The sequence below is a fragment of the Corticicoccus populi genome (assembly GCF_042686195.1).
Taxonomy (GTDB): Bacteria; Bacillota; Bacilli; order Staphylococcales; family Salinicoccaceae; genus Corticicoccus; species Corticicoccus populi.
On sequence record NZ_JBHUOQ010000001.1, the window covers coordinates 1,554,159 to 1,610,943 of the forward strand.

The window sequence follows — 56,785 nt, forward strand, 5'->3', positions numbered from 1 at the left end:
CAGTGGAGGATCACACACCTGATTCAAGGGTTGTTTTACTGAAAGCTGTGGATGATTCCAGCCTGTATTTCGAAACGGCAAAACCACGGTCGAAAGTCAGACAGCTGCACGGCAATCATAATGTCGCTGCCAATTTCTACTGGCCGCCCCTCGGCAGGCAGGTTCGTATTCAAGGAACGGCTGTATTAACAGACGATTTTTCACACGTTGCTGATAATCTGGATGCACCGGAACGGGACTTAAACGTTTATCATATCATTCCCTATCGTTTTGAATTCTACCAGGCAGTCACAGCAGGCTATAAACGGTTTGAATATGTATTAGAAGACAACAGATGGCTACAGCACACATTGTAATTACATTCCGGTAAACATTACCGGAATTTTTTATCTTTATAATATAGATAATTTTCTATATAGATGATATTCTATATTTTGGACTTAAGGAGGACATTCGTATGTATAAAGATTTATCAAAAACTTTAAAAACAATCGGCGATAAAAATCGCCTGGAAATTATTGATCTGCTGTCATGCGGTGAATTGTGTGCGTGTGACCTCTTGGAACATTTTCCCTTCTCGCAGCCAACACTCAGCCACCACATGAAGGCGCTTGTTGCAGAGGGAATTGTGACAGATAAAAAGGAAGGTACAAAAACCATCTACACATTGAACCGGCAAAAATTAGATGACACATTTCTTCTTTTGAACCAGTTAACACATAATCAGTCCCCTTGTATCTGTGATCATATTTCAGAAGGAGAATGTTCATCATGACACTGCTTGCTGTAATTATTTTTCTCGCCACGTTAACATTTGTCATCTGGCAGCCGAAAGGACTCGATATCGGAATTACTGCAATGATCGGGGCAGCGGTCTCGATACTGACAGGTGTTGTTTCATTATCAGATGTTACTGAAGTGACAGGTATTGTATGGAATGCAACATTAACCTTTGTTGCTGTCATTATCATCTCTTTAATACTTGATGAGATCGGCTTCTTTGAATGGGCGGCTAGACATATGGTTCTCGCCTCAAAGGGAAGCGGCATTAAAATGTTTGTCTACATATCATTACTTGGTGCAGTTGTTGCGGCATTTTTCGCAAATGACGGGGCAGCACTGATACTGACACCTATTGTACTGGCGATGGTACGCCAGTTAAAATTTGAAGATAAAATCATCTTCCCGTTTATTATTGCGAGCGGTTTTATTGCAGATACGACATCACTGCCGCTCATTGTCAGCAATCTGGTTAACATTGTATCCGCGGATTATTTCAATATCGGGTTTTTAGAATATTTCCTTAGAATGATTATTCCGAACCTGTTTTCGCTCACCGCGAGTATTATTGTATTGTGGCTGTATTTCAGAACATCCATCCCGAAAACATTCTATCCAGGTGACTTAAGTCCGCCTGAAGAAGCAGTAAAAGATAAACGTCTGTTTAAGTATTCCTGGGTCATTTTATCTGTTCTCTTCGCCGGTTATCTCGTAAGTGAATTCATCCAGATTCCTGTTTCCATCATTGCCGGTACCGCTGCTGTTATTTTTCTTATTTTAGCCGGGCAGTCGAGAGCTGTGAACACAACAACAGTCATCAAGGATGCTCCGTGGAATATTGTTGTCTTTTCCATAGGTATGTATCTCGTCGTCTTCGGTTTAAAAAATGCAGGTATTACACTCATCCTTGCAGACATTCTTTCAACAGTCAGTGAATACGGCATGTTCGCAGCCGTTATGGGTATGGGTTTTATCGCAGCATTTCTGTCATCCATTATGAATAATATGCCTACTGTACTTATTGACGCTATTGCAATTGACCAGTCCGGTGTCAGCGGCACCTTAAAAGACGGATTGATTTACGCCAATATTATCGGCTCCGATCTAGGTCCGAAGATTACACCCATCGGATCTTTAGCGACGTTGTTATGGCTTCACGTTCTGTCTCAAAAAGGTGTCCGGATTCCGTGGGGTGTTTACTTTAGAACCGGTATCATTATTACCATCCCTGTTCTGTTTGTCACACTCGTCGGACTGTACATTACTTTTTTATTATTTTAATCAATAAAGCACTGACTTCGTTAACGAAATCAGTGCTTCATATTATTTCTTTTTACTTGGAAATACGGTATATGACCATGAATAAATAAAATCAACCGCAAAGACTAACGCCCAAAGTATTCCGATTGAAAACGTCACATCACTGGAATACGGTGAATGTTCGGCATCCCCTGCCTCAATCCACGAAAAATCCGTCAAATACTTCCCCGCTTCAGAGAAACTGTCAGTCCCCATTGACCACAAAATACCCTGTCCCGTCAAAAATACAATCGTATGTATGATTGATGTCATTCTATATTTTCCTGCAATATACTTTGGATCTTTATTCTTCTCTATCACTGCACGGTCTTTATCTGACAGTAAATCAACACCCCGCATACCTCCGATTTTCCGCCTCATCCAGCGGTCAAGTTTCAGAAAATCAAAAATACCGAATGTCACTGCATATAATACAAATACAGTGATCACTATTTGAAAAGTTGAAATTTCTCCTGTTTCCCTGAATATAAAAAGTGCAAGGGCCACTTCCAAAATAAGCAGAAGGAGAAACAGTACAATAAATAACACGCTGACACGCGGTTTCATAAACCAGTACCGCAATATCCCGAATGCCATTAAAGACAGCACCGACAGAATTTCAAGTACGATAAATATTTCCCACTGGTAATCGAGCATCCAATTCATAAAACTGCTCCTTTTTTAAAATAAGGTTTCTGTTTAAACTCTGACTAAAACACCAGCATGCCATTCTCATCATAATTAAAATCAGGTCCCCACGCTACTTCCCAGTAATACCCGTCAGGATCTGAAAAATATGCATGGTAGCCGCCCCAGAAAACATCCTGCGGTTCTTTTACAATTTCGGCACCGGATTTTCGGGCACGGCTGATGACCGCATCCACATCCTCTTTGTTCTGAACGTTATATGCCAGCGTAATGCCGCTGAATCCCGGAGATGTAGCGGGTGGATGCTGCCGGTTGATATCTTCCGCCAGCAGTTGAAGCGGGTACAGTTCGAATTTCGTTCCCGGTGTGTTAAAGAAAATCACTTCCGGATTGTCACGGGTTTCATCTGTTTGAAAACCAAGTAAGTCTCTGTAGAAGCGGACAGACTTTTCCATATTTCTCACACCTAAACATATACATGTCACTTTATTCATTACACATTCCTCCGATATCATCAGTTATATTTTAAGTATCATGTCCATATGGGGAATGCCGTCCTCCAGATAGACTTCAGATACTGTTTCAAAGCCGAAAGATTCATAAAATGATTTCAAATATTCCTGCGCAGAGATTTTAATAGATTTCCCGGGAAATCTTTCTTTAATCTCATTAATACTCTTTTCAACAATGCCCCTGCCAAGTTTCAAGCCCCGGTACTCTTTAACAGTCAGTACCCGGCCGAAAGATGCATAATCCCCGCCTTCCATAATTCTCGCATAGGCTGCGACTTTATCTTTGTCTTTTAAAATAATATGTACTGCCGTTTCATCGGTATCGTCCACTTCCTGATATGGACAGTCCTGCTCTACTACAAATACTCTGACCCGTTCTTTGAATATATCAAACAGTTCTTTCTGTGATAATTCATCCAGTGATTTCGCAATATACTCCATATGTATTCCTCCTGTGATGTTCATTTATACCAGTATATAATACTCTCCTGTATTACTAAAATGCTTATATCAATAAAAAAGCTCTGCCGGGAGCAGAACTTTTATTCTTCTACAGTATCTTTCTTTTTAAATAACTGATTCCTGAACACTATAAATGCAATAATCAAAAGCAAATTGATGATAAACATCACTAAATAATAGACACTGACGTCACCACTGAATAAATACCAGCCGTAACGTATGGTATTAAAAAATATCAGTCCAATTAAAATATAATTAAATAACAAACATACCCCTCCGAATATATAATTTTTCTTTAAAGCACCCTTCTCCAACACTAATCCTTCAAGTCTTCCTTCTTAGGAAATTTTTTCTCCAGAAATTTGTTGAGATAAGTCTGCAGCACCATAACTATTACAAATAACATGATTAACCCGAAAAAATTATCCAGCACATCCGGTCTCGGTGCGTAAAAAATTGTCAGTATAAATATTAGAGGGATAATTAAATTTATCCATGCTTTCTTATTCTCGTTTGACATTATCATCCCTCCTGTAATACTCAATGCATATCATTTTAAATACATGTGTTTAAATTTTTCTGACGGCAGCGGACAGGACGCTGTTTTGAAAAACCTGTGCCGGTTTTCAGCTGTCACTTGATATATTTTATCTCTTAGCACTTTCGGGATAAATTTCAGGATACGGGCAGGTTTAAATAACCAGTGTATTTCTGACAATAAATCAATCACCGCATCAGAGTACAGCTGTTGATGAAGCCCCGATATAAATATCACGCTGTCGGTGTCCCGCCTGATTCTCACATTACGCGCTGTCCAGTCACTGTTAAAATCCGTGATAAATAAGTCAGGGTTTTTATTCATCCTGACAACAAAGCGGACAAACACGCTGCACATGTTACACTCACCGTCATAGATTAATACTTTCATATTCAACACCCTTTAATAATGCCTCATAATTACTTTTCCCGTTTCAAATTAACAAAAAACATATAATATTCTTCACAATTCTGCCACTGAACAGTCAAATTTTTAAAATTTATTTTTATTGTCAGCACATGATAAATGGACATATTAAATAATTATGGTAGACTATCCGTCATAGTCCATTAGTAAGGAGTGCTTTAAAATTATGAAAAAATGGTTATCTACATTATCAATAATGACATTAATATTTGTACTTGGTGCATGTAACAATGACTCAGAATCAGAAGAAGATACTCAGAATGCAGAAGCGCCGCAGGAAGAAGACGCAGCTGCTGAAAACGGCGAGGAAGCAATGGAAATGCCTGAACCTGACTTGGAAGGCATCCCTGAAGTCGTTGCAGAAGTAAACGGTGAAGAGATTACACAGGAAGATTTCACACAGACTTATGAAAGCCAGTTCCAGCAGACTGCAATGCAGCAGCAGATGATGGGCGGCGGTGAAGAAATCAATCAGGATGAACTGAAACAGCAGGTAGCTGATATGCTTGTGAATCAGGAACTGCTTGCACAGGAAGCAGAGAACCGTGACTTTACAGCAGGTGAAGATGAAGTCAATGAAATGGTTGATCAGATGCTTGAACAAAACGGCATGGAAAACCGTGACGAACTCTTTGCAGCATTAGATGAGCAGGGCCTCCCTGAAGACGAAGTGATGAATCTGCTTGAAACTCAGATTAAAGTCGACCAGCTGATTGAAGATGAATCCGGCGAAATTGAGCCGACTGATGAAGAACTTCAGGAAATGTACGACCAAATGCAGGAACAGCAGGGACAAACAGAAGGTGAAGAAGAGCCGCCTTCTTTCGAAGAACTTAAACCTCAGCTTGAGCAGCAGTTTGTAATGCAGAAGCAGGGCGAAGCAACACAGGCTCTGATTGAACAATTAAAAGAAGATGCAGATACTACAATCCATCTGTAAAAATATACCCGCGCAGCTTCTGCTGTGCGGGCTTCTTCATATATTCCTTACATAGCACACACATTTGTGTTTTCTCTGAAGAGTTTTAAATGATTCGATGTCATCTCCTGTATAATGTGCAAACACCGAGACCGGATTAACAGCGGGATTATTATGCCGCAGATGCTCTGTTTCTTTTCCTTCAAAATATAAATGATAATACGATGACATTTCTTGAAACTCCATCTTCCTGTACCAATTCTGCACCCACGCGTCATCCCGCGTCCAGGCCTCCAAATACGATAGATAATTATCCCGGGCTTTTTTTACCGCTGCTTCTAAAAGTCTCTCACCGATTCCGTTCCGCTGATAATCCGGGTGGACTGCAATATGCCAGATCATGCCGCCCCGCTCATCGTGTGCTGTACATACTGTGCCCGGCTCATTTTCATATTCAATATCAATTAAACCAACGACCTGTCCGTCAATCACGGCCACCAGTTCGATTGCCGGATGATTATACATTTCCTTTTTCTGAAGTACATTATCATAATATGCGGTATTCAAAAAAGACAGCACGCGGCACCTGACCCAGCTTTCTTCATCACTGTCCTCGTATGTACGGATGAACATATTCTTATCCCTCATTCCATAAATAATATCAATGACGATATTTAACTCTGTTAATATGAATGTTACCATAGACAGATATAAAAAACTGAATCAGGTGAAGATGAATGAAGACAGTCGACTTGGAATATTATGCAGATCAATTTTTAAAACGTCATTTCAATATCCCGCTCAGTATCCCGATTAGAATATCCGGCAGAATGACTTCGAAGCTCGGTGCATTTAAAATCCAGTATCAAGGCAGGAAGATGGTTTCTTCTGAAATTGTGATGTCTGCGAACTTTATTCACAACAATCATACAGATACAATACTTGACGTGCTGTATCATGAGTGTGTACACTATGCACTATTCTCTCTCGGCAGACCTTTCCGTGACAGTGATAAAGAGTTTATCAGCACACTAAAGTCCCTTGGTATTTCAGAAACAAAAACGTATCAGTACAAAGGGATTACACATTTATATGCGTGCTCAAGATGTAATTATCAGTTCACAAAAAATATGAAAGGCTACGAGAAGCGCTACAGATGCCGGTACTGTCAAAAACGTTTTGTATATAAAGGAACGATTCACAGCAGTCCACATCCGGAATATCATTGATAAGGAGCCGATCAGCTATGGACATAAGAATCTTAAATGAACATGATGCGATTGAATACCGGTCACTGCGGTTAAAAGCATTGAAAACAGAGCCTTCCGCTTTCGGTTCAACTTACGAGCGGGAAAGTGAATTTTCGTTGGACAAATTTAAAAAACGGCTGCGTCCCGCAGACAATAATTTTGTCGTCGGTGCTTTTAATGAGGATACGCTGATCTGTGCAGCAACATTCATTCGTATGGACGGGACAAAAGACCGTCATAAAAGCATGATTGTCGGCATGTACTGTGACGAAGAACACCGTGGAACAGGCATATCCCGTGATGTTGTAGATTTTCTACTGGATGAAACACAGAAAATTGACGGCGTGGAAATGGTTTATCTTTCTGTTGTCTCCGATAACCAGCGCGCCAAAAACTTCTATCACTCTTTCGGCTTTAAAGTATACGGCACTGAGCCGAAAGCATTATATGACGGTGACAGATATTACGATGAGGATTTGATGTATCTGGAACTGACCCCTTGACTCAAATAGATATCAGAAACATTGGATACTGAATGCCCGTCCCCTCTTTGAACAGAGGGGATTTTTTATTATCTTTCCGGTTAACATAGCTTTCACACTCAAAATCTGTTAAACTTCCAAACAGACTCAAAATTGATATATTGGAGGAATCGGATGGTTAAAGACTATATTTTTATGATTTTAGGTACATTTCTCTTCGCTGTTTCCGTGACCTTATTCGCGATGCCGAATGCCCTTGCAGAAGGCGGCATCCCCGGTGCATCACTGCTGCTTTACTACGGCTTCGGGCTTTCTCCCGCACTTATGACTTTCTTACTAAACACAGTCATTTTTATTGTAGGATACAGACATCTCCCAAAATTGATGATTATTAAATCTGTGCTTGCAATCCCTTTATTCTCATTATTTATCTACCTATTGGAAGATTACGGCACCCGTACAGGCGATCCGCTTCTTGCTGCTATATATGCCGGCCTTTTTACAGGGGCAGGCTTTGGATTCATATTCCGTTCCGGCAGTACACTCGGCGGCAGTTCAACGATTGCGAAAATGCTGAACAACCGCTTCGGCTGGGAATTGACAGGCACCAATTTCGCAATTGATACACTCATAGTCGTGACCGGTATATTTATTATCGGACCTGTAAATACGATGTATACTATTGTCGCATTATTTATTGGTAAAAAAGTGACGGATTATATACTTGAAGGTTTCGAATCAAAGAAAATCATTCATATCTTTACAGACGAAACCACTAAAGTCGAACAAATTTTAACAGAACGTCTCAGTGCGCACACCACCATCCTTGAAGGACGCGGCGGACCCAATGGTGACTACGAAAGTCTGCTTTATGTAGCTGTACCAAAACAACAGCTTTTTTACCTGAAAAAACTGGTCAGACAAGTGGACGATGATGCATTTATCGTCTCTCATACAGTCAAAGACGTCTCCGGGGGGTCATTTATGACTGCATCCCACCCGACGCAGCAGACCTTTAAAAGTAAGAAAAAAGAACGTGAGTATTATCAGAATGAAGCAAATCAGTAAGCCCTTTCATTTTCTTCTGTTACTTATTTCCATTATCGGATATAATTATATTATTAAAGTTTGAACAGGAGGATTGATTCATGTGAAAAAAGTATTGACACTGATGTTTTGCTTTGTTTTTACCGTGATTGCCGGCTGTAATGATGAACCGTCTTTGAATGAGGTCGCCTTTAATTCTCTCAATAATGATGATAAGGATTCTATCTTGGAAACTCTGGATGACGGGAAGTCGGGAGTAATCGACAGGGACAATAATCATTCCTACTTCTTTATTGAAACTTATGCAGACAGTGCGTTTGATATGCAGATAGACGAATCAATTTTTCAAATTATTATCAATGAACCGGACACGGGTGAGGATTTAAAGATACGTGTATTTGACTACAATCCCGGCCCTGAAACAGATACACTCGACATTATATTAAATGGTGAATCTACTCCTTTGGATATGCGGTACTAATGTAGAAACAGGCTCCGCTTAAGTACACACTTAAGCGGAGCCTTCTATTTAATCTCTGTTCTTTTCTCACAAATCCATCGACATTCTGACCATATCAATGACTCTGATACCATTTTCAAAAATCGGTTCATCATAATGTCTCAAAAAGAAGTTCCGGTCGATAGATGTCATTCTAAAACCACATTTTTGATATAACGCCATTTGGGATACCCCGGAATTTCCTGTTCCGATTTCTATCGTTCTAAAACCCGCGTTTCTCGCAGTCTCGACCGCGTGGAGAACCAGCGCTTTGCCGTATCCTTTACCCTGAAACGCCTCATCCACAGCAACATTTACTATTTCTGCTGTTTCCGGACGCGTTGGAATCAAAACATATACGCCGATAATCCTGCCGGATTTTTCAAGAATAAAACATTGTCCTCTCTGAGTATATTCGAGAACCAGCTTTTCAGACGGGTCCGCAAGAAGTAACAGCTTTAACGGAAGCTCTTCTCTTTCCGATAATCTAATCAATTCAATCATCCCTTCTTACTCAGGATACACCTTCTTAAATTCCTCACATATAATCATAATATCCGACGGCATGTCTCCGCCGTATTTTTCTTTCAAATGATGCTGAAGTTTTTCATGTGCCCTTTCCCAGTCTTCACGGTTTTGTCCGCTTTCAGAAAACGGCAGCTCTTTTGCTTCGTTCATCGGCACCATTGATATATTCTCTGTCTGTACGACAGACACCGGCACATGATTTTGATTCACTACAATACTGTAGCCGTATTCCTCAGGCAGCGTTTCTTTATCAAATTCATAAAATAAATATCCTGACACCGTTAATCTGCTGCTGTCAAATGATGTTTCTGCATCAAATTCATCGTCCGCAAATTGAAGTGTCCGCTCATAACGCCTGTTCTTCATTGATGTCTCTGTTTGAAATGCATTCCAAAGCTGCTCTGTATCCCTATGATATCTGCTGACTTTACTGCTCGCACCTTCAAACACTGCATCTTCAATCCCTGTAATTTCTTCTTCAACATACGTTTCAATTTCTATATCACTGACAGCTTCAACACTTTCAGCGTCTGATATTGTATCATCCTCTAATGATTCAGCTTCCTCACTTTTAATACTTTCTTCCCTATCAGCCGGGGAAATTCCTTCTTCGTATTCTCTGTCCGTCGCCTCATCCTGCTTTTCCAGATTTTCGACAATTTCATTTTGATGATCGTCTTCATCCGTCTCATCTTCATATGTTTCAAGAGATTTTTCATTTTCTATTTCTACCAGATGATCTGCAACTTCCTCAATGCCGCCGCCGTATGTTTCTTCAAATAGATCCTCATCATCTGTTTTCAGCCCGCCGGTCTCATCATGGATGCTGTCTTCATTTTCCTGATTTACTTCCGGCGTTTCAGGCAGTAGTTCATCGACTGGCTTCTCCCGTTCCCGGCTGCTTTCATCTGTATCGTCCGGAAGATTTAGTTCACTTATATTTTCATTCTCTTCTTCCGGGTAACTAAAGGTTTCATCAATATGTGCTTCATCATTCCGCTCTCCGGGGTTTTCTAAATCTTTGTAATCACTGTAGTTTTCAATTTCTATCCCACTGTAATCTTCTTCCGGATAATCATACTCACCCGGCCGTTCATCCTTGACATCCGCCTCTTTTGAAACAGTAACCGCATCCGGGTCCACCATCGTTCTTTCATCCGGATAACCGTACTCCAACCTCGAATATACCGGCTCTTTTTCTTCTGTAACACCTTTAACATGAAGAGACTCAGCTTGTTTATCAACCACTGTTTCAGCCTGACCCGGCAGCGAATCGGTATCCAGCTGCACCGTTTCCTGAAAATCATCCATGAAATATTTAAGTACCGCAAAAATAATAATGAGCAGCACTGCAAAAATGAGTTTAACACCCACAGGTTCAAATGCCGCTGTGATATATAATAAAGTACCGAATGCCAGAATTACGGGGCCGTGAATATAGACCAGCCGCAGATATGTATACCTCTTAAAAAGAGCCGTATTTTTCACAGTGTCTTTAACCATCGTATTTTCAAGCGTATACCACGCCAGAGAAAACGTTGCATAAAGAAAGCCTGCAGATTGAAATCCCGTTACAAAATAAACAATCCATAAACCAACAATTAATAGTAACAATACATTTGTAATGATCAGATTTTTATTGTTCAAACCGAGTTTATCCTTCATATCCGCCCATCTCCAAATCATAAGTTGAAGCCAACTTTATATTTAATCCTACATATACCCTTTTATTATAAAGGCGTATCATGATTTAACCAAAAATAAAATCACACTGACTGCTTTATTTCGGATACACCTTTTTAAACCGCTCACATACTAAAAACATATCCGGAGAAAATGTTCTGTCATATGTCTTTAGTTCTTCTGTAAAAAATGTCACATGTGCATTCCACCAGTGTTCGTAATCTCCTTCACCCTCACTGAGCGCAAAATCTTCCGACACTTCATTCATCCGGATGATTTCAATTGATTCTGTCTGAATTACAGCAACCGGTTCGTCCGTTGAATCCAAAACAATACTGTAGTCCCCTTTTTCAGGGACAGCCTCATTGTCAATCTCATAAAGTTCATATGCGGAACATGTTGCAGTCTTCTCACCTTCAACAACCAGTCCACTGAGCCGGTCTGCTTCTGTACCGAACTGAAAGGCTTCTTTATATTTAGTATCTTTTAACCCTTCAGCCGCTTTAAATTCGTTCCAAAACTGTTCAATCAATGTCATGTCCGGTACTCCTTTATTATACTAAGTAATTTTGATATTCTCACTGACACGTATATATCTGACATAGTCAGGATGATCCGGAGACACACCCGTGATTTGAAACACACCGACAAACCGGTACCTATTCATGCCAAGATGATTTCGGAATTTCGCAAAAACAGCTCTCTGATATTTGTTTTCCGCTTCTGTCACTGCTTTTTCTTTCCGTCTCTCCATTTTTTCAGGGTCTATATGCGTTTCATCAATATACGACCAGTCTTCTGCCAGAGAATTAATCCATCCGCCGGCTGCGGATGTCTTTTCCCCGTTTTTCATAATAGAAAGCTGAGGACACCAAAGCCATGTGTGTTCTCTTATTTTGAAACAGCTGATCTGACATCCTTTCATATTTCTGCCGAATATGGTGTTCGCAATGTCTTTAATTAAACTAAATGTGGTGACATCATACACCGATAAGCTGTCTTTTTTCTTTAATGCTTTCAACTCTTCATCATATGTCAGCCATTTCAAATCAACCTTCCTCATACGATTTTCAATCATTTGAACGACTTCATCAATGCGGTGATGTATCACGTCAATGGGCTTTGATGCGTCAATACGTAAGATTAAAAAATCATCTGCATCTGTTTCACTGACAGCGGATATAATGTCATCCATCCGCAGCAAGTCGCTTTCCTGATTATTTTTATGGTACGCTTCATCCACTTCTATACCAATATGGATATCTGGAAAATATAAATCCATTAATGCATACTTACCCTCGGGACGCTTTACATACTGCTGACTCACAGGCTTTAAGTTCATAGTATCCAGCTTGTGCCAGACTGCTGTTAAAATATAGTTCTCGTAGTCTTTCCGCTTCGTTCTTGAAAAAGTTTTGATTAAATATTCCCGTTTATCCATCCTCGTCCTCCGCGATGCCGCACCAATTCATACATAATAATACAATGATACCATAAACTCTTTTTTGTTTAGAACGTCCGTCGAGTTTTTAGAATACTGATATCGTAAATTACAGTTATAATGAAAATAAATCATCTACAACGAGGTGACACAAAATCAAACCAATCAAAACTTTTGTAAACACTGACGATACACTGTACGCCGTCACTGGATTCATGCCTGAAGATCATTATAATATTGCCATCGGACGCCTGGGTATTTTTGATTTTCAAAAAGGCTTTTATGTATATATCGGCAGTGCCAAACGAAATATACAGGCAAGAATCAACCGTCACATAACAATAGATAAAAATAAACACTGGCATATCGATTACCTGCGGCCTTATCTCCAAATCACAAATGTCCATACTTTTTCAGGAGAAGAATGTGCACTCTTTCAACAGTTATTGGAAGAACATTCAGGTACAATACCTGCCAAAGGTTTCGGTTCCTCGGACTGTCAGTGTATCTCCCATCTATTTTATTCTGAAAATGAAATTAATCTATAAATCCATGGATATCACAGAGCGTTATCAAACACGATATAAAATACTCAAAACCATTGATATTACTGACTTTTAAAACGTAACGCATGGCGTTATTCCTCTGAGAAAAACTATTCTTAAACGAATCATTTGAATTAACAGATGAGGAGCCTTATGATAAATATTAATAACCAATTCGTGTGATTTGTAAATAACATACAATCATAATACTCTCGAGAGGAACTGTTTATTATGCAGACGTGCAGATTATGTGTACTATTCATTCCATTTATTTTATTAATAAACATCTTCTCTCTTAATGCTGAAGCTTCTGAACTCAGAGAGGATATTGATACTTTTAGAGATGACCAGAATCATTATTCTTCTGATATCATGTATGCGGTGTTTTCTTTGGACGAGGTGCTCTATGAAAATTATGAAGGCACGGATGAGAATGTTGTTTTTGAATGGGGATCGATCACTAAACTGTTGACCTGGGTCAGTGTCATGCAGCTCGTGGAACAGGAAGAAATTGATTTGGATGAGGATATCACAAATTATCTTCCCGATGATTTACTCAGAGACTTTGAATATGATACACCTGTGACTATGATTGATTTAATGAATCATCAGGCAGGTTTCCAGGAATACATCCCCAACTTATTCGTTGAAGAACTGCCGGATGATTATTCGCTTGAAGATGCTGTTCAGGACAATCAGCCGTTTCAGTACCATGAACCGGGTGAAGTAACAGTGTACTCAAACTGGGGTGCTGCCCTTGCAGGGTTAATCGTAGAAGAAGTCAGCGGCCTGCCTTTTCATGAATATGTCCATGAAAATATACTGGAGCCGCTCGATATGAATAATACTGCACTTGCACCGGATTTGAGCGATAATGACAGTGTCCGGTCATCGGCGGATAATTTTTATACTGGTTCTTCAAATAATGATACCCATTGGTATATGCCGCTCTATCCTGCAGGCTCTGCTGTCAGTACGCTGCCTGACTTGATTACTTTCGGACAGGCTTTATTTCCGTCAAATACAGATACTCCGCTGTTTGATAATGTAAATACACTGGTCTCCATGTTTGAAGCTACCGATCACTATGAAGATACAGATATTCCGAGGTATGCCCACGGTTTTCAAGTCTCACTGCTGGACAATACAGTATATGGCCACAGAGGAAATACTAATTTATTCTCTTCAAATCTTCTTCTTGATATTGAAGAAGGGACCGGATATGCAGTGATGACAAATGAGACACAGGATACCACTTATGCACTGCTTTTTCCTGAGACTGTTTTCGGCGACTATACAAGACCGGATGATTTTGAAGATTTCACACCTGCAGATATTTCTCAGTTTTATCAGCCCGTACCTGCTTTCGTTCAGGGAGCGGCAGTATCTTTTAATCCATAGTAAAAAGCAGCAGGAGTGCCTGCTGCTTTTTACATTTAGACTAATCTATTTTTAAGCACGTCTTTTATATAAAGATGTAAAAGCAAAGAGGATGACACCGAGTAAGACTGCGAATCCCCCGATAATTCCAAAATAAAGAATCTCCGTTTCCGGGCTGTAAAACTTAACAATCTGCGCATTGATTGCCTGCGCCGAAGCATTGGATAAAAACCAAAGCCCCATTGTCTGTGCGGAAAACGCAGCAGGCGCCATTTTTGTTGTTGCTGCAAGACCGACAGGTGATAAACATAACTCACCAATGACAACAATCAGAAAACTCAGTACAAGCCATATTGGACTGACAAGAGTATCCGGTCCGGCATAGACTGCCGGGATAATCATAATTAGGAAAGATAATCCTGCAAACATCAGCCCGAATGAGAATTTCTTATTCGTAGACGGCTGTCTGTGACCAAGCTTCATCCATAAGGCTGCAAACACCGGTGCCAGCAGCACAATAAACAGCGGGTTGAATGATTGGAACCATGATGATTGTAATGAAAAACCTGCAAATGACAAGCGGGTCCGTTCATCTGCATATTGAGCTAAAATAATAGAACCCTGTTCCTGAATTGCCCAGAACATCATCGCCGCAATGAACAGCGGGATGTAGGCCAGCAGATTTTTCTGTTCTGTTTTTGTTGTTTTTTTACTGAAATACATGACTGAAAAATAAATTACAGGAATAATAATCCCGAGAATACTAATCATCATAATAAACCGGTCAATGGTTAAAATACCATTTGAAATCAGAACTGCACCGACCCCTGCAATAACCAGTATACTGATTCCGAATTTCAGAAAAACAGATTTTCTTTCATCTACTGATAATGGATTTGGTACGTAGGAACCGGCAAGCCCCAGATATTTTTTTCTGGTTAATAAAAATATAATCAGACCAATCAGCATACCCAGTGCCGCAACACCGAATCCAAGGTGGAAATTATATTTCTGACCCAGGGTACCCACAATGAGCGGTGCAATCAAGCTGCCGAGATTGATTCCCATATAGAATATACTGAAACCTGAGTCCATACGTATATCTTTGTCAGAGTATAAATCTCCGACCATATTTGAAACATTAGGTTTTAAGAGCCCTGTACCGATCACAATCAGACCCATAGACGCGAATAGGGCTGTGACGCCTCCCGGGAATGATAAGGCGATATGACCTGCCATAATAAAGAGACCGCCGTAAAACACAGTTTTCTTCATACCGAGCAGACGGTCGGCAATCCATCCTCCGATAATTCCCGACATATAAACGAGCGAACCGTAGACTGCCATGATAGACGCAGCCGTCTCCCTGTCAAGGCCGAGTCCCCCGTCTTTTAGTGCATAGTACATATAGTAAATTAATATTGCTCTCATTCCATAGTATGAAAATCTCTCCCAAAATTCCGTAAAGAATAATGTAAACAAACCTTTCGGATGGCCGAAGAAACCTTTCTGCGGAATACTCTCAACAATCTCCTGAGAATCTTTTACTGCCATAATCTTTCATATCCTTTTCTTAAGTTCTATCAGCTTCAATATTTAATTAAATATTCAGACAATTAAAATATACCTTTCCCCTTCAGATGATTGTATGTAATGATATACAACTCAAACAGGAAAGGTATCTGAACTAAAATTTTATATAAAGTCCGGAAAGTGGTATAGAAAATACCATACGCCTGAAAAACTTTCTTGTAAATTAAATATTTATTTCATATTTTTCGATTATTTTAATAAAAATCCAAAAATATTGCGTGTTTTTAATTAAGAAACATAAGAATGATAGCAAGATTTTAAAAGACTTAAGATCGTAAAGAAGTATTAACTTCACGAATTTGGTGATCAACATATAACAGTATTATATTTGTTAGTCATTTAATGAAATATTTTTTCTTAATAATAATTTTATATAGAAATTTAAAATTAATAGATATTTTCGAATTTTTATTTCATTACAGCTTATTTTATATATGTAATATTATTACTGGTGTATACTGACGCCCCAGATACAACAAAAAATCCCCCTTAAAGATTTCACTGTTTAAAGTGTCTGATTTAAGGGGGGGAGTATTTCTTATTATTTTACAATGTCAGTCTCTTTCAGCCAAGACTATGAGACTGTATCCTGTTTTCTAATTATGCATAATAGCCTTTTATCGCTTTAACTTCAAGGAATTCTTCAATACCATAATCGCCCCACTCACGGCCGATACCGGACTGCTTATAACCGCCGAACGGCAGGTCGGAACTTCCTGGGTGATCATTAATCGCAATGCTTCCTGCTTCAATAGAACGTGCAATTTTCTTAATCTGTTCTTTATCCTGACCCATCACATAGCCTGCGAGACCATACTTAGTATCATTCGCAATTTTTATGGCTTCATCTAAATCTTTATAAGTGATGATAGACATTACAGGACCAAAGATTTCTTCCTGGGCAATGGTCATTGAATTTTCTACATTAGTGAATATTGTCGGTTTAACATAGAAGCCTTTTTCAAGACCTTCAGGTTTACCTGTGCCGCCGAAGTACAGTTCAGCACCCTCTTCAATTCCTTTTTCTATAAACTCCTGAACGGTTTCAAACTGGTCTTTACTGACAAGCGGTCCCATTTCAACACCTTCATTATTAGGGTCTCCAACTTTCACGTCCGCCATGTACTGTTTGGCTTTTTCAAGGAATTCATCTTTGATTGATTCCGGAATTAAAGTTCTTGTAGCTGCTGTACATACCTGACCGGTATTGTTAAATACAAGTTTTACAGCAGATTTCGCCGCTTCATCGACATCCACATCATCTAAAATAATATATGGTGATTTACCGCCGAGTTCAAAGGATACTTTTTTGAAATCTTTACTTGAGTTTTCCATAATTTTCGCACCAGATCCGCCTGAACCTGTAAATGACATCATACGTACATCAGGGTGTGATGACAGTGCATCACCGACTGTTTTACCTTCACCATTCACTAAATTGAAGACACCTTTCGGCACGCCTGCCGCTTCAAATATTTCAGCCAGAATTACAGCCGCAAACGGTGTTTCAGTGGATGGTTTTAATACTACAGGTGATCCTGCCGCAAAAGCCGCTGCAAGTTTCAATGAAGTCTGGTTTGTCGGGAAGTTCCACGGTGTCACTAATCCTGATACACCAATCGCTTCCTTCATAACAAGAGACTCGCCTCTTTTTTCTTCAAATTGAAAATCATCCAGAGCATCGCGGGCTTCTGTGAAATGAATGACACCACGCTCATAGTGTGTTTTCTCTGATAATTCGCGGGGTGAACCGAGCTCATCTGTTATGGCATCAATAATATCTTCTTTACGTTTTTTATATTCTGTTACAATACGGTCAAGCAGTTCCTGTCTTTCCTTAACCGGTGTATTTCTGAAATCTAAATATACATTTTTAGCCGCCTCAACAGCCTTATCTACATCTTCTTTCGTTCCTTTTGCGATTGTACCGAGTACTTCTTCAGTTGCCGGATTAATCACATCAAGAGTTTCTCCGCTCGTACTGTCTACCCATTCACCGTTAATGAATTGCTGGTTATTTATACGCATTTATAAAACTCCTTCTTAAATAATTGATATATAACTATCACACTCATAGTATTACCAAGTTGAGACATTATTAAACATAGGAAAATAGTAGATTTTAAATTTTCGCAGTAAGGTGTCATTTGACACTACCACTATTAAAAAGGACAATAAAAGTAAAATATTCAAAATAAAAAATATAAAGAGAGGATACCTTGTTAATGTTTAAATTAATTAAGAAAAAACGAAGGGATATGCATTTAAGAAAAATCAAAGAAGGTGACGGGCATCCTTTAAAACCTTACAGGCTGTGGCATAATTTAACGCGCTCTTTATTCCATCTGCAAATAGAAGACAATACTCAGGAAGTGATAGATTACAGTGTAGAATATCGTTATTTTGTATCTGAACCGCAGGCTGAATTATATCGTAACGGCAGACATACTGCCTATTCAAAACTTCCGGCAACGTTTCCTGTCTCAGGTGGTGTGATTGAAGTCGCTTCAGGATCATACGGTATTAAGCGGATGCATTATGTTAAAGAAAACGGAGATTCGCAGATGCTTCAGCCCGACCATCGCTCCATCAGGGGATTACGGGTCGGAATTGAAGAAGACTTCCCGGTATTCAGCAAACTGATCGGCATCATCTCCATTATACTTTTGATTATTGTTTTTATTCTCGGGCTGCCTCAGATTATCGAACAGATATCACAAATTCCCTGGGTCGCCGAAAATATCGGTGTTTTCAACTCTCCATTTAACTTTTCTATATGGGAGAACCTGATTATTGCCGGCATCGGCGCATTGGCAGGTATGGAACGGACACTCATTTTCCGTAATCAGCGCCTGCTTCATATGCTTTAAAAACATACTCATAATTAATACGGCACCCTTACTGGATGCCGTATTAATTATTATCTGCCTCAAATATTCTAAAATGTCAGGTGCACCTAATATTTCTCCGCCCACTCAGGTCTTTGAATACGTGTCAGTATTTCAAGTTCCTTCTCCCTGAACTCTAAATATGAGCTGTTCTGCTTCAACTGCTCATCCACACAGCCTGGATGAGTCATCACTTCAACAATACCTGCTTCTGTTACTTTAACAGCATCAAACAAATCATTATAAATGGTCTCTCCGTAAAAATCTGTATAGAGGGTATCACTGAGAAGGATTTCCTGATGTTCAGACAGACTGTCAGCATATCTGAGCGGCACATTATATTCTTTCGCCAGTGTTATTGCCGCATCTTTTACTTCGTCCCATGAATGAATGTGATGATGACTGTCGATATGATGAAGCTTCAGACCGGTTTCAATAAACGCTTCAATCTGCTGCTTCCATTCATTATATACTTCATTTTTGTCCGGCGGTTCTTTACCGGAAAAGGCACTATTCAGACGGAACTCACCTTCCTTGTTGATAAGAGATGACACACCTTCTTTAAGCAGCGGCCGTCCCCATGTGAGTACTAAATGAATCCCGACCTTTAAATCCGGATGTAATTTTGCCTGCTCTACAGCATAAGGAACACTACAGCCGTTCATCATCATTGTCGTTGAATCCACAACACCATTTTTATGAGCTTCAATGATTCCGTCAACAACTCCTTTAGTTAACCCAAAATCATCGGCATTAATGATTACTTTCATCCGCTTCCCCTCCTCCGTAATGCCTTTCAATTGTAAAGTTCGTAATATCCCCTCTGAAATAGGAATGGGAATACTCAATCACTCTGTCCGAGCTGCTGTATGTTGTCGTCTCAATATAAAAGCACGGGGCACCGACATCATAATCCAGCAGTCCGGCAATCCTGTCGTCGGCGAGAATAATTTCAACATGCTCAACCGTCCGTGTAACAGGCACTTTATACTTTTCCTGCAGTGTTGAATACAAAGAATACTCTGCATCTTCTTTTGTAATACCGGGTGCTGCGTCCCAGGGAATATAGGAGACTTCATACTGGGTGATATGCATATTTGCCCGGCGGATACGTTCGACTTTCTGTACCGGGGCTGACGGTTCAAGCTTAAAATGTACAGCGAGAGAATCTGCGGGGATAACCTGCAGGTCAATCAATTGGTTTTCAGCTGTTTTCCCCTGTACAGCTACTTGATCACTGTATCGTTTAACCGTTTGAGTCAGTGCCTGGGTGACTTTTCGCTCCGCAATAAATGTCCCTCTGCCTCTCACCCTGTCAAGATACCCTTCTTTCTCCAGCTGCTCCAATGCAATTCTGACTGTCGTCCTGCTGACATCAAATTGAACACATAATTCCTTTTCTGTCTGGAGACGATCTCCCGGCTGATATTCACCGCTCTTTATTTTCTTTAATATTGTCTCTTTAATCATGGCATGCTTCGACATATGAATGCACTCCCCGGAATCAATCTTCTATTTGTTATAAATCATACATGATTCAAAATTTTAATACAAATCAATCTTAACAGATACCAACCATTAAATGTTATAGACATATTTATATTTGTATGATACATTTTATAAAAGCGTTTACAAAGGAGGAGCAGCATGTCTTTAAAGTTAGTTGTAATCGGCGGTGGATCCAGTTATACGCCGGAAATTATTGAAGGTATTATTAACAGGGCGGCATCACTCCCTATCAGTGAAATTACACTGGTTGATATTGAAGAAGGGCTTGATAAACTGACCATTATCGGCCGATTGTCCAGACGGATGATTGAAAAATCCGCCTTAAACATTAAATTAGAATGGACAACAGACCGAAGAAGTGCTTTACAGGATGCAGATTTTGTCAGTACTCAAATAAGGGTCGGCGGACTTAATGCCAGAAAACTGGATGAACGTATCCCTTTAAAATATGGTTATATAGGCCAGGAAACGAACGGTGCCGGCGGGATTTTTAAAGCATTTCGTACGATTCCTGTACTTATGGATATTGCGTCCGACATTCATGAAATCTGTCCGGATGCCTGGATGATTAACTTTACCAATCCGGCTGGAATTGTCACTGAAGCACTGCTCAAACACGGAAAACATAAAAAAGTCATCGGTGTATGTAATATTCCTTACAATATGAAGGAATCTGTCAGTGAGGTACTGAATGTCCCGGCAGACACAGTCACAATTGAATTTACAGGACTAAATCATTACGTATTCGGTACTAAAGTTGAAGTGAACGGCACGGACCGTCTGGATGAGGTTCTAGATGCTTTAAAAGAAGGTACGGGAGATTACTCACCTGCGAATATTGTTAATCTGGGATGGTCCCGGCAGTTCCTGGATGCGTTTCATGCACTTCCGAATCCGTATCATCAATATTATTTTCAGACTAAGGAAGTACTCAAGAAAGACACTGATGCCTACCAGGAGAACGGCACACGGGCAGAGCAGGTCATGGCCCTTGAATCATCATTATTTAAATTGTACCAGGATGAAGATTTGAATGTTAAACCTGCAGAACTGGAGGAAAGAGGCGGTGCATATTACAGTGACGTCGCATGCAGCCTGATGAACAGCCTGCACAATGACACAGGGGATATACAGACTGTTAATGTTCAAAACGATGGAACGCTTCCTTTTCTGGCAGACGATGCAGTGATTGAAACAAACTGTGTTATCACTAAAAATGGAGCTGTACCTTTAGAACGGTCTGTTGTACCCGCTTCGATTTCAGGATTGATTTACAGTATGAAACATTTTGAAACACTCGTCATCGATAGTGCTGTTTCAGGATGTTATGACACAGCTTACCTTGCAATGATGAATAATCCGCTTGTACAAAATGAAAAGGATGCTAAAGATATACTGGATGAATTGCTGAATGCGCATAAAGTACATCTGCCGCAGTTTAATTAAAAGGGGAAAAAGGGGATGTTAGTATTATGAATCGTTTTATCGAAATTGCCGGACGCATAGGGTCACAAAGACATTTGCTTGCCATCAGAGACGGTTTTGTTGCCATTATGCCGTTGATTATCATTGGTTCACTTGCTGTTTTAATTAACAACTTTCCACCGATTGGACCGATTGATTTTGTGTCATGGCTGAACAGCCTTTTAGGGGAAGGCAACTGGCAGCTTGTCGGCGGCAGCATATGGAATGCATCATTTGCAGTACTCGGGCTGCTCGCATCGTTCACCATTGCGTATAATCTTGCGAAATCATACTCTGTTGACGGTCTTTCTGCGGGTCTGATTTCTATGGCATCCTACATTATGCTGGTACCTGTCACCGAGGACTGGGGTCTGAATTTTTCATGGCTCGGTGCACAAGGCCTGTTCGTTGGAATTATCCTTGCACTGGTGACAACAGAGTTATTCCGTCTGCTTGTAAATTCCAAACTGACAATTAAAATGCCTGAAGGTGTTCCTGATGGGGTTGTCCGTTCATTTCAGGCATTAATTCCTGCAGCGATAATTTTAATCGCTGTTGGTGTATTCCAGGCATTAATCACTGTACTTTCAAATTCAAATATATTCGAAATTATTTTCACAGTGATTCAGGAACCGCTGCAGGGACTCGGCAACACACTGCCTGCAGCTGTCATTGTTTCATTGACGAATCATGTACTGTGGTTTTTCGGACTTCACGGGACCAACATTATCGGCTCCATCATTGAACCGTTATACCTGCCCCTGATCGAAGAAAATCTAAATGTATTCAGTTCAGGTGTGTCTGCATTTGATGTTCCTTATATCGTAACAAAACCGTTTCTTGATGCTTTCGTATTCATGGGCGGTTCCGGTACTACCATTGCCCTGATTATCGCGATTTTCATTGTAATCAGAAAATATAAGAATCATCCGTACCGAAAAGTAGCCGGCCTTTCAGCACCTGCCAGTGTGTTTAATATTAATGAACCAATTATTTTCGGACTTCCGATTGTTCTCAACCCGGTAATGCTGATACCGTTTATACTTGTACCTACGACCTTAACAGTCATATCCTATTTTGCCTTGTCCTTCGGACTCGTACCTAAAACCGTTGCTATCATCCCTTGGACCACTCCGCCGATTTTAAGCGGATACTTAGTCACAGGCGGCAGCTGGCAGGGGATTGCACTGCAGGTTGTTAATATTGCAATCGCAGTACTGATTTATATTCCTTTTGTTTATAGTGGATATAAAGCAATGAATAAAGAGATGGAGGAAAATAAAGATGAGCGCTAAAGAAGATTTACAGATGATTTCATTTAATATTATTGCCCATGCAGGTGCCGCACGTTCCTGCTGTATGGAAGCATTACAGTACGGACGGACAGGGCACTTTGAAGAAGCATCTGATAAACTGAAAGAAGCGGATACAGAATTCATCCATGCGCATAATAAACAGAGTGCACTGCTTCATGCAGAAGCTGATGGTACCGACCATCAGTTGTCAGTCATTTTAATCCACGCACAGGACCACCTGATGACGGCAATGACTGTAAAAGAAATGACGGAAGAAATGATTGAAATGTATAAAAGAATTACTAAACTGGAGGAGATTAAATGAAAGTCAGACTCGTATGCTCTGCAGGTATGTCCACATCCATGCTTGTGAGAAAGATAAAAGAAGAAGCTGAAAAAGAAGCAATCACAATGGATATTTCAGCTGTCGGTGCCGGACAGTTAAACGATCATGTTGAAAACCTTGATGTCGTTTTAATCGGTCCCCAGGTCAGATATTTAGAAGGAAAAATAAAAGAAGCTCTATCACCAAAAGGGATTAAGGTGGCAGTCATCGACCAGATGGCCTATGGCATGATGGACGGTAAAAAAGTGCTTGAACAAATTCAATCTATGTAAAAACAACAGCCCTGGTACCAGGGCTGTTGTTTTTATTTACAATGTTTCCGCAGCATACATCCTTAACGCTGTACCCTCATCATCATTCACCACAGTATGAAATTCCCATCCGTATTTTTCATACAGTCCGGTATGATCTGTGACAAGGTAAAGTGTGTTAATTCCTTTATCCCCAAGATCCTTCCGTGCAAACTTGAGAATTTCTCCTGCAATTCCTCGGCTGCGGTAGTTTTCTTCCACATACAGTGCGCATAAATTCGGAGCCAGATCCTTCCGGTCATGAAAGTCATTGTCGATCACACCGGCACCTGCAATCAAACTGCCGTGATGAAAAACAACATACCATTCCGGTATTGACCGGCTGTCTTCTACAGATGCCTTCATACTTTCAGAATACGCTTCGACAGGCACATCCCATTTCCCCGCGAACCATCCTGCAGCTTCTTCTATATACTCCGGGCACTCACGAATACATTTAATTATAAAATCAGACATACTTTCCCCCATACTCAACTCTATTTATTTCCCGGGTATTATTCTGCTTCTTCCTCTCCTTCCGGCTCCTCTTCATTGGACAAGTTTTCTTTTGACCAGTCAGAATCTGCGTCAGGTTCATAATCAGCAGTCATATTCAGTCCCATCACTATCATCACTGTAATCACTGCCGCCGCACCGACAATTACCGCAACAGCTGAAGACACTATGATTTTACTTGTTTTTTTCATAACCATTCCCCTTAAAATGAATATTTTTAAATCCGATACGAACTTTTAATTGTTCCATTCCTAAACTAAAAGCAGTTAAGATAATTATATCTGACACTCTGTCTGCAGTACAACTTTAAGCAGGTATAAATAAAGCCCCTTTACAGTCCGGTATTTTCATCCTGATCTGTAAAAGGGTTTATCTTAACGAATTCTCTCTTCGTTATCTTTATCAAAGAAATGGACTTTATTCATATCAAACGCAATTTCCAATTGATCACCGGCTGCAGCATTAGAACGCGCATCGACGCGTGCCACAAATTCCTGTCCGTCAATGTTGGAGTAAAGGATAGACTCTGCTCCCATCAACTCCGCCACTTCGATTTGAACTGTCAATTTCGCATCCGGGAATGATTCCAGTACCAGCAGTTCGTCATGGATATCCTCCGGACGTACTCCTGCAATCACTTCTTTCCCTTCATATCCCTGTGCTTTCAAAGGTGCAAGTTTTGGTTCCGGCACGGTGAAAGAATGCCCGCCGATGTTTAACTGATCCCCTTCTAAAATACCTGTGAAGAAGTTCATGGACGGTGAACCGATAAAGCTGCCGACAAACATGTTTTCAGGATTATCATACACATCTTTTGGTGCACCGATCTGCTGGATAAAGCCGTCCTTCATCACCACAAGACGGGTTGCCATCGTCATCGCTTCCGTCTGGTCATGCGTCACATAAATCGTCGTAGTCTGCAGACGCTGATGCAGTTTTTGAATTTCTGCACGCATCTGCACACGCAGCTTCGCATCAAGATTCGACAAAGGCTCATCCATCAGGAACACTTTCGCATCACGCACAATCGCACGCCCGAGTGCCACACGCTGTCTCTGACCGCCGGATAATGCTTTCGGTTTCCGGTCAAGAAAATCTTCCAGACCGAGAATTTTCGCGGCATCATCCACGCGTTGTTTAATTTCTTCTTTTTTAAACTTTCTCAGCTTCAGACCGAATGCCATATTATCGAATACATTCATATGAGGATATAATGCATAGTTCTGAAACACCATCGCAATATCCCGGTCTTTCGGAGATACATCATTCATCAAACGCTCATCAATATAAAATTCACCGTCCGAGATTTCCTCAAGCCCCGCAATCATCCGGAGCGTCGTTGACTTCCCGCAGCCGGACGGTCCGACAAACACGATAAACTCCTTATCTTTAATATGCAGGTTAAAGTCTTTCACCGCCAGCGTCTCTTTCTCATACCGCTTTTGAATATGCTGTAATTTTAATTCTGCCATTTCAAACACCCCTTAAGTTCATTTTTCAATCCTGTCGTCTTTACGCCCACCACATGGATGCCGGCGGTTCGGACATGTTGACCTGCTTCAAGTTTTTCACTGCTGCATTGAACCCTTCGTCAATCGACATAATCGGGTCTTCGTGTTCAATACTGATGACATAATCATATCCGTATGTACGGAGAGCACTGACAATATTCGACCACTCCTGAATGCTGTGGCCGTAACCGACAGAACGGAAGCTCCATGCACGGGTCTGTACATCGCCGTACGGCTGCATATCTGTCAGGCCGTACATATTTACATTATCCTGATCAATATAAGTATCTTTCGCATGGAAGTGATGAATCGCATTCTCTCTGCCGAGAATTTTAATCGCAGCTGTCGGATCAATCCCCTGCCACCATAAGTGACTCGGGTCAAGATTTGCACCGATAGACGGATTGGTTGCTTCACGCAGTTTCAAAAGCGTATGCGGTGTGTGGACTAAAAACCCCGCGTGCAGTTCCAGACCGACTTTAATGCCGTGATCCGCTGCAAACTGTCCCTGCTCTTTCCAGTATGGGATCAGCTTTTCCTCCCACTGCCAGTTCAAAATATCGGAGTATTCTGTCGGCCACGGCGTAACCGGCCAGTTTGGATATTTCGAGCCTTCATGCGATCCCGGTGTGCCTGAGAATGTATTCACAACCGGAACATCCAATAGTTCTGCGAGACGCACCGTCTTAACAAATGAATCGTGACTTGACTGTGCCAATGCACTATTCGGTGAAATCGGGTTGTCATGACAGCTGAATGCACTGATTGTAAGCCCTCTGGATTCGATTTTATCCTTGAACTCTTTACGCTTTTCACTATTTTCCAAAAGCGCATCAATATCACAGTGTGCCGTCCCCGGGTTGCCGCCGGTTCCAATTTCCACTGCCTCAAGCCCGGCATTTTTCACATAATCCAGCATGTCTTCAAACTTCTTCTCTGCAAATAAAACGGTAAATACACCTAATTTCATCGTCTGCCTCCTCTAAACAATAGAAATACTCTTTCCTTCTTCACTGCTTCTATATATCGCATCAATTATTTTTGTTACTGCAAGCGCATCTTCAGGACGGCTTTTTAACGTACCATTTCCTGAACAGGCATCGAGAAAATTTTCCGCCTGCAGGCGCGCAGCACGGTACTCATCGTCAAATGTTTTTGTTGTTGTCTCCATCATCCTGCCGTACTTCGGCTGATAGAGTTCATATGGAAATACATTAACACCGCCCGTTTCTCCGGATATCGACAGTGCTGTTTTATCCGACTTAATATTCGCTGCCCACGAACACTCGAATAATAAAGTGCTCTGATCATCAAAACGAATGTATGCACTCACGTGATCATCCACATCAACTGCTTCATGATTGTATGCACCCCAGTCATTGACCTGCTCAGACTGCTTACTCAATTTCTGATACACCTGGGCACTGACTTCCACCGGTTTTGACGGTAATACCAGCCACAGTGCTGTATCCAGAAGATGACATCCCCAGTCGATTAAGCTGCCGCCGCCCTGAAGTTCTTTATTAATAAAGACACCCCAGCCCGGCACCTTACGCTGTCTCATCGCTTCTACACGTGTAACAATCGGTGCGCCGACGTCCGCCATCGACTGTTTCGCGAGCATGACAGAATCCATAAACCGGTAATGATAGCCGATCATTAAAATACGGTCGTTCTCTTCTGCAGCCAGAAGCATCCGCTCACCTTCCGCCCGGTCCATCGCCATCGGTTTTTCACACAGAACATGGACACCGCTGTTCAGAGCATCGACTGCGATAGCTTCGTGAAATTTATTCGGTGTACAAATCGTCACCGCATCCACATGGGAAAGCATGTCCTGATAATTCTCATAGACGTTCTTAATCCCGTGACGCTCAGCCACTTCTTCTGCACGGCTCTGATTCACATCATGAACACCGTACAATTCCACCTGATGTTTTAATTCCTGATAGATTGGAATATGCCGGTTTTCACAAATTCCGCCGGCGCCGATGAGTCCCATTTTCAATCGTTTCACATTACATCACTTCTCCAAAGCATAAATTCGTTTTGTCTCTACCGATTCAAGCGCACCTAAAATAATTTCAAGTGACTGCCTGCCTTCTTTCCCGTCAATAAGTGGTGCTGTATCATTTTGAACCGCAGATACAAAATGATCGATGACATGACTCGTTGTCTGTCCGCCTTCATCGTTTGACTGAATGGCGCCGAGCTCATAACGAACAGTCTCACCATTCGCATACTGTGCAATCAGCGACGATACCGGATCATCCTCCAGCCGAAGAATCCCTTTCTCACCGTAAATTACAGTCGAATTATCCTCCGCTGACGTATATGCCCAGCTTGCTGCGAGTGTCCCGATGATGCCTTTTTTCGATTTTAAAATCAGTGCCGCATTGTCATCAACGTCTGCTTTTTCTTTTGCACTGGTCTCAACGAATGCACCGACTTCTGTAAACTCATCCTGAAGAATATAACGGATTAAATCCGCCTTGTGTACACCAAGGTCCCCCATAGCGCCGATAAACGCCTCGTCTTTTTTAAAGAACCAGCTGTCTGTGCCGTCCGCACTCCAGCCTTCCGGACCGCCGTGGCCGAATGTTGTTCTGAAACTGTACACCTTGCCGAGGGCACCGGATGCAATCAGCTCCCGTGCTTTTTGATGTGACGGTACAAAACGCTGATTGTGACCGATCATTAACTTCCGGTCATTTTTCTCTGCCGCTTCAATCATCCGGTCTGCCTCTTCCGTAGATGTTGCCATCGGTTTTTCACACAGTACATGAACTCCTGCATTAAGCGCGTCAATACTGACCGGCGCATGCAGGTAGTTCGGCAGACAAACACTGACTGCATCAATATCTGCTTCTTTCAGCATTTTTTTGTAATCCATATAGTAGTCGGCCTGATATGTTTCCGCCGTTTCTTTCGCTCTGTCTTCCACAATGTCACACACTGCAGTGATTACTGCTTCACTGTTTTGACTGTATTCAGGTAAATGTCTGTTTTTTGCGATACTTCCGCAGCCGATAACCGCTACTTTTAAAACCATATCTATCCCTCTTTCTATTATTTTTCCAACGGCTGATAATTGCCGTAAGTATGCTTTGGTGTATTGTCATTCTTCGCCCAGAGAGATGCATTTTTAATGACCTGCTGAACTTCTTTCTGATGATAGGTCGGGTACGTTTCATGACCCGGACGGAAATAAAAAATCTTCCCGCGGCCGCGCTTAAACGTCGCACCGCTTCTGAACACTTCGCCGCCTGTGAACCAGCTGACAAAAATCAGTTCATCCGGTGCCGGAATATCAAAGTGCTCACCGTACATTTCTTCTTTTTCAATCTCAAAATACTCGCCAATCCCTTCAGCAATCGGGTGTGTCGGGTCAACATTCCATACGCGTTCAGTATCATCCGATTCACGCCATTTCAAATCGCAGCCCGTACCCATCAGAGATTTGAATATTTTTGAAAAATGTCCGGAATGCAGAACAATCAGCCCCATGCCGTCAAGCACTCGTTCTTTTACCATTTCAACAGTTGCATCACTGACTTCATCATGTGCAAGATGCCCCCACCAGATTAATACATCCGTCTTCAACAGCAGCTGTTCGGATAACCCGTGACCCGGTTCATCCAAAGTCGCTGTCGTCACCGAATGCCCGTCCGCCGACAAAAAGTCCGCAATTGCACCATGAATCCCTTTTGGATAAATATCCGATACTGTTTTATTTTTCTGTTCATGACGATTTTCATTCCATACTGTTATATTCATTATTTCCGCTCCTTACTTTTACGCCTAATATATCATTTAAAGCAAACGTTTGCACATATAGATAAACACCACTGCGACGGCGTTACCTTCAGTACACTGCCGCAGCCTCATTCGACAGCACGTACAGAATTTCTATATACAATGCTATGCGGAATGATGATTCGTTTAGTATCCAATTTCTGATCTGTACATAATTTAATCACTGCCTTTGATGACTCCACTCCAAGTTCATAAATCCGGATATCCACTGTTGTAAGAGAGGGATGAATAATCTCCGAAAAATAAATATTGTTAAAACTTGCGAGTGAAATATCCCCGGGTACACTCAATCCGTGTTCTTCCAGTGTACTGATAACACCTATGCTGATTAAGTCATCACTGACAACAACCGCATCCGGCTTTGTTTTCATTTTCAGTATTTTCTCCACCGCTTCCCGTCCTCCGGACTTAAGGAATTCGGTATAAATGACCTCATCCTCCGTTACCGGGAGACCCGCCTCAGTCAAAGCGGTTTCGAATCCTTTTTCACGGTCTATCGTCACAACCAAATCAGTTGCTCCTCCGATAAAAGTAATCCGTTTATGTCCCTGACTGATTAAATACTCAGTTATATCTTTCCCTGCCATAATATTATCATTATCCACGTGAACAATATCATCGGTGTACTGAAGCGGTTTTCCGACCATTACAAATGGAAACTCCTGTTCCTTCAAAAATGATAATATCGGGTCATTTAAACGGGAATACAGAAGAATGATACCATCCACGTATTTCCCGAGAACAAGCCGTTCCACCTCTTTAAATTTCTCTGTCTCTGTTGCTCCGGAAGCAAGCAGAAGTGAAAACTGACGGCTGTGAAGATGGGACCCTATACCTCTCAGCACTTCTGAGAAAAACGGATTCTGCAGAGATGTATCTGCAGATGACGGCATAATAACGGCAATTGTTTTTGTTGAACGTGCCACTAAATTTCTTGCGGTTAAATTAGGATGGTAGCCAAGTTCACGCATTGCTGCTCTTACCTTCTGCTTTGTCTTTTCACTGATTCTCGAATTATCCGCAATGACTCTTGATACGGTAGACGGCGAGCATCCTGTAGCCTTTGCTATATCTTTGATTGTAACGATTTTGATCACCCTCTATTAAACAGGCCGTACCTTTGTTCAGGTTTTATACATCTGTAAGTAAGCCTTTCTTGTATTTTAACCTAAAACTTAACCTTTTGTACCGCCCGATGCCAATCCGGAAATTAAAAATCTTTGCAGGAACAGGTAAATTGTCGCAATCGGTACTGCAATCAATACAGAACCTGCTGCAAATCTAGTAAAGTTGTTGGCAAACTGATCATTAATAAAGTTATATAACCCCACTGCAAGCGTATAATTTTCTTCACTGCTTAGTACAATCGACGGCAGAAGGAAATCAAATAAAGGTGCCATAAAATTAAACAATGCGACAACTGCGAGAATTGGTTTTGCAAGCGGCAGTATGATGCTCCAGAAAATTCTGATATGTCCGGCACCATCAATTTTCGCCGCCTCATCCAGTTCCTTTGGAATCGTATCGAAATATCCTTTAACAAGCCATGCATTAAACGGAATCTGCCCGCCTAAATAAATCAGTATCAACCCGGTCAACGTATCAAGCAACCCAATCATGTTTAAGAAAATATACAATGCAACCATTGCCATCATGACCGGGAACATTTGAAGGAGCAGGAAGATATACAACCCGTTTTTACGTCCCACAAATTTAAATCTTGAAAAAGCATACGCCACAAATGCTGTAAGCACTACACTTCCCAATGCATTTGCAGTAGCAACAATCAAAGAGTTTTTATACCATAACAGGTAATCACTTTCCGGACTGAACAGCCACTGATAGTGTTCCAAAGAAAAATTATCCGGAATAATGCTTGAGGAATAAAGGCTCGTCCCCTGATTTAATGACATTCCGATTGTCCAAAGAAGCGGGTAAAAAATCAGTACAGCAACAACTGCAAGTATGAGATAAATTCCAGTTACTTCGAGTTTCGATTTTAATTTTGAATTCATTAAATGTCACCTTCTTCTTTAAAGGATCTGGTTTTACGGAACTGGTAAAAAGCAAATCCTGATACAATCAGTCCCATGATAATCGAGATGACTGCTGCCATTGAATAATTGTTGGTATCAAAGGTCAGTTTATACACCCATGATATGAGAATATCCGTACCGCCGGCATTCTGCCCCCTGACAGCAGGACCACCTTCATTGAATAAATAAATTACATTAAAGTTATTAAAGTTTGAAGCATACTGCATGATTAACAATGGTGCTGTCGCAAACATTACATGAGGAAATGTAATGTTTCTAAACTTCTGAATTCTCGATGCGCCGTCCATTTCAGCTGCTTCATACCAGTCTTTTGAAATACTCTGCAAAATCCCTGTGAACAAAGCGAATATGAATGGGAACCCGAGCCATGTCTGGATCGCAATAATTGCAATACGGCTGTAGAGTGGATCACTCAGCCAGGCAATCCCGCCTCCTCCGAACAGTGGAATAATAATGTCCCGGTTAATTGCACCGAAATCATCATTAAACATTGCTGCAAACACAAGAATAGTAACAAAAGCAGGTACTGCCCACGGCAGGATTAAGATAGTTCTGATCAATTTCTTAAACTTCAGACGCTCATCATTAACCAGTACTGCCAAAAAGAAACCAACAGCAATCTGGAGTGTTGTCGCAACAACTGTCCAGACAATTGTCCATATAAATACACTTAAAAATGTTTCCTGCCATATCGGCACGGTAAATAAGTTTTTGAAGTTATCAAGTCCGACCCAGTCCACAAGGTTACGCGGCGGTGAATGATACAAATCATAATTTGTAAACGCCAAGAGTAACGAGAACAGGAGCGGGAATATCACGACAAAAATCATTAAAAACAAACCAGGGAAAGTAATGATATAAGGGAATGAATAATCATAAACCTCTTTTACCACCTGCTTGAAATTCGGCGGCACCCAACCTGTTTTAATCTTTTTAGCCTGTTTTCTGGCATCACGTACGTTAAATATATAAAGCGTAATCGCGATAACAGAAACGATTAACGATAAAACACCCAGTACAAGCAGCCGTATAGAATGATCGACCCCGGGTACAGTACCGAGCGTTCTCAGTCCCCACAAACCATAGTTTATTGATTCTAAAAATGCGATTAAAAATGATGCTTGAATTACAAAAAAGATAATGCCCTTTACAAACCTTCGGTTATAGATCTGCCCCAGCCCCGCAAATATAATCGACAGGACCATCGCAATATTCGGATTATGTTTTTGATAATTTTTTATTGGTTTTTTATCTGGAGTAGTCAACTTTCTGCCTCCTTTAATTGAACACTTTGTTCCATATATAATTTCCCAGCACTTTCTTTATATGATATAAATCAAAAAGAGGAGATAAACTCCTCTTTTAAATTATTCTCCGCCGCCTGCAGACTGGATATTCGTCTCAACCTGTGCTTCTGCTTCTTCAAGTACTTCCTGAGGGTCCTGTCCCTCAGCCAGGAACTGCAGTGCATTCTGCATCGGCTCCCACACTTGTGCCATCTCAGGCGAACTAGGCATAGGTACACCATGTTCAATCTGCTCTGCAAAAGCTGCATACATCTCATCTTCAATGTTATCCAGTGCTGTTGCATGAGGCGGAAGCTCTCCGGCTGTGTCATAGTAAAGCTGCTGATTTTCTTCATTTGTAATAAATGTTGCCAGATCCTGTGCCCAGTCTTTATTTTCCGAGTAATATGAAACCATCCATGATTTAACACCGACAAACGTTGAGCTTGGCTCACCATTAATCATAGGAAACGGTGCAAACCCGAGATCATCTCCAAGTGCTTCCTCGTAACCTGGGATACTCCATGGTCCGTTGATAACTGAACCAATTTTTCCTTCTGTAAATAAACCATCAATAATATCTGCATTTGTTCCTGCAGGTATTTTTCCAGGACCGAAGAACTGCTGATAAAATTCGCCGCCTTCAATCGCGCCTTCATTTGCCAGACCGACATCTGTCACATCATAATTTCCAGGCTCTCCGCCGAAAATGTAACCGCCGTAGTTTGCGATAAACGGATATGCGAAATAAAAATCATTCGGACGCATTAAAAACCCATATTCATCATTGGCAGTGTCTGTGTGATCTTCAAGGAAACCAAGAACATCTTCCATCGTTTCAGGTGCTTCTCCAACAATGCTTTCGTTATAGAAAATACCATATGTTTCAATTACTGCCGGAATCCCGTAAATTTCTGTCTGATCATCATAAGTATAAGTAACCGCATCTACTGCTGCGTCCACATATCTATCGAGCACATCATCGCTGACATCAAGCGGTTCTGCAAGCCCCTGTGCCACAATATTTCCAATTTGGTCATGCGGCTGATAGAATAAGTCCGGCCCGTTGCCTTCCGGACCTGCAAGTGACAACTGCTGAAGCTGTTCAACCATTGCATGTCCTTCAACTCTGACTGAAATACCTTCTTCTTCTTCATACTTTTCAACAATTTCATTAATTGCTTCCATCTGTTCATCCTGATCATTCATCCAAATGACCAGCTCTTCCGGCTTCTCCTCTGCTTCCCCAGCTGCACTGTCTTCACCTGGTACTTCTCTGTCAGGCGCACATGCCCCAAGAAAAACTACAAACGCTAAAGTAGCAAGTGGAAATAATCGCTTCATACCCTTCATACTGCCAACACCCCTTTGTTTTGATTTGTGCAAACGTATGCACAACGTGTTATAAAATTATTCTAATCGATTCATTTTATTTTTGCAAGGGCTTTCAAAAAATAAAGTTTTTCACTAAAATTGTGAATCGTCATTTCAAAATAAAATATTTTCTTTCTTGACTTATACGTATTTTTTTGTAGATAATGTATTTAAAGATTGAATGACCAACCAAATTTGAGGGCAATGCTTTGTCACACAACAACCCCTGTTTTCTTAATTGAAAAACAGGGGTTGTTTTATTTTAAGGAGGAGTCTTATGTTAAAAGAAGCTGTTTATCACAGACCAAAAGGTAATTTTGCTTATGCCTATAAAGAAGAAACACTGCATATCCGTCTGAAAACAAAAAGAAATGATGCCGGGAAAGTAAGCCTGATATATGGGGATCCGTACAACTGGAAAGACGGAAAATGGTGTTACGAACAGAAAAGTATGACAATCAGCGGATCTGATGATTTATTTGATTACTGGTTTGTCGAATTAACTGTCCCGGACAGAAGGGTCCGCTACGGTTTTGAAATCAGTGATGACACTGATACTTTATTCTATGCGGAAAAAGGATTTCAGCAAGACATCGTTACAGATGATATGTCGTATTATTTCTGCTTCCCCTTCATCAATCCGATAGATATTTTTAAAACCCCGGACTGGGTCAAAGATACTGTATGGTATCAAATTTTCCCTGAACGTTTTGCGAATGGAAACAAGGAAAATGACCCTGAAAATGCAGTACCGTGGGCGAGTGAAGCACCGAAACTCGACAACTTTTTCGGGGGTGATTTTGAAGGTATTTTAAACAATCTCGATTATTTAACTGATCTCGGTATCAATGGTATTTATATGACACCGATATTTAAAGCCCATTCAAATCATAAGTACGATACGATTGACTACATGGAAATCGATCCACAGTTCGGGGATAAAGAAACCTTTAAAAAATTAGTTGCCGAATGCCATAAAAGAGGTATACGTGTCATGCTTGATGCTGTATTTAATCACAGCGGACAGTATTTCGGCCCGTTCCAGGATTTACTGAAAAACCAGGAGAAATCTAAGTATAAAGACTGGTTCCATGTGCATGAATTCCCAGTGAAAGATGTCTATCCTGCCAATTATGGTACTTTTGGTTATGTCGAGTCCATGCCTAAACTAAATACAGAAAATCCGGAAGTACGCGACTATTTTCTAGATGTTGCGGCATACTGGATTGAAGAATTTGATATTGACGGCTGGCGTCTGGATGTTGCCAATGAGGTTGACCATGCATTCTGGCGTGCATTCCGTAAAAGAGTGAAAGACATTAAGCCGGATTTATATGTTCTTGGCGAAATATGGCACGATTCCCTTCCATGGCTTGAGGGCGATCAGTTTGATGCGGTAATGAACTATCCGTTCACACTGCCGGGACTCGATTATATTGCACGGGAAAAAATCAACACAGTGGATTTTGCCAGCCAGCTCGCAAAATCCTATGCCTCATATACAGAAACAAGCAATGAAGCTGCCTTTAATCTTCTCGGCAGTCATGATACGCCGAGAGTGTTGACAGAATGCGGCGAGGACATTAAGAAAGTCCGTCTGTTGTATGCGTTACTGTTTTCATTCCCGGGTACACCTTGTGTGTATTACGGAGATGAAATCGGAATGACCGGCGGTGAAGATCCTGAGTGCAGAAAATGTATGGAGTGGGATGAAGAAAAGCAAAACACATCACTTAGATCATTTGTACAGAAATTCATAGAATTGAGGAAAGAAGAAGCTTCCTTTACTCATGGAAAGCTGCGTATTATTCAACCGGAAGACAGCGAATCCTGCTTCCATTTTGTCAGATCAACAGAAAATGAAACGGTTCATTTCTTCATCAATCCAGGGAATTCATCTAAAAAAATTGCTCTGAACAGCAGTTTTAATCGAATAACTGATTTATGGAGTCAGAAAGATTTAGAAATTACTGAGGATGTAAGCGTTGAAGCAAATGATTTTCTGATTTTAAAAGTAAAATAAGCAAAATCCGGTGAAGGTACACCTTCACCGGATTTTTATGTTACATACTCACCAAATAATAATATACTTTATCCTGCGAGCTTCTTCGCTTCCGCCTTCTCTCTTTTTCTTACTTCCCTGAATCGATTGGTTTCAGAAACAATCACTCCCGACAATAAGCAAAGTGCAATTAAGTTTGGAATTGCCATCAGTGCATTAAAAATATCCGCGATATCCCATACAAGCTGTACCGTCTGACCGGCACCGATCATGACAACGATACAGAAAACAATTTTATAATAGATTGTATTACGGTCTCCAAAGATGTACCCAAAGCATTTTTCACCGTAATATGACCATCCAATGATTGTTGAATATGCAAAGAATATAATACCGAATACGACAATATAATTACCGAAACCAGGAAGGAATGACTCGAAAGCATCTCCTGTAAGGACAGGTGCTGCATCCGCACCAAGCTGTAAGTGCAGACCACTCATCACAATGACTAGTCCTGTGATTGTACATACAATCATCGTATCCAGAAATGTTCCCGTCATAGATACAAGTGCCTGTCTGCCTGGATAATCCGTCTTCGCTGCAGCTGCAGCGATTGGAGCAGAACCAAGCCCTGCTTCATTCGAGAATACACCACGGGCAATACCATATCGAATCGCTATACCAATCGCACCTGCACCAGCTGCCTGAGGATTGAATGCTGCTTCGAAAATTACCGCAAATGCCGCCGGTACTTCCGTAATATTGAGGAGAATAATAATAAATCCACCTGAGAGATAAAACAATGCCATAAATGGTACAAATACAGCGTTAATCATCCCTATCCCTCTAATACCTCCAAGTAAAACAAGTGCTGTCAGCACCATCAGAACAAATCCAGTAATCCATGGATTAATATTAAAAGTTGCCTGTAATGAACCTGCCACGGTATTTGACTGAGTCATATTTCCTATTCCAAAAGATGCCAGGAAACCAAATAATGCAAACAAAACAGCCAGCCATTTCCAGCCGAGGCCTTTCTCTATGTAATACATCGGACCGCCTGATATTTCACCCTTGTGATTTACAGTACGGTACTTTACTGCAAGAATTGCTTCACTGTATTTCGTTGCCATCCCAAAAAATGCAGCAACCCACATCCAGACAAGAGCACCAACACCACCTAATAGAATCGCTGAAGCAACCCCTGTCATGTTACCTATTCCAAGCGTTGCAGCCATTGCAGTCATCAATGACTGGAAATGTGTGATGTCCCCTTTTTCCTTCTTATCCCCTTTCTTACTTTTAGTAAATACAAGTTTAAGCGCATAAGGCAGACTTCTTACTTGTATAAACCCCAGACGAAACGTTAAAAATACTCCTGTTCCGACAATTAAAAAAAGAGTAATCGGGCCCCATACAATACCATTAATAGTATCTACAATCTGTTGTATCATTTCCACTCCACATTTCCCCTTAATGTTTAATAATGTTATGAAAATACATTCCGTTCATTTATTTTATACAAATTTTTCTAAAAAATCTATTAGAAAATGAAAATTTTGAATAATTATTTATTTTAATAATTTTATTCATTATATTATTTGTTAACATTTCATCTCCTGCTTTTGTACAGGACAACATATGGTTTCATCTATATGACGAGCGGGTAAAATCAATGGATTATAGAAATAACTGAGTTAAAAATCAAAAGGCGGATTCATACTATGCAGATTTTCAGAGTAAATGAAGACCATGAAATCAGTGCAGCGTTTCTGGATAACAGGCGTCTGTCGAAACAAGTGCTGGAGCTGTACCAGATTATACGTGTCTGTCTGGCTCAAAAAGATATTATTGATGCAAATACAAGGTACCGGCATCACCCTGTGGTGAAACATGTTTATAATAACGGGCATCCCTATTTACATGACACAGTAAAACTTTTGAAAGCAATGGATATAGAGCACGGGAAAAGAGGTGGGAAGCGGTCGGCTGATTTCCAGACAAAACTTGAAACACTGTATGCGATTATCGAGAATCCCAAATATTCGTATGAGTTCAGCATGGAAAAACTGCCGCCTTTTTATGTTTTCGGAGATGATAAATGCAGTACAGAAGAAGCATACAGTAAATATGAGACTTTATTATTTACGAAGTGGGCGGGAGATAAAATACCGGCACGGTGCAGTATAAAAATTTAAAATGATAATACTATTCAAAGACAGGGTGAAATTAATGCATATTTTATTATTAGGAGCGACCGGCAGAGTCGGCTCTCATATACTGAATTATTCTCTTAAAGACGGTCATTCAGTGACCGCTCTCGTTCGTGATTCAGGGAAAATTCAAATAGAAGATGAACGATTAAATGTAATTGAAGGAAATGTTATAAATGCACCGGATCTGCTCCAGGCAGTTCATGGTGTGGACATGGTCATCAGTGCTCTCGGGACTGATCAATCCACTACTTTAACTGACGTTGCACCGTTAATTATAAATGCTATGAATAAAGAAGGAATCAAACGCATCATCACTGTCGGAACCGCCGGCATTCTGAACAGCCGGACCCAGCCGGACATTCTCCGATATCAATCCGGCGAATCGAAACGAAAATTGACACGGGCGGCAGAAGAACATGAAAACTTTTACCGGAGTTTGGACGACTCATCATTAGACTGGACGATTGTCTGTCCGACATACCTGCCTGATGAACCGCCTGTCGGTCATTACCGTACTGAGCGTGAATATCTCCCGGAAAACGGCACTAAAATTTCAGTTCAGGATACTGCGTCTTTTGTATACAGTCTTGCAGGTTCTGATGAATATATTAAAACCCGCGTCGGTATTTCTTATTAAAAGCATTAACCCCTTCACATTCTCTGACTTTGAATATGAAGGGGCCTATGTTTAATCAGCTTTTTTCTGCAGTGATAATATGTCAATAATTGTATGCATCACGCCGTCTTCTTTGTTGGACCTTGTAATAAAATTCGATCCCTCTTTTAAAGCATCTACTGCGTTTCGGACCGCGAAACTGTACTTGGCCCGTGACATTAATTCAAGATCATTATAACCGTCACCAAACGCCATCGTTTCTTCAGGTGTAATATTAAGCATCTCCTGCAGAGCTTCAACAGTTGTGCCTTTATGAACACCGGCATCCGCAATATCAATCCAGGCAGCTTCAGATGCAACAATATATGCTGAGTCAAAGAAGCGGGACAATTTCTCTTTTGTTTCAAAACAATTTAACAGCGGGTCGTGAATCGTAATTTTCACAAAGTCATCTTTAATATCCTGAAGATTCTCCACTTCAATTACATTCGCATATGAGCCCCTGACGAATTTCATCTCATCTTCCGAAACACCCTGTTTAATAACAGCCCCATTTTTAGTACAAGCGATAATCGTATAGTCCAGACTGATTTCTTCAAGTGCTTCAATAATTTCCAGACCTAATGTATTATTGATGAGTGATTCATAGACAAACGTTCCATTATGTTTGATACGTGTCGCACTGTCCCCGAGAATATATAAATCTTTGGAATTCTCTCCGAATAATGCCTCAACACGTTCACACTGTTTACCTGTCACCGGTGCAAATATCACATTCTGCTCTTCCATCAATTCCTTTACCTCTTTATAGAGCGGACGGTTGTAATCATTGTTTTCATTTAAAAATGTCCCGTCCATGTCTGTTAATACAAGTTTAATCATATGTATACCTCTCAATTCATTTTATATATGGTGTCTTTTGTTACCAGCCACAACAGCCCATGTGTAATGCTGTTTTGAAAATGACTGCCAAAACATATTTCGGGTGCATTCGGCTGTCTTTGAATATCTTTATCATTTTCTATTGCTGCTTTAATCATATCTTCATCAACATTTTGAGTCGCTATTATAAATACGTCAGGGGCAATCACAACATTATAAACAGCCATTATTTTGGACAAATTATCCGCCAGTTCCACAGCAGTATCCGGAGTCTTTCTATCCATCAGCATGGGGAGATACTTTGCCTCACCTGCAAGACCGTTCCGCCCTTCTATCAACTGGTTTTTTGAAAAAATCGTAATTCCAGGCATACTCTTTTCAGGATAGAAGAAACCGACAATACTCTGATCAAGCGGAATATCTTTCTCCAGACATATTCCCATCGTAATAATATGTGCATCATTTTGTATTTCAATTGGGAGATGTGTCACTTCATGTAACGCTTTTTTAATATTCCATCCGTCAAAACGTCCGTACCAGCTTGAAGTGATTACTCCATTTGATATTTTACCCGGAATCGATATGCCAATTTTCCCAATTTCATATTTCTCATGTGTATATTCATCTATAATGTCCCCAATACTTTTGATACTGATGTCATTGAAATATTTCTTCGATGATATAACTTCTGTACCTTCCATATTGACTACTTTAATTACCGCTTCCAATTCCCGCTCCGGCTGATTATCCTGCTTTTCCTGAATAGAAATCAAAAGGTAAAATACTTTATCATAATTAAAATGATATTCCATCGCAGGGCGCCCTGTCTCCTGTTTCTGATACGCCCCCCGTATCAAATGGTTTTCTGCAACAAGTTCAGAAACGAGAGAGTTAATCGTTACCACACTGATCCCCGCCACTTCAGACATCTCAGCTTTAACTGCTTTTCTTTTATGAAACATCATTTTCATAATTTTATCCGAATTATTTCTTCTAATCTTAGAACTTTCCCTGCTCATCTGTCTGTCACCACCTTATTTAAACTACTTAATTAAAGTGCTTAATTAAGTGTATAACATACATAAAAGAAAGTAAAATATACTGTAACCCCTAAATCCCGGCCACCGGATTTAGGAGTGCACCTCAGACATAAAGTTTTACTTCATTTTATTAATCAGATGAATGTACTGTGTATCTCCATACCCAATCTCTGGGAAAAGATTAAACAACCGGGGGACTAATTCTTTTTCCGGCAAGTGTTGATGCTCTGAGATATATTTCATCACTTCATTATCATCATGAAGCATATCCAAATATATCTTAACTGCCTGAAACATCAGCGGAAATACATTACTTGACGATATTTCATGACGGATGAGAACCGATTGATATACTTCAGAATAGTTTCCTAAAATAATTTCAGTCTGATTCACCTTAAACGCATCTTCCCTGAAAGTGTTTAAATATACACGTCCCGAGTACCCAGACTGTTCCAAATAAGCAAGTATTGTGAGAAGGTTCATCTGGCAGAACATATCTTCACCGAACCAGAGAACGATATACTGGTAGGTTTTATCAAAAAGTGGTGACAGTGGATGAATCACTTTTCTCATGTAATTCTCCACAGTTTCATTGTGCCCTGATGACCGTACATCGATAAAGTGTTCTCCAAAAATCGGTTCCACTGCTTCATTTACACTCATTGCTTCGTTAAACGGCACATAATCTGAATTTCCCATCAACGTATTTTGTTTAAATTCCTCATACATATGCTGTCCATTTAATACATTCAGAACATCCTGATCAAAAAGTTTCTTGTTTTTATTCTGTAACTGTCGAACTTCCAACTTTCTTGAGATATTCATCTTTATCCCGCTCCCTGCATCATTAATGAAGAGTCTGACATATGACTGAACCGGCTGCTTCTGCAGCTGAAACAGCCCGGGGCTGATACCGAAAACAGATTTAAATGCCCTGCTGTATGATTCCTGTGATGAATATCCATACTCCACTGCTGTATCTAAAATTCTATCTCCGTTCTTCAAATCCACTGATGATAAATACAATCTTCTTAACAAAATATAACGACGGATACTAATGCCTGCGGCCTGATGGAATTTAAAAGAACAGTAATACGGTGAATATCCCACATCGTATGACATGTCATTTAAAGAAATTTCTTCTGTTAACCGGTCTTCAATCCAGTCAATCATCAACTGCACCTGTTCACTCATTAATGTCACCTCCTGCGTCCATTATATAAGGCATTCATTGGAGTCTTTTGACAGTTCTTGTGCTTTCGAAAAAAATTAAAAACAGTCAGGACTTCTTCACTGTAATCAGATACTCTGTCCATGAATCGTCCATCGCCTTATTGAAGCTCGAATACTCTCCTGAAAGAGTATTAAATTTTAATAACGGTACGATACTGCTTGCCCGCGTGTCGCCGTCAATAAAAAAGTGACTTTCTTGATCCCAGTATACCTTTCCAAGGCAGCTGATATCATTAGCTATCTCTGTTGTTGAAATGTGTCCCGCAATAATATCTTTATAGAATGAACCTGTCTCAGCGGGATATTTCCATATAAATTCAGAGCGTTCTGTTGCCTGTTTCCACAATGATTCATCCACTTCACAAATACCTGCATGTACATATATCTGTCTGTCCGTCTCATAAAATAAAGGCTTCTGTTCTTTATTAAACAGCCACTTTAGAAGCTCAGGATGATGCTCTTTAATTTTCCCGGCCATATACGCACTGACCTTAGAATAAGAAGCATTCTCTATCCCTATCTCTGAAGTCATGGCATTAAATACTTCCTTGGAGAAAAAACTTTCCACCGTATTAAAATTATTCTCCTGAATCAGCCATTGAATTTCATCATTTAACCGTAACCAATCCATAAACATCTCTTCGTGGTTGCCAATCAGGACGACAACCTGTTCAGGATAGTTTTCCTCCAACTGCTTTACATAATTAAGTACCCCGAAGCTGTCTTTCCCCCGGTCGATATAATCTCCGAGAAGAATAAGTTTATTCTCTTTGTCAGAATCCAAGTCCACTAAGCTGAGCGTATCCATCATTGCATCATAATCGCCGTGAATATCACTCATCGAATAAATTACAGCCATTTGAACCACCCTTATTTAAAAGATTCCTGCCTGTGTTCAGTGTCTTTTATAGAAGTTTCTGCAGACCTTCCGGCACCAGCCTCAAATTGCCGTTCTCAAATTCACTGATTCGCTTCCAGTATAATTTAATTTTACTGCCGTCATCTTTCCATCCAAAGAAACTTGTACGCTCATAAAATGACTGGTCAATAAAATCTGCATCATATACAAACACGACTTCATGACCAATCCTGCCATTATGTGTGAACACACTTTCAATGACATCCAAAAGTTTGATATTGCCTATTTCTGCCCTGATTTCTTCATAAATCTCACGCTTTAAAGTGTCAAGACTTCTTTCCCCGTATTCAATTCCGCCACCGATAGGACGGTAGAAATAATCCTCTTTCACATCGTCATAATCTTCAAACACAAGTATTGAATCATTCTTTCTGAATACACATATTGAGATATTCCGTATTGTTTTATCAGCCATGGGGACTCCTTATCATTAATTTTATCTTTTCCTCAGTTCAATAATAATCCAGTGACTGATTTTAATGAAGGCTCTGGTACGTTTCTGCAGTTCCTCAGTAAATAAGTCGCTGAGCAATTCATCCATCTCTTCCTTAAGAGTGTCTAATTTTTTAATATATGTCCAAACTGCACCTGATGGAGGCATTGGCTGATTATTTACTGCCCAAATCCCCTCCAACATAGTCCAGGTTGATGTACTGATTATATATGATACTTTGAATTCATCCTCCATTTTTTCTGCTGCTTTGATTTTATTAAGCGAACTGTACAACCAATGGATTATACCCTGAACTTCCTTTTTCGATACGCAGTAACTGTCCAGTTTTGGTCGGGCATTCATTTTTAACTGTGCCAATTGGCCTCCCCGATCAATTAATATTACTCCATCTAAAAATGAATAAATTTCCATTGGGTTCTTTTCCATGTTCCTTTGTGCCTCTTTAAAACTGAAATACTTATATTCAACTAAAATATTTTCTCTTATCTCAGCTTGAAAATTTTTATCTATTCCATCCTCTATTAAAATGTATAAGTCCAAATCAGAATCAGGGTAAGCCTCCCCACGTGCAACTGACCCGACAACCATTATTCCGAGTATTTTACCATTATTAGAGAATTCTGCTAAAACTGACTGCACTAAATTTAAGTGCACTTCATGTTTTATAAAAGATAACTTACTCAAAGCACCCTCCCCTTAACTACATGACTAGTGTATCCCTCTTACATTATGTTCTAAATTTTAAAACATGAAACAGCTTCTGCATTCTGCAAAACCATTTATGGAAAGTCACTGGTTAATATTTTCCATGACCATATTTCCGAATGTTTTTATATCTTCAAGATAATCAAAATCATTGTCATATAAACTATTAAGCATCCTAACCGCAACTACATTGTATTTAGGAATCACCAGACATACACACCCTGAGGCTCCAAGAATTTGAAATGAACCTTCAGGAAGATTATCTCCCAGTTCATTATATTCCCAGGTAATATTTTCAGAACTGCCATTAATCCACCAAAAGAAGCCAAACTTTGGATGATACGAAGGAACGGTTTGTGGACTTTGTGGCGTCACTACTAAATCAAAAATCTTTTCGGGGAGAATTTGTTTACCTCCAATCCGCCCTTTATTCAAGTGGAGATGTCCCCAGAAAACTAAATCTCTTGTACTTACATATAAGTTTCTATCATCCCCTCTATTTGATTCAATTCTTAAAGATGGGGGTTCACCAGGGCCATATATATCACAGACCAAATTTTCTTTACCGACTGTTACCCACTCTGTTTTTGACCACCCCAGTTGCTCAATAATTTTTTCATTAATAATTTCTGATACAGTAAGTCCAGTCTGATGATAGATTATCTCGGCAACTAAATCCGGACGTTTCTTATTGTCATTCATTCCTGGTTCAGCTACTCTTTCAACAGAATCTTCTTGAAATAGTAAGCCTGTAGAACGTGTCAATAAATGCTTTATGGTCGTATCACCAAGGATATTTTCATTATACCTTTTCAGTAAACACTTTAATTTTTCGTCTAATTTAAAGTAACCATCATAAATCGCTATTGCTGCTGCCAGCCCAATATATGTGACTCTTACGGAATACACATTGAATTGTGATTCAGTATCAATTAAACGTGCACCTTCTTCAAGATGATGATATCTGTTGTAACATTCATGTATAACTTTATCATTCTGCATAATTAATACAGCAGACCCTGAACTGCTGTTTGATTCATCACTGTTTTAATATAATCAGATACAGGCTCAAGTTTTGGTATTTTGGAAACATTCATTCTCATGTCCTACAATCCCCTATCTGTAAAATAACTATTTGCCAGATACCGGCATGAGTATGTTCTACTCCATAAATGCACTTGAATATTCAACCACTCCGGATACATTATCCAGTGCACCATCTTTCAGTTCAAGGGCCATAAATGCCTCATCTGGGACTTCGAAAGGCGCTTCGATGTTCCATGATGATGCTTTTTTAAAGCCGAACTTCGGATAATATTCCGGGTGTCCAAGTACAACAATTGACTGGAATCCGGATTTTTCTGCCTGCGCAATGACATTTTCAATTAACGCTCTGCCGATACCTTTACCCTGATAATCCGGCAGCACGGATACCGGTGCAAGCGCAAGTGATTCTACTTTCTCACTGCCACTTCCAATAAAAATCTTCGACAAGAGTATATGCCCAAGTATTTGATGGTTTTCTTCATTCCATGCGACTAACGAAAGTTCGGGAATGAATGCATCAGATTCTCTGATTTTTGAAACCAGATGATGTTCACTCTGATCACTTTCCTCCAAAGATTCAAATGCTTTCTCCACCACTTCTTCTGTTTCTTTATAATCTTTTCTCTGTTCCTGTCTGATAGAGTAATTCATATTTCTGTTCCTTTCTATATTAAAAATATATTTATATTATTTCTTCAATCATCATAAAATATCTGTCATCTAAATACTAGCCGAACAAATTTTTAATGGCTTCCATTCTAATATTTTCCTGACAGTCTTCACAAATGAACTTCCCTTTTCTATTATTTTTAAACTGTTTATAATTCATTGTCCCCGGCGTAACAGTAAAGCTGCTTCTGCAGCATACACAAACGACTTTATAATAATCCATTTTTTTCATCCGCTTTTCAACTCATTTTCTGAATAATATTTGAACCCTGTATATTCTTATCTGGCAAAGTCATTCTTTTGATTTTCACTGTGCCATCAATATGATTAGCAGTTAACCGACAATCATTAATCATCTTCTATGCAACTGATTTTTTAGATCATCATATCATACAGTATAAAGTTTCATTTCATCATTAAAAAATGATACGACTGCAGAACCCGCAGCCATACCATTCTTTTTACATATCAACAATTATATCTCATCATTCGCAGTGATTATCTAATGCATTCATACGCTGCCTCACAACTGAATCAGTAATCCCGTGACGTACCGTTCTAAAGAGTCTTTTAACCCTTAATTAATATAACGGTATGCCATCAACTGATTCAGCATTTCAATTTCTTCTTTAAGTCTCGCACCGGTATTCGTTTCACGTACCTTTTTGCGCTCTACTTCTTCATCGACAACCCGGCGGACGGATAAAACATCTGCTCCGTTCAGTACAACATCTTCTTTCGAATTGAAATGCTGATGGGCAACCAGCTGCATACCGAATGAATTGTACAGTAAAGTATAGCCGGCAATTCCTGTTGTGGACTGATAGGCTTTAGAGAAACCTCCGTCAATCACAATCATTTTCCCGTCTGCTTTAATTGGGTTTTCACCGTCTATTTCTTTGACCGGAGTATGTCCGTTGATGATATGCCCCTGTCCAGGATCTAATTCAAATTCTTTCAATATCTTTTCACACATCTCTACATTTTCACGCAGATAATAGTACGGATTCTTTTCTTCTTTATGAGACGCTTTATCTGTAATAAAGTACCGCTCAAAGGTTGTCATGGCTCTTTTTCCGAACAAAGAAGAAAACTCTCCTGTCCATAAGTACCACACCATATCTGTCGCGAGATCATCCGTCACCTCTTTATGTTTAAAAGCATAGCGAAGGTAGTTTTCAAATTTATCGAGTAACGCTCTGCCTTTATAAACCTCCCCTTCAATCTCCATCTGTTCCATGTTCCCGTCTGCATCGACAGGCATACAGCCGTGGATGAGCAGGTTGCCGTTATATTTTAAATAGAGACTGCCTTTTTTCATTAAAAAGTTCATATGTCTCTTGAGTTTTTCAGACTGCTGGACAGACAACAGAAGTTTACTGATGACTTCTTCCTCTTCCGGGAGCATACGGGCTGGATTTTCAGGGTCTACTGTATTAAAGCATGTATTCTCCAGTGGATATGTATTGCCGTAAACAGTGATTTTATTATTTTCATGATCCGTCTTCTCTAAAACCAGTCTCTCCGACATATTAAAATACGGACGCCTTTTAATAATCGGTGCTTCCAGCTTAAACTGAATCATCGCAATCGCCTGATGGATTTTTGAAATTTGGATTTTCTCCTGCTCTGTAATATTCTGCTCAGAATGTTTTTTCGGACGGAAGGCCTGGTTATCCTCATAATATTTTTCCGCAAGGTTCAGAAGCGGACGCAGATTAATACCGTAAGCATCTTCAATAATATCTAAATTATCATACCGTGCACAGATTCTGATAATATTGGCAAGGCACACTTTAGAACCTGCATATGCACCAATCCAGAGGACATCATGGTTCCCCCACTGAATATCAATTGAATGGTGGTCAATTAATGTATCCATAATTTTATCCGGTTCCGGCCCCCGGTCATATATATCACCGACAACATGCAGATGGTCCACAACGAGACGTTGCGTTGTATAGGATAAGCCTGTGATTAATTTTTCCGCCTGACCGAGCGAGATGATTTTTTGAATAATTTTTTCGTAATAGGATTTTTTATTCGTGAATTCATCTGTTTTATACAGTAATTCTTCGACAATATATACAAATTGTTTCGGCAGTGCCTTACGAAGTTTTGAACGGGTGTATTTGGATGATGAGTAGGACACCAGATGAATCAGATGATGAATCTTCTCAACATACCACTCCTCAAGGTCTTTCTTCGATTCGAACCGTTCTTTGACCACTTTCAATCTGTCTTCCGGATAGTACACCAGTGCCGCAAAATTCGTAATCTGTTCCTCAGTCAAAACATCTTTAAATATATCATTAATCCGCTCCAGTACCTTCCCGGAACCGTTTCTTAAAACATGCTGAAACGCCTGGTACTCACCGTGTAAATCGCTTACAAAATGTTCCGTTCCTTTTGGAAGGTTCAGTATTGATTCCAGATTGATGAGTTCTGTCACGACTTTTTCTTCACTGTCAAATTTATCTGCCAATAGATCAAGGTATTTTGTATCCACCTTCAAAATCCCCCTTTGAGTATGTCACATTATTTTTAATTAGTATAACACATTGGAGTCTGATTTACATTACCTTCAGTGTATCTCTATTTCGACACTCCAAATAAATAATCCAGAAACACAAAGAATAATTTACTATAAATGTTTATTGATTACTTTAAACAGGAATAATATTAAAAATTGAGCAGGTGTGGATAAAATGTCCGACAAAGAAGTTATACAAACAAGATATTTAAGAATTGAATCTGCCTTATGGCTCTTGTTTTTTATTCTAGTAGCTTTACGCATCTTTGCTGAAGGTGCGGGTAATGCTTACTGGTCATCCTTTATGCTTTTTTCAGCTGGTATATCCATACTTTTAATCCTTCTTACAAAAGTGATTAAAAACATTCAGTTGAAAAAAACAATCCGAATTGTTATTTATACTGTCTTGCTACTCTTATTTATTTACCTGTTTTTTATTTTCCCCGGACCATTTTGATAAATACAGTGTAAGCATCCATTTAATATGATAAATTTTTAAAATATATCTTCAATAAAAATAGATAGGCATCTAAAATTTCAGACATCTATCTATTTTCGTTGACTCTTCTTACAATTTAAATGCGATTAGTTAAATAAGCATGTAATTTCTTTAGGAACGCCGAGTCAATATCAAATTTATAATGATCCGCCAGTAGACATTCCAATCTCTCAACTACAGTCAGTGCATTTGAATAAGCATGATATAGTTCTTCTTTATCTAACTTTGCCGTAATTGAAGTGTACTCACTGTATGCCTTTTCTGATACATCATCTTCCAAGTTTTTTGTAGCGTTCAGCCAACGTTCTACACTTTTTTCATGGACTCTAATCAATTGTAAAACGTATTTTTGAACATATGTTAAACATTCCAAAGAACGAGCAGCTTCTCCTCTTTTCAAAACATTTATACCCATTATCCACGTATTAACAAAGTTATTAAAAGCAAAATTGACATTATTATTTGTCAGTCTATCCGGTCCCTCACCCTGTAGATAATCTAAACATGCTTCTAACCTGCCTGTTACATCATAAATAAACATGGATTCTGTGTCTGGGAAAACGCCTGTTTCTTTAAATGTCTTAATCACTTCAATCTCAGATTCAGACTGAAAATGAAATTCTCCTCTGATTAAATTTGAAAACACAACCACTTCTGATCCAAATTCATTAATGAAGTGCAGATCATATGGAGCAACGCCTCTAATCCAGTCATCGGACTGAAATTCTTCAATTTCTGCAGTCTTTAAAAAGATGTAGAACTCAACATCTGAATATTTGTCCCCTTCATCTTTTGTAAACGATCCATACATCATACATGCGGAAACACGCGGATCCTTCTCACACTTCTCTTTAATTATATTAATTAATTTCTCCTGTAACAGCATATGAAAAATAACCTCCTGTTTTTTTAATTTACAGAACGTCTTTCATATCTACTACCGGGCAACATGAACAGCACATATCTAATGCTCCCTTCATTTAAATCAAAATAATCATATCAGATTTCACAACTCACGACAAATACGCTTATCCATGGTATTGTGTTTCTTAATTAGAAAAATGGTGTAATCGTAACAACCCGTTTCTTCACTAATATGACAAGTCATCACTGCCTATAATTCATAGTAGCATCAGGATCTTTATCTTATGTTATCCACTTCTCAATTTGAATCATTCTTTCTCGTTTCGGCACAAAAATACCCCTTTGGCTGCATAATAGCCAAAGGGGCAAAGCTTCGATTTTTAAAATCAAACCTTATTCTCTTATTCTACTGTTACTGATTTAGCAAGGTTTCTCGGCTTATCAACGTCATTTCCTCTGTGCAGTGCTGCATAGTAGGAAACAAACTGATACACAACTACAGAAACGAGTGCTGTCAGTGATGAATGGACGCGTGGAATGACATATGCGTCACCTTCCTGGTCGAGTCCTTCCATGGATACTGTACATACATTCGCACCGCGTGCTGCCACTTCCTGAGCATTTCCGCGGATATTCAAGTTGACTTTTTCCTGTGTCGTTAAAGCGAATACCGGTGTACCTTCTTCAATCAGAGCGATTGTACCGTGTTTTAATTCTCCGCCGGCAAATCCTTCTGCCTGAATGTAGGAGATTTCTTTCAGTTTCAATGCGCCTTCAAGACCAACATAATAGTCCAGTGTTCTTCCGATAAAGAAAGCGTTTCTTGATGTTTCTAAATAATCTTTAACAATCGCTTCAATTTTCGGTGCATCTTCAATAATTGCTGTGATTGCTGTAGTGACTTTCGCAAGTTCTTTCATCAGTTCAATACCTGTGTCACGGCCGAGCTCTCTTGCAGCAACCTGTGCAAGAATAGACAATACCGCAATCTGTGCTGTATATGCTTTAGTTGATGCTACAGCAATTTCAGGTCCTGCATGAAGAATTAACGTCTCATCTGCTTCTCTTGAAAGTGTTGAACCTGGTACATTTGTCACAGTCAGTGACTTGTGACCGCGTTTTTTAATATCTACAAGAACCGCACGGCTGTCCGCTGTTTCACCTGACTGAGAGATGAAAATGAATAACGGTTTTTCAGACAATAACGGTGTGTTATAGACAAATTCTGATGCCACGTGAACTTCTGTCGGTACTCCTGCCCATTTTTCAAAGAATTCTTTACCGATTAAACCTGCATGGTAGCTTGTACCGGCTGCAATAATGTAAATCCGGTCAGAATTATTCAACTGCTCAATAATAGAGGAATCAATTTTCAAGTTACCCGCTTCATCCTGATATTCCTGAATGATTTTTCTCATTGCTGCGGGCTGATCATTGATTTCTTTTAACATGTAGTGATCGTAAGTCCCTTTTTCAGTTTCACTCGCATCAATTTCAGCAATGTATGAATCACGTTCAACGACATTTCCTTCATCGTCTTTAATGATGATTTCATCCTGCTTAAGAAGTACCACTTCACCATCCATCAATTCAACAAATTCATTTGTTAAATGAAGCATTGCCATTGCATCGGAAGTGATAACATTAAAGTCTTCACCTTTCCCGAGAAGGAGTGGTGATTTATTTTTTGCAACATAAATTACGTCTTTGTCGTCTCTGTCCATTAATCCAAGTGCGAATGAACCGTGAAGTACATCCAGCGCTTTTTTAAATGCTTCCTCTGTTGTTCCTTCTTTTGCGAATTTCGCAATCAGCTCAACAATGATTTCTGTATCTGTATCTGAAACAAATTCCACACCTGATAAGTATTCATTACGTACCTGGCTGTAGTTTTCGATTACACCGTTATGCACTAAAGTGAAACGGCCTTCTGAATCCTGATGCGGGTGCGCATTCACAACACTCGGCTCACCGTGTGTCGCCCATCTTGTATGACCGATACCGACAGTTGCATTGAAGTCTGCATCCACTTTCTCGCGTAATGCCTTAATGCGTCCTTTTTCTTTAAATACTTTAACACCGTCATCGCCTCTGACTCCGATTCCCGCTGAGTCATAGCCGCGATACTCTAATTTTTCCAAACCTTTTAATAAAATTTCTTTTACGTCGTCATTTCCGACATATCCAACGATACCGCACATATTAAATATCTCCTTTTTATATGAAAAATAATGATTAATGAACGGGTGCTCTGTCCATCCGGTCACCCGGATGTTTTAACATGCCGTTTAACGAACACTTCAGTGTCCGGGACAGTATCCGCCGATTTCTCGATATCTGTCCTCCTCGTCAGCAGATTCCTCTGCTCAGGCGCTATTCCGATTTACTTTTCCTGCTCTCCTTTTTACATAGCATTCTAATTGTATAAGAAACACGCTGCCATTTCAATCAGTTTATGAAAATTTATTCACAATGACAATAAGTTTTATTCAATATCCCCCTGCAGTATACTGAAAGTATTAAAGGAAAGGGGCTTTCCATGTCATATATATCTAAACATAAATATCATGTCCTCCTGAAATATTCATCTTTTCTAACAGCAGGCAACTATTACATTGATGACAATGAGAGAATGTTTGTCCATGCATCCTCTACAGACCGTCCGGTCATTCAGGATTTTCATTTGAATAAAGAACCTGTTCATATTAATCCAGACACCTCTCTTTTTAACGGACATATACTGTGGTTTGCAGCAGACGGGGGCATCAAGATTTTCTCAAATTCCGAGGTGTTGACCTTTCACAAAAATCACAGCCGTTATTCAAAGAAACTCAGCCATTATCACTATTTTTCACAGTACTTTAATATACCGGAAATTCTCTGCTTTGATGATGATTCTCTGAAAGTTACAGAAAAATATATCTATTTTAATGCGTCTTCTGGAAATTACGGTGCTCTGTTATTCCAAACGATACTGGATGACTATTTAAATTATTTTCAAGAGATGGATGATTCTGCAGAATGGCAGACACTAAACAGTCTTCTGAAAGACAGTCCGAATCTGGATAAGAAAGAAGACTATACGGACATATTAAATATGATTCCACCGGAGCTGTATGATGTCGAATTTCCGTTCATTCCGCTCCACGGCGACTTATGGCGTGCGAATATTTTATTTGAAAAAGATACGAATACTATGTATTACATTGACTGGGATGAATCCTCCCGGTATATTTTCTTTTATGATTTCTTCAAAATGATGTGGAATACTCTTGATGTCGACGGTATGAAACTGTACCTTGACTGTTATTTGACCGGCGGCTATGACACGCAGTTTGAAGCATGTTTTAAATTATTCAATCTTGATTTTAATCCCGGATACAGGCGTGCGTATTTCTGCCTGTTCTTTTTAAACTTCATACTGGTCGATGTCACAATGACATACGACATTAAATTAGAAGAGATCAGCAGTTTCAAAAGTAAAGTCCTGCCGTATCTTTATTAAAAAAATCCCCTGAAGCAGAACGCCTCAGGAGATTCTTTGATATATCTTTAATATTACTGCTTATTTATTAAGCACATAACGGTCTCTGCCGACTTGATAACCGACAATAACGATTACCACACAGACACTCATCAATACAATCAGAGGAACCGTCCATGTTTCTGTGAAATCATAGATTGAACCGATGACAAAAGGACCTGATGCTGCAAGCAGGTATCCAATTGACTGAGACATTCCTGACAGTTCTGTTGCATGATCTGCGTTTTTCGCACGAAGGCTGATGAACGTCAAAGCAAGTGCGAATCCTCCGCCGAGTGTAATACCGACAAGGACAAGCCCTGTGATTAATACCGGCATCGAACTGCCGAACAGAACTAAAGTATAGCCTGTCAGCCCCATCATTCCAATAAGACAGCCGAGGATAGACTGTTTCTGCATTTTCGCTGCGATAATTGGAAGGAAGAAACTCCCCGGTATCCCGATAATTAATGTGAAGGACAACAGCCATCCGGCTGTCTGCATTTCAATACCTGAATCATTCAAAATTTCAGGGAGCCAGGATACAGTGACATAAAACAGAATGGACTGCAGCCCGAGATAAGCTGCGACAATCCATGCCAGTTTATCGCCCCACATCAGATTTCCTTTGAAAATTCCACCGGTTTTTCCTTTAAAGGTCGTTTTCTTCGGCGTATATTTCTTCAAAATGACCATCCATACAATAATCCCAATGACTGCAGGAACCGTCCATACAAGAAGAGACAACTGCCAGCCGAGTCCTGCAGCTGTTGTGAGCGGGTAACTGAAACCAGAACCAATCGCAGCGCAGGTGCTGAGTGTTGTTGTATATACACTCGTCATGAGACCGACTTTAAGCGGGAAGCGGTCCTTAATAATACTCGGCAGGAGCACATTACATATCGCAATACCCGCACCGACAATCAATGTACCGATGAGCAGCAGGAAAAATAGTGCAGTGGACCTGACAAATGCTCCTGCGATAATCAGTACAAAACCGATTATCAGAGCCTGCTCTTTTGAAAATGTCCGTGCAAGCTTCGGAACCACCGGTGATATCAAGGCAAACGCTACAAGCGGAAGACTGGTTAAAAGTCCTGCCGCTCCGTTGGAAATACCGATATCATCACGAATAATTCCGATTACCGGACCGACTGACGTAATCGCCGGTCTTAAATTAGAGGCGACAATCAGAATACCGATGACAAGTATGATTGCACTCGTATTTCTGACTGTATTTTGATGGTCTGCAGTACTCTTCATAATATGCCTCTCCTTTTAATTTACTATTTCTCCATCTTACCACTTTTATCATATAATCCTAGAGGAACATTGTTACAATTGCACCATTAAGTAAATTGGCAAGCGTCGCACCGATTAATGAACGGAACATTAAACGCTGTATTTCCGTCTTTCTTTCCGGTGCAATTCTTGACAGCATGCCGACAATACTTCCCGCTGCACCAAAGTTCGCAAAACCACTTAAAGCGAACGTCAGTATCGCAATACTTCTATCTGAGAAGTCATCAAGCATTCCTGACAGCTGACCAAATGCAACAAATTCATTGAGCAGGAATTTCTGTGCGATCAGATTCCCTGCTGCGACCGCTTCACTCCATGGAATACCAATGATGAATGCGACAGGTGCCAGAATATATCCTAATATCAATTCCAAAGATAACTGTTCAAAGCCGAATAATGAACCGACAAATCCAAGACCTCCGTTGATTAAAGCAAGAATTCCGATAAACGCAATTAACATCAAACCGACGTTTATTGCGAATTGAAGACCTTCCCTTGAACTTGTGAATATGACATCAATGACGTTGGATTCCTCGACCTCATCTTCTTTGAATTCTTTTGCGATTTTCCACTCATTCGGATTTAACTCCTCAGTTTCCGGAATAATGAACTTCGCAATCATCACACCCGCCGGTGCCGACATAATTGCCGCCGACAATAAAAACTCAAGTGGAATGCCCATCGCAGCAAGACTAATCATCACTGCGCCTGATACAGATGCAAGCCCGCTGACCATCAATGAAAATATTTGAGAACGTGTCATCTGGCCGATATACGGTTTAATGACGAGCGGTGCCTGTGTGTTTCCGACAAAAATATTTGCCGCTGCTACTGCAGACTCTGAATAGGATGTTTTCATTATCTTTGCGATAAAACCACCGATATAACGGACTAAATACTGCATCACACCAAAGTGGTACAGCAGTGCAATCAGGACAGTTAAGAAAATAATCAAGCCCAGTACATTTACAGCAAAAATTGAAATATCACTGTCTCCGGCGAGCGGACCGAATACAAATTCAAGTCCTTCCATACCGTAACCGATTGCGCCGTTAATCGCATCGGATATGTAAATTAATACGTCTTTACCAAACTGCCACTTAAGTACTACATAGCCGAAAATGACCTGTAATATAAAACCGACAGATACAGTGTAAATATTAATCATCTTTTTTCGTTCAGACATCAGGAATGCAATAAGGACAATAAACGTACAACCGGCAAGTCCCCATAATATGTTCATTAAGCCACCTCAATTATTAGTTTTATGATTTTTCTTACTATTTCAGAAAAAATGAATCCAGGATGCAGGCTTGGTGCAGACATCCTGGACTGATTTTAATTCTTAGGAAATTCTACCGATTACTGTTTCAACAAGGCTGATAAATTTACCGCGCGCCTGTGCTGCCACTTCAATCACTTCATCGTGGCTGAGCGGCTGATCAAGAATACCGCATGCCATATTTGTTAAGCATGAAATACCGAGAACTTTCATACCGCCGTGAACCGCAACAACCGCTTCAGGTACTGTAGACATACCAATCGCATCGCCACCGAGTGTACGAATCATTCTGATTTCAGCAGGTGTTTCATAAATCGGCCCGCTCCACCAGCCGTATACACCTTCCTGAAGTGTAATATCCTGTTCGCCCGCAACGCCTTTTGCGATCTGGCGAAGGTTTTTATTGTAGACTTCAGACACGTCAGGGAAGCGTGTACCAAGCGCGTCATTATTCTGACCAATCAGAGGGTTCGTACCAACCAGATTGATATGATCTGTAATCAGCATTAACTCACCGGGATTAAATGAAGTATTTACCGCACCACATGCATTTGTAATGATTAAGTTATCTGCACCAAGTGCCTTAATCACACGTACAGGGAATGTTACTTCGTC

Annotated in this window: 62 protein-coding genes (2 of these 62 only partly in view); 20 read left to right on the top strand and 42 right to left on the bottom strand. The window is 40.2% G+C overall.

The features are described 5' to 3' along the window. The 3 genes from ACFSX4_RS07845 to arsB form a co-directional block, all read left to right on the top strand. On the top strand, window positions 1-356 hold the 3' portion of the coding sequence (locus tag ACFSX4_RS07845) for a pyridoxamine 5'-phosphate oxidase family protein (RefSeq protein ID WP_377773262.1). It extends 157 nt beyond the left edge of the window; only the last 356 of its 513 coding nucleotides appear in the window; the start codon falls outside the window, past its left edge; its stop codon occupies window positions 354-356. 101 nt (window positions 357-457) lie between these two features. Then, window positions 458-775 carry an ArsR/SmtB family transcription factor gene (locus ACFSX4_RS07850; protein ID WP_377773264.1) on the top strand — a complete coding sequence of 106 codons (318 nt, stop codon included), beginning with the start codon at window positions 458-460 and terminating at the stop codon, window positions 773-775. After that, window positions 772-2,061, top strand: a complete 1,290-nt coding sequence (gene arsB / locus ACFSX4_RS07855; RefSeq protein WP_377773266.1) for an arsenite efflux transporter membrane subunit ArsB — start codon at window positions 772-774, stop codon at window positions 2,059-2,061. Before ACFSX4_RS07850 ends, arsB begins: the two co-directional genes overlap by 4 nt. A gap of 42 nt (window positions 2,062-2,103) precedes the next feature. On the opposite strand, the gene ACFSX4_RS07860 is transcribed toward arsB, so the two are convergent. The 6 genes from ACFSX4_RS07860 to ACFSX4_RS07885 all read right to left on the bottom strand — a co-directional run bounded on the left by ACFSX4_RS07860 (window position 2,104) and on the right by ACFSX4_RS07885 (window position 4,629). Continuing rightward, entirely contained in the window at window positions 2,104-2,745 is a 642-nt protein-coding gene (locus ACFSX4_RS07860; RefSeq protein WP_377773268.1) for a hypothetical protein, read from the bottom strand. A gap of 44 nt (window positions 2,746-2,789) precedes the next feature. Next, window positions 2,790-3,221, bottom strand: a complete 432-nt coding sequence (locus tag ACFSX4_RS07865) for a VOC family protein (RefSeq protein ID WP_377773270.1) — start codon at window positions 3,219-3,221, stop codon at window positions 2,790-2,792. Window positions 3,222-3,245: 24 nt separating this feature from the next. After that, a complete protein-coding gene (locus tag ACFSX4_RS07870; RefSeq protein ID WP_377773272.1) occupies window positions 3,246-3,680 on the bottom strand; it encodes a GNAT family N-acetyltransferase in 435 nt (144 codons plus the stop codon). Window positions 3,681-3,781: 101 nt separating this feature from the next. Beyond that, entirely contained in the window at window positions 3,782-3,967 is a 186-nt protein-coding gene (locus tag ACFSX4_RS07875; RefSeq protein ID WP_377773274.1) for a hypothetical protein, read from the bottom strand. 50 nt (window positions 3,968-4,017) lie between these two features. Then, window positions 4,018-4,221: a hypothetical protein gene (locus tag ACFSX4_RS07880; RefSeq protein ID WP_377773276.1), complete on the bottom strand. Its 204-nt coding sequence runs from the start codon at window positions 4,219-4,221 to the stop codon at window positions 4,018-4,020. 30 nt (window positions 4,222-4,251) lie between these two features. After that, window positions 4,252-4,629, bottom strand: coding sequence for a thiol-disulfide oxidoreductase DCC family protein (locus ACFSX4_RS07885; protein WP_377773278.1), 378 nt, complete (start codon window positions 4,627-4,629; stop codon window positions 4,252-4,254). A 202-nt stretch (window positions 4,630-4,831) separates the two neighbouring features. Between ACFSX4_RS07885 and ACFSX4_RS07890 the strand changes: the two genes are divergently transcribed. Continuing rightward, window positions 4,832-5,605: a SurA N-terminal domain-containing protein gene (locus tag ACFSX4_RS07890; RefSeq protein WP_377773280.1), complete on the top strand. Its 774-nt coding sequence runs from the start codon at window positions 4,832-4,834 to the stop codon at window positions 5,603-5,605. Between the two features lie 36 nt (window positions 5,606-5,641). Here the strand turns inward: ACFSX4_RS07890 and ACFSX4_RS07895 are convergent, their stop codons facing one another. Next, the gene (locus ACFSX4_RS07895) at window positions 5,642-6,217 is read right to left on the bottom strand and encodes a GNAT family N-acetyltransferase (protein WP_377773282.1); all 576 of its coding nucleotides are present in this window, start codon (window positions 6,215-6,217) and stop codon (window positions 5,642-5,644) included. Between the two features lie 104 nt (window positions 6,218-6,321). Here ACFSX4_RS07895 and ACFSX4_RS07900 point away from each other — a divergent pair, with 104 nt between their 5' ends. From ACFSX4_RS07900 to ACFSX4_RS07915, 4 genes are all read left to right on the top strand, one after another. Next, complete coding sequence (locus ACFSX4_RS07900; protein ID WP_377773284.1) at window positions 6,322-6,813, top strand: SprT-like domain-containing protein; 492 nt, start codon at window positions 6,322-6,324, stop codon at window positions 6,811-6,813. A 17-nt stretch (window positions 6,814-6,830) separates the two neighbouring features. Continuing rightward, window positions 6,831-7,337, top strand: coding sequence for a GNAT family N-acetyltransferase (locus ACFSX4_RS07905; protein ID WP_377773286.1), 507 nt, complete (start codon window positions 6,831-6,833; stop codon window positions 7,335-7,337). A gap of 153 nt (window positions 7,338-7,490) precedes the next feature. Continuing rightward, window positions 7,491-8,384: a YitT family protein gene (locus tag ACFSX4_RS07910; RefSeq protein WP_377773288.1), complete on the top strand. Its 894-nt coding sequence runs from the start codon at window positions 7,491-7,493 to the stop codon at window positions 8,382-8,384. A gap of 82 nt (window positions 8,385-8,466) precedes the next feature. Further along, window positions 8,467-8,844, top strand: a complete 378-nt coding sequence (locus ACFSX4_RS07915; protein WP_377773290.1) for a hypothetical protein — start codon at window positions 8,467-8,469, stop codon at window positions 8,842-8,844. Window positions 8,845-8,910: 66 nt separating this feature from the next. Here the strand turns inward: ACFSX4_RS07915 and ACFSX4_RS07920 are convergent, their stop codons facing one another. The 4 genes from ACFSX4_RS07920 to ACFSX4_RS07935 all read right to left on the bottom strand — a co-directional run bounded on the left by ACFSX4_RS07920 (window position 8,911) and on the right by ACFSX4_RS07935 (window position 12,514). After that, a complete protein-coding gene (locus ACFSX4_RS07920; protein WP_377773292.1) occupies window positions 8,911-9,366 on the bottom strand; it encodes a GNAT family N-acetyltransferase in 456 nt (151 codons plus the stop codon). Window positions 9,367-9,372: 6 nt separating this feature from the next. After that, entirely contained in the window at window positions 9,373-11,055 is a 1,683-nt protein-coding gene (locus ACFSX4_RS07925) for an ASCH domain-containing protein (protein ID WP_377773294.1), read from the bottom strand. Between the two features lie 115 nt (window positions 11,056-11,170). After that, window positions 11,171-11,611 carry an ASCH domain-containing protein gene (locus tag ACFSX4_RS07930; RefSeq protein ID WP_377773296.1) on the bottom strand — a complete coding sequence of 147 codons (441 nt, stop codon included), beginning with the start codon at window positions 11,609-11,611 and terminating at the stop codon, window positions 11,171-11,173. Between the two features lie 21 nt (window positions 11,612-11,632). Beyond that, complete coding sequence (locus ACFSX4_RS07935; protein ID WP_377773298.1) at window positions 11,633-12,514, bottom strand: AbaSI family restriction endonuclease; 882 nt, start codon at window positions 12,512-12,514, stop codon at window positions 11,633-11,635. Window positions 12,515-12,729: 215 nt separating this feature from the next. Between ACFSX4_RS07935 and ACFSX4_RS07940 the strand changes: the two genes are divergently transcribed. Together ACFSX4_RS07940 and ACFSX4_RS07945 are read left to right on the top strand one after the other, a co-directional pair. Further along, on the top strand, window positions 12,730-13,062 hold the full coding sequence (locus tag ACFSX4_RS07940; protein ID WP_377773300.1) for a GIY-YIG nuclease family protein: 333 nt from the start codon (window positions 12,730-12,732) through the stop codon (window positions 13,060-13,062). A gap of 228 nt (window positions 13,063-13,290) precedes the next feature. Beyond that, window positions 13,291-14,460 (top strand): serine hydrolase domain-containing protein, encoded by a 1,170-nt coding sequence (locus ACFSX4_RS07945; protein WP_377773302.1) that lies wholly within the window; start codon window positions 13,291-13,293, stop codon window positions 14,458-14,460. Between the two features lie 51 nt (window positions 14,461-14,511). Here the strand turns inward: ACFSX4_RS07945 and ACFSX4_RS07950 are convergent, their stop codons facing one another. Both ACFSX4_RS07950 and ACFSX4_RS07955 read right to left on the bottom strand, forming a co-directional pair. Further along, entirely contained in the window at window positions 14,512-15,993 is a 1,482-nt protein-coding gene (locus tag ACFSX4_RS07950; protein ID WP_377773304.1) for a peptide MFS transporter, read from the bottom strand. Between the two features lie 639 nt (window positions 15,994-16,632). Then, window positions 16,633-18,060, bottom strand: coding sequence for an aldehyde dehydrogenase family protein (locus tag ACFSX4_RS07955; protein WP_377773306.1), 1,428 nt, complete (start codon window positions 18,058-18,060; stop codon window positions 16,633-16,635). 197 nt (window positions 18,061-18,257) lie between these two features. Between ACFSX4_RS07955 and ACFSX4_RS07960 the strand changes: the two genes are divergently transcribed. Continuing rightward, the gene (locus ACFSX4_RS07960; RefSeq protein WP_377773308.1) at window positions 18,258-18,902 is read left to right on the top strand and encodes a hypothetical protein; all 645 of its coding nucleotides are present in this window, start codon (window positions 18,258-18,260) and stop codon (window positions 18,900-18,902) included. 86 nt (window positions 18,903-18,988) lie between these two features. Here the strand turns inward: ACFSX4_RS07960 and chbG are convergent, their stop codons facing one another. Both chbG and ACFSX4_RS07970 read right to left on the bottom strand, forming a co-directional pair. Continuing rightward, window positions 18,989-19,690: a chitin disaccharide deacetylase gene (gene chbG, locus ACFSX4_RS07965; protein ID WP_377773310.1), complete on the bottom strand. Its 702-nt coding sequence runs from the start codon at window positions 19,688-19,690 to the stop codon at window positions 18,989-18,991. Further along, on the bottom strand, window positions 19,674-20,405 hold the full coding sequence (locus ACFSX4_RS07970; protein ID WP_377773312.1) for a GntR family transcriptional regulator: 732 nt from the start codon (window positions 20,403-20,405) through the stop codon (window positions 19,674-19,676). The genes chbG and ACFSX4_RS07970 overlap by 17 nt, the downstream gene beginning before the upstream one ends. Window positions 20,406-20,567: 162 nt before the next feature. Between ACFSX4_RS07970 and ACFSX4_RS07975 the strand changes: the two genes are divergently transcribed. From ACFSX4_RS07975 to ACFSX4_RS07990, 4 genes are read left to right on the top strand one after another with little or no spacing between them, the layout of a single operon-like run. Continuing rightward, entirely contained in the window at window positions 20,568-21,875 is a 1,308-nt protein-coding gene (locus ACFSX4_RS07975) for a 6-phospho-beta-glucosidase (RefSeq protein ID WP_377773314.1), read from the top strand. Window positions 21,876-21,901: 26 nt separating this feature from the next. Continuing rightward, window positions 21,902-23,188: a PTS sugar transporter subunit IIC gene (locus tag ACFSX4_RS07980; protein WP_377773316.1), complete on the top strand. Its 1,287-nt coding sequence runs from the start codon at window positions 21,902-21,904 to the stop codon at window positions 23,186-23,188. After that, a complete protein-coding gene (locus tag ACFSX4_RS07985) occupies window positions 23,178-23,513 on the top strand; it encodes a PTS lactose/cellobiose transporter subunit IIA (protein ID WP_377773318.1) in 336 nt (111 codons plus the stop codon). Before ACFSX4_RS07980 ends, ACFSX4_RS07985 begins: the two co-directional genes overlap by 11 nt. Beyond that, window positions 23,510-23,806: a PTS sugar transporter subunit IIB gene (locus ACFSX4_RS07990; RefSeq protein WP_377773320.1), complete on the top strand. Its 297-nt coding sequence runs from the start codon at window positions 23,510-23,512 to the stop codon at window positions 23,804-23,806. The genes ACFSX4_RS07985 and ACFSX4_RS07990 overlap by 4 nt, the downstream gene beginning before the upstream one ends. A 36-nt stretch (window positions 23,807-23,842) precedes the next feature. Here ACFSX4_RS07990 and ACFSX4_RS07995 read toward each other — a convergent pair whose 3' ends face one another. The 11 genes from ACFSX4_RS07995 to ACFSX4_RS08045 all read right to left on the bottom strand — a co-directional run bounded on the left by ACFSX4_RS07995 (window position 23,843) and on the right by ACFSX4_RS08045 (window position 34,363). Further along, window positions 23,843-24,301 (bottom strand): GNAT family N-acetyltransferase, encoded by a 459-nt coding sequence (locus ACFSX4_RS07995; protein ID WP_377773322.1) that lies wholly within the window; start codon window positions 24,299-24,301, stop codon window positions 23,843-23,845. Window positions 24,302-24,339: 38 nt separating this feature from the next. Beyond that, window positions 24,340-24,531 (bottom strand): hypothetical protein, encoded by a 192-nt coding sequence (locus ACFSX4_RS08000; protein ID WP_377773324.1) that lies wholly within the window; start codon window positions 24,529-24,531, stop codon window positions 24,340-24,342. Window positions 24,532-24,714: 183 nt separating this feature from the next. After that, the gene (locus tag ACFSX4_RS08005; protein WP_377773326.1) at window positions 24,715-25,812 is read right to left on the bottom strand and encodes an ABC transporter ATP-binding protein; all 1,098 of its coding nucleotides are present in this window, start codon (window positions 25,810-25,812) and stop codon (window positions 24,715-24,717) included. Window positions 25,813-25,852: 40 nt separating this feature from the next. After that, complete coding sequence (locus ACFSX4_RS08010) at window positions 25,853-26,821, bottom strand: sugar phosphate isomerase/epimerase family protein (RefSeq protein WP_377773328.1); 969 nt, start codon at window positions 26,819-26,821, stop codon at window positions 25,853-25,855. Between the two features lie 12 nt (window positions 26,822-26,833). Continuing rightward, window positions 26,834-27,868: a Gfo/Idh/MocA family protein gene (locus ACFSX4_RS08015; RefSeq protein ID WP_377773330.1), complete on the bottom strand. Its 1,035-nt coding sequence runs from the start codon at window positions 27,866-27,868 to the stop codon at window positions 26,834-26,836. A gap of 6 nt (window positions 27,869-27,874) precedes the next feature. Beyond that, window positions 27,875-28,903 carry a Gfo/Idh/MocA family protein gene (locus ACFSX4_RS08020; RefSeq protein ID WP_377773332.1) on the bottom strand — a complete coding sequence of 343 codons (1,029 nt, stop codon included), beginning with the start codon at window positions 28,901-28,903 and terminating at the stop codon, window positions 27,875-27,877. A 17-nt stretch (window positions 28,904-28,920) separates the two neighbouring features. After that, on the bottom strand, window positions 28,921-29,628 hold the full coding sequence (locus ACFSX4_RS08025) for a ThuA domain-containing protein (protein WP_377773333.1): 708 nt from the start codon (window positions 29,626-29,628) through the stop codon (window positions 28,921-28,923). A 107-nt stretch (window positions 29,629-29,735) separates the two neighbouring features. Beyond that, window positions 29,736-30,755: a LacI family DNA-binding transcriptional regulator gene (locus tag ACFSX4_RS08030; protein ID WP_377773475.1), complete on the bottom strand. Its 1,020-nt coding sequence runs from the start codon at window positions 30,753-30,755 to the stop codon at window positions 29,736-29,738. Between the two features lie 87 nt (window positions 30,756-30,842). Then, window positions 30,843-31,682: a sugar ABC transporter permease gene (locus ACFSX4_RS08035; RefSeq protein WP_377773335.1), complete on the bottom strand. Its 840-nt coding sequence runs from the start codon at window positions 31,680-31,682 to the stop codon at window positions 30,843-30,845. Then, window positions 31,682-32,929, bottom strand: a complete 1,248-nt coding sequence (locus ACFSX4_RS08040) for a carbohydrate ABC transporter permease (RefSeq protein WP_377773477.1) — start codon at window positions 32,927-32,929, stop codon at window positions 31,682-31,684. Before ACFSX4_RS08040 ends, ACFSX4_RS08035 begins: the two co-directional genes overlap by 1 nt. Window positions 32,930-33,091: 162 nt before the next feature. Further along, window positions 33,092-34,363 (bottom strand): sugar ABC transporter substrate-binding protein, encoded by a 1,272-nt coding sequence (locus tag ACFSX4_RS08045; protein ID WP_377773337.1) that lies wholly within the window; start codon window positions 34,361-34,363, stop codon window positions 33,092-33,094. 298 nt (window positions 34,364-34,661) lie between these two features. Here ACFSX4_RS08045 and ACFSX4_RS08050 point away from each other — a divergent pair, with 298 nt between their 5' ends. Next, window positions 34,662-36,407, top strand: coding sequence for a glycoside hydrolase family 13 protein (locus ACFSX4_RS08050; protein WP_377773339.1), 1,746 nt, complete (start codon window positions 34,662-34,664; stop codon window positions 36,405-36,407). Between the two features lie 68 nt (window positions 36,408-36,475). On the opposite strand, the gene ACFSX4_RS08055 is transcribed toward ACFSX4_RS08050, so the two are convergent. Continuing rightward, window positions 36,476-37,840 carry an alanine/glycine:cation symporter family protein gene (locus ACFSX4_RS08055; RefSeq protein ID WP_377773479.1) on the bottom strand — a complete coding sequence of 455 codons (1,365 nt, stop codon included), beginning with the start codon at window positions 37,838-37,840 and terminating at the stop codon, window positions 36,476-36,478. A gap of 270 nt (window positions 37,841-38,110) precedes the next feature. Between ACFSX4_RS08055 and ACFSX4_RS08060 the strand changes: the two genes are divergently transcribed. Then, window positions 38,111-38,584: a pyrimidine dimer DNA glycosylase/endonuclease V gene (locus ACFSX4_RS08060; protein WP_377773341.1), complete on the top strand. Its 474-nt coding sequence runs from the start codon at window positions 38,111-38,113 to the stop codon at window positions 38,582-38,584. A gap of 34 nt (window positions 38,585-38,618) precedes the next feature. Continuing rightward, window positions 38,619-39,239, top strand: a complete 621-nt coding sequence (locus ACFSX4_RS08065) for an NAD(P)-dependent oxidoreductase (protein WP_377773343.1) — start codon at window positions 38,619-38,621, stop codon at window positions 39,237-39,239. Between the two features lie 51 nt (window positions 39,240-39,290). Here the strand turns inward: ACFSX4_RS08065 and ACFSX4_RS08070 are convergent, their stop codons facing one another. The 10 genes from ACFSX4_RS08070 to ACFSX4_RS08115 form a co-directional block, all read right to left on the bottom strand. After that, window positions 39,291-40,100, bottom strand: coding sequence for an HAD family hydrolase (locus ACFSX4_RS08070; RefSeq protein WP_377773345.1), 810 nt, complete (start codon window positions 40,098-40,100; stop codon window positions 39,291-39,293). An 11-nt stretch (window positions 40,101-40,111) separates the two neighbouring features. Next, window positions 40,112-41,119: an ROK family protein gene (locus ACFSX4_RS08075; protein ID WP_377773347.1), complete on the bottom strand. Its 1,008-nt coding sequence runs from the start codon at window positions 41,117-41,119 to the stop codon at window positions 40,112-40,114. Between the two features lie 138 nt (window positions 41,120-41,257). Continuing rightward, window positions 41,258-42,334: a helix-turn-helix transcriptional regulator gene (locus ACFSX4_RS08080; RefSeq protein ID WP_377773349.1), complete on the bottom strand. Its 1,077-nt coding sequence runs from the start codon at window positions 42,332-42,334 to the stop codon at window positions 41,258-41,260. A gap of 85 nt (window positions 42,335-42,419) precedes the next feature. Next, complete coding sequence (locus ACFSX4_RS08085) at window positions 42,420-43,232, bottom strand: metallophosphoesterase (protein WP_377773351.1); 813 nt, start codon at window positions 43,230-43,232, stop codon at window positions 42,420-42,422. A 46-nt stretch (window positions 43,233-43,278) separates the two neighbouring features. Next, entirely contained in the window at window positions 43,279-43,707 is a 429-nt protein-coding gene (locus tag ACFSX4_RS08090) for an NUDIX hydrolase (protein WP_377773353.1), read from the bottom strand. A 21-nt stretch (window positions 43,708-43,728) separates the two neighbouring features. Then, complete coding sequence (locus ACFSX4_RS08095; protein WP_377773355.1) at window positions 43,729-44,430, bottom strand: nucleotidyltransferase domain-containing protein; 702 nt, start codon at window positions 44,428-44,430, stop codon at window positions 43,729-43,731. A gap of 105 nt (window positions 44,431-44,535) precedes the next feature. After that, complete coding sequence (locus tag ACFSX4_RS08100; RefSeq protein ID WP_377773357.1) at window positions 44,536-45,453, bottom strand: serine hydrolase domain-containing protein; 918 nt, start codon at window positions 45,451-45,453, stop codon at window positions 44,536-44,538. Between the two features lie 159 nt (window positions 45,454-45,612). Beyond that, window positions 45,613-46,149 (bottom strand): GNAT family N-acetyltransferase, encoded by a 537-nt coding sequence (locus ACFSX4_RS08105; protein WP_377773359.1) that lies wholly within the window; start codon window positions 46,147-46,149, stop codon window positions 45,613-45,615. Between the two features lie 76 nt (window positions 46,150-46,225). Next, the gene (locus tag ACFSX4_RS08110) at window positions 46,226-46,390 is read right to left on the bottom strand and encodes a DUF2197 domain-containing protein (protein ID WP_377773361.1); all 165 of its coding nucleotides are present in this window, start codon (window positions 46,388-46,390) and stop codon (window positions 46,226-46,228) included. A 354-nt stretch (window positions 46,391-46,744) separates the two neighbouring features. Next, entirely contained in the window at window positions 46,745-48,676 is a 1,932-nt protein-coding gene (locus tag ACFSX4_RS08115; RefSeq protein WP_377773363.1) for a fructose-1,6-bisphosphatase, read from the bottom strand. A 199-nt stretch (window positions 48,677-48,875) separates the two neighbouring features. Between ACFSX4_RS08115 and ACFSX4_RS08120 the strand changes: the two genes are divergently transcribed. Beyond that, complete coding sequence (locus ACFSX4_RS08120; RefSeq protein ID WP_377773365.1) at window positions 48,876-49,157, top strand: hypothetical protein; 282 nt, start codon at window positions 48,876-48,878, stop codon at window positions 49,155-49,157. 118 nt (window positions 49,158-49,275) lie between these two features. Here ACFSX4_RS08120 and ACFSX4_RS08125 read toward each other — a convergent pair whose 3' ends face one another. Together ACFSX4_RS08125 and glmS are read right to left on the bottom strand one after the other, a co-directional pair. Next, window positions 49,276-50,085, bottom strand: coding sequence for a nucleotidyltransferase (locus ACFSX4_RS08125; RefSeq protein WP_377773367.1), 810 nt, complete (start codon window positions 50,083-50,085; stop codon window positions 49,276-49,278). Window positions 50,086-50,464: 379 nt separating this feature from the next. Beyond that, complete coding sequence (glmS, locus tag ACFSX4_RS08130; protein ID WP_377773369.1) at window positions 50,465-52,264, bottom strand: glutamine--fructose-6-phosphate transaminase (isomerizing); 1,800 nt, start codon at window positions 52,262-52,264, stop codon at window positions 50,465-50,467. Between the two features lie 338 nt (window positions 52,265-52,602). Here glmS and ACFSX4_RS08135 point away from each other — a divergent pair, with 338 nt between their 5' ends. After that, window positions 52,603-53,568 carry a phosphotransferase gene (locus ACFSX4_RS08135; protein ID WP_377773371.1) on the top strand — a complete coding sequence of 322 codons (966 nt, stop codon included), beginning with the start codon at window positions 52,603-52,605 and terminating at the stop codon, window positions 53,566-53,568. A 60-nt stretch (window positions 53,569-53,628) separates the two neighbouring features. On the opposite strand, the gene ACFSX4_RS08140 is transcribed toward ACFSX4_RS08135, so the two are convergent. The 3 genes from ACFSX4_RS08140 to ACFSX4_RS08150 all read right to left on the bottom strand — a co-directional run. Then, window positions 53,629-54,849 (bottom strand): CynX/NimT family MFS transporter, encoded by a 1,221-nt coding sequence (locus ACFSX4_RS08140; protein WP_377773373.1) that lies wholly within the window; start codon window positions 54,847-54,849, stop codon window positions 53,629-53,631. Window positions 54,850-54,907: 58 nt separating this feature from the next. Continuing rightward, window positions 54,908-56,131: a NupC/NupG family nucleoside CNT transporter gene (locus ACFSX4_RS08145; protein ID WP_377773375.1), complete on the bottom strand. Its 1,224-nt coding sequence runs from the start codon at window positions 56,129-56,131 to the stop codon at window positions 54,908-54,910. 102 nt (window positions 56,132-56,233) lie between these two features. Further along, window positions 56,234-56,785, bottom strand: partial view of a purine-nucleoside phosphorylase gene (locus tag ACFSX4_RS08150; RefSeq protein ID WP_377773377.1) — the 3' portion only. The gene runs 270 nt beyond the window's last position; the window shows 552 of its 822 coding nt (coding positions 271-822); its start codon lies beyond the right edge, outside the window — the gene reads right to left on this strand; it ends in the stop codon at window positions 56,234-56,236.

What these genes read in the sequence shown, in the direction of transcription:
- ACFSX4_RS07850 (WP_377773264.1), top strand. Translation starts at nt 458, where the DNA reads ATGTATAAAGATTTATCAAAAACTTTAAAAACAATCGGCGATAAAAAT.
- arsB (WP_377773266.1), top strand. Translation starts at nt 772, where the DNA reads ATGACACTGCTTGCTGTAATTATTTTTCTCGCCACGTTAACATTTGTC.
- ACFSX4_RS07860 (WP_377773268.1), bottom strand. Translation starts at nt 2,745, where the DNA reads ATGAATTGGATGCTCGATTACCAGTGGGAAATATTTATCGTACTTGAA.
- ACFSX4_RS07865 (WP_377773270.1), bottom strand. Translation starts at nt 3,221, where the DNA reads ATGAATAAAGTGACATGTATATGTTTAGGTGTGAGAAATATGGAAAAG.
- ACFSX4_RS07870 (WP_377773272.1), bottom strand. Translation starts at nt 3,680, where the DNA reads ATGGAGTATATTGCGAAATCACTGGATGAATTATCACAGAAAGAACTG.
- ACFSX4_RS07880 (WP_377773276.1), bottom strand. Translation starts at nt 4,221, where the DNA reads ATGTCAAACGAGAATAAGAAAGCATGGATAAATTTAATTATCCCTCTA.
- ACFSX4_RS07885 (WP_377773278.1), bottom strand. Translation starts at nt 4,629, where the DNA reads ATGAAAGTATTAATCTATGACGGTGAGTGTAACATGTGCAGCGTGTTT.
- ACFSX4_RS07890 (WP_377773280.1), top strand. Translation starts at nt 4,832, where the DNA reads ATGAAAAAATGGTTATCTACATTATCAATAATGACATTAATATTTGTA.
- ACFSX4_RS07895 (WP_377773282.1), bottom strand. Translation starts at nt 6,217, where the DNA reads ATGTTCATCCGTACATACGAGGACAGTGATGAAGAAAGCTGGGTCAGG.
- ACFSX4_RS07900 (WP_377773284.1), top strand. Translation starts at nt 6,322, where the DNA reads ATGAAGACAGTCGACTTGGAATATTATGCAGATCAATTTTTAAAACGT.
- ACFSX4_RS07905 (WP_377773286.1), top strand. Translation starts at nt 6,831, where the DNA reads ATGGACATAAGAATCTTAAATGAACATGATGCGATTGAATACCGGTCA.
- ACFSX4_RS07910 (WP_377773288.1), top strand. Translation starts at nt 7,491, where the DNA reads ATGGTTAAAGACTATATTTTTATGATTTTAGGTACATTTCTCTTCGCT.
- ACFSX4_RS07920 (WP_377773292.1), bottom strand. Translation starts at nt 9,366, where the DNA reads ATGATTGAATTGATTAGATTATCGGAAAGAGAAGAGCTTCCGTTAAAG.
- ACFSX4_RS07925 (WP_377773294.1), bottom strand. Translation starts at nt 11,055, where the DNA reads ATGAAGGATAAACTCGGTTTGAACAATAAAAATCTGATCATTACAAAT.
- ACFSX4_RS07930 (WP_377773296.1), bottom strand. Translation starts at nt 11,611, where the DNA reads ATGACATTGATTGAACAGTTTTGGAACGAATTTAAAGCGGCTGAAGGG.
- ACFSX4_RS07935 (WP_377773298.1), bottom strand. Translation starts at nt 12,514, where the DNA reads ATGGATAAACGGGAATATTTAATCAAAACTTTTTCAAGAACGAAGCGG.
- ACFSX4_RS07940 (WP_377773300.1), top strand. Translation starts at nt 12,730, where the DNA reads ATGCCTGAAGATCATTATAATATTGCCATCGGACGCCTGGGTATTTTT.
- ACFSX4_RS07945 (WP_377773302.1), top strand. Translation starts at nt 13,291, where the DNA reads ATGCAGACGTGCAGATTATGTGTACTATTCATTCCATTTATTTTATTA.
- ACFSX4_RS07950 (WP_377773304.1), bottom strand. Translation starts at nt 15,993, where the DNA reads ATGGCAGTAAAAGATTCTCAGGAGATTGTTGAGAGTATTCCGCAGAAA.
- ACFSX4_RS07955 (WP_377773306.1), bottom strand. Translation starts at nt 18,060, where the DNA reads ATGCGTATAAATAACCAGCAATTCATTAACGGTGAATGGGTAGACAGT.
- ACFSX4_RS07960 (WP_377773308.1), top strand. Translation starts at nt 18,258, where the DNA reads ATGTTTAAATTAATTAAGAAAAAACGAAGGGATATGCATTTAAGAAAA.
- chbG (WP_377773310.1), bottom strand. Translation starts at nt 19,690, where the DNA reads ATGAAAGTAATCATTAATGCCGATGATTTTGGGTTAACTAAAGGAGTT.
- ACFSX4_RS07970 (WP_377773312.1), bottom strand. Translation starts at nt 20,405, where the DNA reads ATGTCGAAGCATGCCATGATTAAAGAGACAATATTAAAGAAAATAAAG.
- ACFSX4_RS07975 (WP_377773314.1), top strand. Translation starts at nt 20,568, where the DNA reads ATGTCTTTAAAGTTAGTTGTAATCGGCGGTGGATCCAGTTATACGCCG.
- ACFSX4_RS07980 (WP_377773316.1), top strand. Translation starts at nt 21,902, where the DNA reads ATGAATCGTTTTATCGAAATTGCCGGACGCATAGGGTCACAAAGACAT.
- ACFSX4_RS07985 (WP_377773318.1), top strand. Translation starts at nt 23,178, where the DNA reads ATGAGCGCTAAAGAAGATTTACAGATGATTTCATTTAATATTATTGCC.
- ACFSX4_RS07990 (WP_377773320.1), top strand. Translation starts at nt 23,510, where the DNA reads ATGAAAGTCAGACTCGTATGCTCTGCAGGTATGTCCACATCCATGCTT.
- ACFSX4_RS07995 (WP_377773322.1), bottom strand. Translation starts at nt 24,301, where the DNA reads ATGTCTGATTTTATAATTAAATGTATTCGTGAGTGCCCGGAGTATATA.
- ACFSX4_RS08000 (WP_377773324.1), bottom strand. Translation starts at nt 24,531, where the DNA reads ATGAAAAAAACAAGTAAAATCATAGTGTCTTCAGCTGTTGCGGTAATT.
- ACFSX4_RS08005 (WP_377773326.1), bottom strand. Translation starts at nt 25,812, where the DNA reads ATGGCAGAATTAAAATTACAGCATATTCAAAAGCGGTATGAGAAAGAG.
- ACFSX4_RS08010 (WP_377773328.1), bottom strand. Translation starts at nt 26,821, where the DNA reads ATGAAATTAGGTGTATTTACCGTTTTATTTGCAGAGAAGAAGTTTGAA.
- ACFSX4_RS08020 (WP_377773332.1), bottom strand. Translation starts at nt 28,903, where the DNA reads ATGGTTTTAAAAGTAGCGGTTATCGGCTGCGGAAGTATCGCAAAAAAC.
- ACFSX4_RS08025 (WP_377773333.1), bottom strand. Translation starts at nt 29,628, where the DNA reads ATGAATATAACAGTATGGAATGAAAATCGTCATGAACAGAAAAATAAA.
- ACFSX4_RS08035 (WP_377773335.1), bottom strand. Translation starts at nt 31,682, where the DNA reads ATGAATTCAAAATTAAAATCGAAACTCGAAGTAACTGGAATTTATCTC.
- ACFSX4_RS08040 (WP_377773477.1), bottom strand. Translation starts at nt 32,929, where the DNA reads ATGGTCCTGTCGATTATATTTGCGGGGCTGGGGCAGATCTATAACCGA.
- ACFSX4_RS08045 (WP_377773337.1), bottom strand. Translation starts at nt 34,363, where the DNA reads ATGAAGGGTATGAAGCGATTATTTCCACTTGCTACTTTAGCGTTTGTA.
- ACFSX4_RS08050 (WP_377773339.1), top strand. Translation starts at nt 34,662, where the DNA reads ATGTTAAAAGAAGCTGTTTATCACAGACCAAAAGGTAATTTTGCTTAT.
- ACFSX4_RS08055 (WP_377773479.1), bottom strand. Translation starts at nt 37,840, where the DNA reads ATGATACAACAGATTGTAGATACTATTAATGGTATTGTATGGGGCCCG.
- ACFSX4_RS08060 (WP_377773341.1), top strand. Translation starts at nt 38,111, where the DNA reads ATGCAGATTTTCAGAGTAAATGAAGACCATGAAATCAGTGCAGCGTTT.
- ACFSX4_RS08065 (WP_377773343.1), top strand. Translation starts at nt 38,619, where the DNA reads ATGCATATTTTATTATTAGGAGCGACCGGCAGAGTCGGCTCTCATATA.
- ACFSX4_RS08070 (WP_377773345.1), bottom strand. Translation starts at nt 40,100, where the DNA reads ATGATTAAACTTGTATTAACAGACATGGACGGGACATTTTTAAATGAA.
- ACFSX4_RS08075 (WP_377773347.1), bottom strand. Translation starts at nt 41,119, where the DNA reads ATGAGCAGGGAAAGTTCTAAGATTAGAAGAAATAATTCGGATAAAATT.
- ACFSX4_RS08080 (WP_377773349.1), bottom strand. Translation starts at nt 42,334, where the DNA reads ATGAGTGAACAGGTGCAGTTGATGATTGACTGGATTGAAGACCGGTTA.
- ACFSX4_RS08085 (WP_377773351.1), bottom strand. Translation starts at nt 43,232, where the DNA reads ATGGCTGTAATTTATTCGATGAGTGATATTCACGGCGATTATGATGCA.
- ACFSX4_RS08090 (WP_377773353.1), bottom strand. Translation starts at nt 43,707, where the DNA reads ATGGCTGATAAAACAATACGGAATATCTCAATATGTGTATTCAGAAAG.
- ACFSX4_RS08100 (WP_377773357.1), bottom strand. Translation starts at nt 45,453, where the DNA reads ATGCAGAATGATAAAGTTATACATGAATGTTACAACAGATATCATCAT.
- ACFSX4_RS08105 (WP_377773359.1), bottom strand. Translation starts at nt 46,149, where the DNA reads ATGAATTACTCTATCAGACAGGAACAGAGAAAAGATTATAAAGAAACA.
- ACFSX4_RS08110 (WP_377773361.1), bottom strand. Translation starts at nt 46,390, where the DNA reads ATGGATTATTATAAAGTCGTTTGTGTATGCTGCAGAAGCAGCTTTACT.
- ACFSX4_RS08120 (WP_377773365.1), top strand. Translation starts at nt 48,876, where the DNA reads ATGTCCGACAAAGAAGTTATACAAACAAGATATTTAAGAATTGAATCT.
- ACFSX4_RS08125 (WP_377773367.1), bottom strand. Translation starts at nt 50,085, where the DNA reads ATGCTGTTACAGGAGAAATTAATTAATATAATTAAAGAGAAGTGTGAG.
- glmS (WP_377773369.1), bottom strand. Translation starts at nt 52,264, where the DNA reads ATGTGCGGTATCGTTGGATATGTCGGAAATGACGACGTAAAAGAAATT.
- ACFSX4_RS08135 (WP_377773371.1), top strand. Translation starts at nt 52,603, where the DNA reads ATGTCATATATATCTAAACATAAATATCATGTCCTCCTGAAATATTCA.
- ACFSX4_RS08140 (WP_377773373.1), bottom strand. Translation starts at nt 54,849, where the DNA reads ATGAAGAGTACTGCAGACCATCAAAATACAGTCAGAAATACGAGTGCA.
- ACFSX4_RS08145 (WP_377773375.1), bottom strand. Translation starts at nt 56,131, where the DNA reads ATGAACATATTATGGGGACTTGCCGGTTGTACGTTTATTGTCCTTATT.